Below are 57,671 nucleotides of genomic sequence, written 5' to 3'. Positions count from 1 at the left end.
TTGTTTCTCTCCAAAGATTTTATTTTTAATGGAAATCCCTGTAGGTGTAGCGGCAATTCCGCCTAAACCTGTCTCTCTTAACTCGCGAGGCATTTGTCTTCCAACTCTATACATCGCTTCAATAACTTCATCAGCACTGATGAGATTTTTTACGCTGGCTAATGCGATATCCGCTGCCGCTAAAGCATTTGCCGTTCCAATGGCGTTTCTCTTTACACAAGGAATTTCTACCAAACCAGCGACCGGATCACACACTAAACCAAGTAAATTTTGTAATGCGGTTGAGAAAGCTTCAGAAGATTGTTGTGGTGTTCCTCCGGCAGCTTCTACCGCTGCTGCAGCCGCCATTGCTGAGGCACTGCCCACTTCAGCTTGACATCCTCCGTACGCTCCTGAAATACAAGCGTTGTTTGCGACTATCGTTCCAAATAACGCTGAAGTGAATAGAAAATGAATCATATCTTCATGACTTAACTGCAACGTATCTTTAATACTAAATAAGACTCCCGGGATTGTCCCACTCGCACCTGCTGTTGGAGTTGCACAAATAGCCCCTAATGCAGCATTTACTTCATTAACACCGATAGCACTTTGAATCCCTAACACCATCAAATCGCCAGAAAGAGTTTTCCTATTTTCTCGATAATTTTTAATCTTAACAGCATCACCTCCGGTTAAACCGGTTGGAGAAAATACCCCGTCGCCCTCGATACTTTTATTTATGGCATTTTCCATAGTCGCTAAATTTCGTTCCATTTTACTCCAAACTTCTTCATAAGAAGTTTTAGTTTGTTTGATTTCCTGTTCCATTGCTAATTCATAAATTGGCTTTTGGCTTCTATTAGCTGCATCCACAATTTCTTTTATGGTCATATACATTTTTTTCACTCCTTAATGGAACTAAAGAATAATAAGGTTAGCTATATTACTTAAATTTTCCAATTCCTTCTGCGCATTACCAGGCAATAGAGAATCCAAAGCGAATGCATATAAATATTTCGTGTTATCTTCCAAACTATGAAAGTTGTTAATTTCCACATCATATTGTTTAAAGATCCTTCGTAAGACAAATTCAAAGTCAGCTCTTTCAGAAATCGCAATAATAACTGGCAATGGCCCCTGCAAATCTAAGCTAAATCCGTCAATTTCAACATGTTTGACTTCAATCAATCCACCACCGACCGAAATACCCATCGTTCTAATACTTCGACTTTCATCCTCTAAATGTACATCTGCCGTATTTGGATGACCAGCAGGACTATCACCCGCTTTTTCAATAAAGGTAATGTCAATTCCTTTAGATTCTGCTATTTTAATAGCATCTGGCACTTTGCTGTCATCGGCAGCAAATCCCAATATCCCAGCAATAATTGCAAAATCAGTTCCGTGACCTTTATGGGTTTCAGCAAATGATTCATAATACTTTACCACAACTTTTTTTGGAAGACCTTGAAATAATTTATTGGCAACTGTTCCAATAGCCAAGGCACCTGCAGTATGTGAACTTGAAGGACCTATCATTATTGGCCCAATCACATCAAAACAACTTTTGTATTTAACAATCTTTTTTTCTTTAATAGATGCTACATTCATATTCATATAAACACCCCCATAATTTGTTATTTTTAATTGCAGTTGAATCTAAGTTATTAAAATGACTGATTCAAAACAAGACCTCATTGAATGCGTTTTCATTCTCATATCAAATACACTTCCTTTTAATCACATACCTTTCTTAGAGTAATCATGTCAGTATGTCCAATTTTAAAAGGTTACTTGCAATGCCATTAGGATTTTTGCAAAAAACTAGGTTTGATACTTTCCCTAAAGGTAATAAATTCTCTCTCGACGCCCTCATTATAGCTTGTATATTTATGAGCTCAATATTTTTTTATTTTTAGAAAGATTGAATAAACAGAATCTTGAATGAGTAATAGATTACACTTAGCATGTAGCAATTGTGTCCTTTATTTGAAGCTGTATTAGTTACTAGAAAAGCAAAAATAACACAGAGTTTCTTTCATTAAAACATTGATTATATTGGAAAATCATTATAATGATACTTATATTGTCCTTTGTTAAAACATCTAATTTTGGAAATGAAAGCTGTTACAATAAATAATAAATGTAGATGACAAGGAATCCATTAATGAAACATAAACTCATTTCCTGATATTAATAATTAATTTTGCATTAATATACATTTTCAGAAAAAAGGAACTTCTTTTTATACTCTTAACTTGAAGTACTACTTTGGCAATATCCACTAATTTACACCATCCATATCTCCAGTTATGGAAACCCTAATTAGATTTTAAAAGAGAGAAGAACATTTGTGAGCTCTTCTCCCTTTTTTATTTACTTAAGATTACTATTCAAATTGTTTATTGCAATTACTTTAGCCTGACTTTTATATTATAAATTCTAATTTCCATACTACTTCACAAGCCGATAAAAGGAAAAAAGTATCGATTCCGTCAAAATTAATTTATAAAAGAACTTTGTTTTCCTGTAACAAATTATTTATCCTGCTATTCATTGGCAATACACTTCCACACTTAATAAATGTTCACTTTATATCCGTTTGCAATATTTGCACATACCACGCCTCCGATAATAATAAGTATTTGTAGCGTCAAACAGAGCTAATCCCCAAATTGGCCATAATAGCTCTGGACCTTCCAATGCCCATCCCCTATGATCTAGCCCCCCTTTATTAATAAACCCCTCGGATGTACATCAAACCAGCTGAAGTAACCATTATGGAAACAAGTGAAGCACACAAAAAACAACTCCAAAATCCACTTTTATTGTATATTTTGGAGTTACTTGACGTTTACCTTACAAACACAAGTAGAACAGTTCAAATCAATTGAACTGTTCTACTAAGGTTATTTCATTTTTTTAACCTAATCCCATTTTGACAAATTAAATTGCAGCTCCAACAACCACTGCTATCACAAAAACTAAATCACTATATATTTTATGTTTAACTAGTTTTATTGATTATAAGAATATTCATTTTGGTTTTGCAACACCCTCAACGTGAATACATGTACTTTTTCATACGGATATTACTTACCTCTGTAGGTTCATAATCTCTGTATGCCTAATTAATTGTTTTAAAACAGTTACATCAAAACATAAATTTTAATGTTTAATGACTTTTGATATTTCCTGATATTCCAATGATTTTGAGCTACCCGACTGGATTTTTTTTGCTAATTCATTAGCATAGTTTGTTGTTGCCGGCGCAAATTTATTACGATCCCACTGATGATTTCTAGCGATTTGTTCATCAGACAGATTATAATATGAATAAGTTACTCGTCCTTGCACATCTGGAATTGGATCATCAAAAGTTGTATCAAGATGGTACCATTTCCCTTCAATTTTCACTTGATTCCAAGCATGTGGTTGTCCATTTCCAGTTCCTGTTACAATATGAGTTTCTATTCCAGCCTCTTTTAACAATTGATACGTTAATAATGCATACCCTTGACAAACAGCAGAGCGGTTTGCTAAAGCTTCATATGCTGTATAAGCTTGGAAAGAAGTATCATAAGAAACATGCTTTACGACATAATCATGGATTACTTTTACTTTTTCGTGTTCATCCATACCAGCTTTGATAATGGAATTGATAATTGATTTTGCTTGCGCCTTTACATAGTCCGTTTGTCCTTTGGATTCACGATATGTAATCTTTACTGTAAACGTGTAATTTCCTGGAATACCACGAACGGAATATTGCGTATGCGAAATATTATGATTCAAATATTCGTTAGATTCGACTGCCTTGTCATATTCTTTAACAAGTGCGTTTAGAACCTCATTAATATTAGAGTTTTGGGATTTGTATGTCATCGTTATATTTTCTTTTTGATTATTAATATGAGTTTTTATTTCATTTTGAAATGCGTCTAATAGTTTCCCATCAGGTCGTGAATTATTATTTACAGATGTAGTATTTGTATTCCAAACACCATTACTTTCAAGGTAGTACTGTTTACCATTATCTTGGATCCAGCCTGTTTGCATCGCTCCACTTCCATTGAAGTAGTACCATGCTCCATTTACCTGCTGCCAATTTGTTTGCATCGCTCCGCTTCCGTTGAAGTAATACCATACTCCGTTTACCTGCTGCCAATTTGTTTGCATCGCTCCGCTTCCGTTGAAGTAATACCATGCTCCGTTTACCTGTTGCCAACCTGTTTGCATCGCTCCGCTTCCGTTAAAGTAATACCATGCTCCGTTTACCTGTTGCCAACCTGTTTGCATCGCTCCGCTTCCGTTAAAGTAATACCACGCTCCGTTTACCTGCTGCCAACCTGTTTGCATCACTCCGCTTCCGTTGAAGTAATACCACGCTCCGTTTACCTGCTGCCAACCTGTTTGCTTCACACCGTTTACATTATAGTAATTCCATACTGATCCAGTTTGTTTCCAACCTGTATCGGCACTTGTGTAAGTAGCTACTGTTGATCCCATCACTGTGAGACCAACTGCCATAGCTATAACTTTTATATTCTGTTTCATAAATCTAATATTCCCCTTCTCTTGACCTATTTATCTATCAAACATTAACAATGAGGGCGTTGCAAAACTAAAATAAATACTCAATATTATAAAATGACACTTTCATTAGTAAATATTACTCTCCTCACTAATTGTTAGTTGATTCAATCGAGATTTTACGAGCAGTTAATGTAGGATAAATTAGACCAACTAGCCAAAAGATGACGATGCAACTCTTTGTCTTTCCGCTTATGAAACGCATAATACATAGCCTCTTTGTTATAAGAGTTATCTTAGTCAATATTAGCGATTAAAGCAAGATTTGACATTTATTTATCTATATAAACATATTAAACATATGGTACGTGAAATTTTTAAACAGCGCATTAGGGGGAAATTCAGGTCAAATGTTATGTTAATTATACGGAATTCAGATTTATTAACCATTTTGTTGTCACTTCTGTATACTGAGTACCTGTTATAATAAGAGGTTCTTTACATTCGGGACGTTTGCTTTTTGCAATATTGACTTGATGATCTATGTCTTTCAAACAGCTTTTAATATTTAGGATTTTTTGAGAATCATATTGTTAGCGATAATAGAATGTAAGTAATTACGAACATCTATGTGTTGAAATGAAAGTGAACGAATATTCAAAAATTAACTTTCATATTTATAATAAATAAAGAGCACTTTTAACTTGATATTGATGTGACGTAACCTTAAGTATTTAGAAATTTAAAAAAGTCCCTTAATAAGGTTAAAGGGACCTTACTCACACAAATAATCTGTAAATCAATTCATTTTTGATATACAGATCATTTGTATGATAATTTTTATAAATAATTGCTAAATAGTGAATTTACATAAATGCTTTTAGAAGTTCTTGAACTAATGGGATTGCTCCACCTATAAATTTTAAAACTGCCATTGCGATTTCCATATTATTCTCTCCTCTTTTTTCATATTAAGATGTGGTTAATCTTTATACTCTCATTATAGTAAGCGCTTACAATTATAACAATACATTTCTGTATGCAATATTGCATATTTATACGTTTAGACAAAATTAGACCTCTATTAGTCATTCTTTAATGGTACCATAACGAGGTGAGAGTCTTTAAGGGTTCTCCTTAATAGGAGGAAATATGGAAAGAGTGCAAGAGATTGACAGTAATCTAAAATTTAAGGGTTGGGTTAAACAGGTATTAGCTGTAGGAGGAATGTTAGGGTTCTGCTACTTAGTCCTATATGTTTTCTGTTTCTTAGTTACTATGTAAATATTATACAACTAAACTAGTAGAGTCTTGCCTAGAGAGGTAAGGCTCTTTTGTTTTGTATGAGATGAGCAAACTACATACAATACCTCTCAGGTTTGTCAGATTACTCTGTATGGCGCCTTTTTTCTCTATGTTCTAAAAACATTAACTCCTATCATTGAAAGTAAACAAACTTCTATTTAAAAGTTTCCATTTCTATTGAAAACACAATTGTATTGATAAAAAATGTCTTTTTACTAGATACATATTAAAAAGACAGGCATAAGTTATATTACGCTTTGGTAAAATCTTTTTATCTTTGAAAAGGACTTACATCTTATTAATAGATTTGAATCCTTTTTGTATATTATATTTATATTAACATATAAATATAATATATTAAAAATAATTTAAATGCAAGAATACTAGTATGGGTACCGCCACATCACCATCAAGTTAAGCTTATATAAGTTTAATTTTACATAGAATTTTTCTCTTTTCCAAAGGTCCAGTGTAAGTTCTTTAAAGATCTGCATACGAAATAAACCCTATTCGGTTTCAATTTTTTTGATTGTGTTACATGATTGTGAGACATAGTAAAGTCATATACGACGTCTAAGATATCAAAGACTGTTTTCTTCTTGTATCGGTGAGATTTTCGCCCGTTTTGATGGAGGAGATTGAACAAACGAAGTAGAAGCTTTGATAGCTCTTGGGTGTCTTTCTGTATAGCTCGGAAAAGAAGAAGAAAGTAATCTTTAATCATATATAGGGCCTTATACTCAATCAGTTCTCGTTTCTTTTTTATAAGAAGTAATTGCCGTATTTGAAACATGGTAGAATAACAGAGTAGAATGGCAATCAGTTGCCCATACAAATGGCATTCCAATCGTTCTCGTTTTATCTTTTTACAATGATGAATGTGAAAGAATGATTTCCACGTTTTAAATAAAATCTTGATTTGCCAACGTGATTAATGCTGTCAACATACCAAAAAGAGTCCTGATTGATAAGGACTCTTTTTTGAACTTTTACAAAAGTAAACTTTTAAACACCTAATTAAAATTCTATTATCTATTTTACCACTTGGACAGATACTGGCTTCCAACCCTGATTCTCTACCCAATCAATATCAACCTTATATTTTTTATTACTTTGTTTATCTCGTATATTACCGTAAGCTTTATTATTACCATTATTCCCAATAAAATCGAAAATCAATTGGCTCTCTGGAACATCAACAGCATAAGAAATTGCTTCTTTCATCTCACTCCAATCTACTGTTCCTTCTTTAAATTTCATTTCAGGTTTTGTTCCTTGCTTTGTACCAATTGGCTTCCAAGAAGGATTAGTTTGAGAACCCTTTTCTTGAGATACCGATTTTTCTGCTTTTTGTTTCTCTTCTAACAGTGCTGCTTCTTTCTCTTCATTTTTCTTCTCTTCTAACAGTGCTGCTTCTCTCTCTTCACGTTTCTTCTCTTCTAACAGTGCCGCTTCTCTCTCCTCACGTTCCTTCTCTTCTAACTGCGCTGCTTCTTTCTCTTCACGTTTCTTCTCTTCTAACTGCGTTGCTTCTTTCTCTTTACGTTTCTTCTCTTCTATCTTTGTTGCTTTCTTTTCTTGAGCAATTGCTTTCTTTGATGTATCAGAAGGGGAAAACAACTGGTATGTCACTACACCAACTGTCACTAATACCAAAGTAAATGCAATATTAAAAATCACCTTTTTACGACGATTTTGTTGTTTTTCTTGAAACCTGCTTACTTGTCCCATTTTTTAAACCTCCGAGTTTATTTTCTCTTCTAATCTTTATGCATTTCTTATAATTCTTAATATTTTTATTAAACGATGGAAATGAATTACAATTCCCATACAAGATTTCATATCATAATAAAATTTGTGTTTTTTCAAGCATCTGACATATGTTATTCAAAAATATTTTAATACATTAAAAATTGATAAGCATCTGTTCGTAAGAAACCTTCAATTTTATTCAAAGGTGATTCCAATTACGTCCACATTAGATCTCCTGTAGAAATCTTTTTAACAATTAAGCCCCTTCTTCCCTTATTTATAATTTTCAAATTAAACTGCCCTCTATGGTACAATAAAGATGTGTTGTTTTCTACTGGGGTATGTCGTAAAATCAAAAGGGATTTTATCTCTTTTACCTTTCTCTCAGAGTAACTTTCACCACTAGGAAACTCTATTATTCCTAATGTAATCTTTAATTCGCTTTCATCAAAAATCCAATCCTTATTAAGTTCCCTTATCTTTTGTATAAAGCTTCTTTTGGTTTTTCCTATATAGATTAATGTTTCATTCTTAGCATATACTCTAGAGATTGCAAATATTCCCTTCTTAAAAGCTTCTTCTCTATTATAAAAATCATTTAAACTATACAATCCATACCACTTAATATGTACTGTTTCTATTAACCTCACCTCATTTTTAGATAATATTATAATTTCTGAATGTTCAAATTATTATGGATACATAGCCTTGATTACTTGAATTATAAATAGTGCTTTTCAATAATACATTTTATTATTACTAATTTCAATAATGAATATGTATATATCATCATGAATTTCCTATCATTTGTTTCGTCAAGTAGGGGTAGCGTCACATGCCCATCAAGCTAAGATTTTGAAATACCCCCAAAACGAAAATTCTATATCTCTGTATATGAAAAATGGTTAAAAGTTCAATAAAAAAAAAGTGCATGACTTTCAATTAACGAGTTCAGTTTTGGGAGAGAAAAGTTCAATTTTAATGCTAAATAACAGTAGTATTAGCAATCTAATTGTTGACAAAATAACAATATAAATAGCATAAAAAAACCGCTCAGATTTTATTCTGAGCGGTTTTTGCATACTTTTTAATGTTTATTCTTCATTATTAAGCCAATCAACTAACTTTGAAATTGTCTCTGCATAATCCTTAATTTCCTTTATCGTTCCTATTACTTGTGTTGTACCCATCTTTTGTTCTTCTTCATCTGCACACTCAATCCACAAGGAACGCTTTAAATTATATTCAAGCCAACCTAATTTTCCTAAAAATCCACTTTCTAATACAGTAGACCAATTTGCCTGAGTTTCTCCGTATCTCTTTTTATATCCATTTATAAAAGCAAAAAATCTTTCTTTATCTACGTTTCCTTCTTCATCTTCAGACCAGTATAATGCAGTTTCAATTAAATCGTGCATTGGATTGACATAACCAGCCGACTCCCAATCTATTAAAACGGGATTATCTTTATTCCATAAAACATTTTTGGGATCCAAATCCCTATGACTAATAACTAAATTTGCTGAAAGTAATCTATTTGCTTTGTTTGCTAACTCACTCCACTCATAAAGTTTATCAACAATTTCAAGCAGTAATTCAACCCATTCAGTATTACTTTTTTGTCCTCTTTGAATGTAATATTTCCATTCTATGGATTGTTCATTGTTCCCTAAATCTTCTTTTATGTGAAGCTCAGAAAAATCTGTCCTATGGATATCAGCGAGTATAGAACCTATTTTTTCACTATGACTACAATTAATTGTATTTGGTTTTAATGTTTTACCCTCTATCCAATCGAAAACAATATAGAATTGGTTATCTATTGTTTTAATAACATCACCATTAATTATTTTAGCTGGAACAGTAGGTACTTTTTCCGATACTAAATTAGCAATTCTCTCTGAATTAATATAATTCATCATTGCATCGGGTCTTATCATAATTTGAGGATTTAAGATTTTTATGGCATATTTTCCTTTATGTGTTTCAATAGCATACATCTTATGTAAAAGACCACCTGATATTGATACTGGAACCCCGGCCATTTCACCAAGTTGTGACTCAACACATAACTTTTTAAATAATTGAATATCAACCATTCCACTAATCTCCTTAAATTTTTTATTCAACTAATGCATGCTTAGTTGAATAAGACATAAACTATATAAATACTTTAACATAAAATTCCGAAAAATCTTGAAATATTTTATTTAAGACACCCGAGCATACTTGCTTAGCTATCTTAAATAAATAATGTCATTTAAATCATCTTTATATTACAAACGTTATAAAACAAGTGTTTTATTTATTTCTTCATGTCCCTTAAAATGAAAAAATACGCTATTCTTTCTCTAGAATCATAGGAAAGGATGGCGTATTTTTTATGGACCTCTCGCTTTCTGAAGAATTACATCTATTCTCACAAGAATTACAACGCTTTCTATCTCCAGTAGTCCTACAAGACATCGCCAGACAAGTTGGCTTTGTAAAGCGATCTAGTAAATATCAAGCAAACGAACTTATTGCCCTTTGCGTATGGCTCAGTCAGGAAATCGCTAGCACATCACTTACACAATTGTGCAGTCGGTTAGAAGCTTCCACTGGGGTACTAATGAGCCCGGAAGGATTGAATCAACGCTTTAATCCAGCAGCTGTCGCATTTCTAAGAGAAGTCTTTACTTCTCTTCTCACACAAAAGCTCTGTTCCAATCAATCGTTTTCTGCACACATGATGTCTATTTTCAATCGTATTCGTATTTTAGATGCGACGATGTTTCAGTTACCAGATACCTTCGCCACTGACTATCAAGGATCAGGTGGAAGTAGTAATACTGCGGGGGTTAAGATTCAACTTGAATATGATTTACTCAGTGGTCAGTTTTTAAACGTACAGCTTGGGCCAGGAAAGAACAATGATAAAACATACGGTACCATTTGTCTTGAAACCATTGAGAAAGGAGACCTATGTTTGCGTGATCTCGGTTACTTCGATTTAAGTGATCTACAAGCGATTCACGATAAAAAGGCTTACTATATCTCGAGGTTGAAGCTGAATACACGAATTTATATCAAGAACCCTGAGCCAAAATACTTCAACAATGGTACGTTAAAAAAGCAAACAGAATACATCCAACTTGATATGACACAAATGATGTCTGGTCTACCCCCTGGTGAAACAATGGAAATCCCCGAGGCATATATTGGCCAAAATCAGAAGCTACCAACACGTGCCATAATCCATCGTTTAACCGACGATCAAACAAAAACGCGTTTGAAAAATCAAGCAATACGTGAGAAGAAAAAGGGTATTATCATGAAGGATAAAAGTAAGCGTTTGATGAGCATGAATGTATATATTACGAACACATCGCCAGAAGAAGTACCGACTAACTATGTGCATTCCTTGTATTCACTGCGTTGGCAAATAGAGATTTTGTTTAAAACATGGAAGTCGTTTTTTGAAATTGATGAGTGTAAGGACATCAAAAAAGAACGTCTTGAATGCCATTTGTATGGTCAACTCATTGGCATTCTCATCTGTTCCTCTACGATGTTTCAAATGCGGCAGTTTCTACTTGAAAAGCAGAAGCAAGAACTAAGCGAATACAAAGCAATTTATATGATTAAGGATTACTTTCCGTTACTGTTCCAAGCAATAGCAGTTGACACAGATGAACTCTCGGCGATTCTACATCGCCTCTATCAATCGCTTAAAAAGAATGGTCGTAAATGTCATCGTTACAAAAAAATGACCGTCTTCGATATTCTTGGTGTTGTCTATGAAACGACGGTGAATAAAAGACAAGTTGCCTAGCGGAAAAATCACATTTTCATAGGTTTATTTGGCATGTTTATTTTTCCGAAACGCACTAGTCACAGTACAAAAATCAAGATGTAGCTAGGGTTTCTCACCGTTAGCTTGATGGGCATGGGGTAGCGTCAGCAAAATGCGCATTTACAACGTTAAAGAAATCCCCATATTAAAAAGCCCCATTTATCAACATTTATATTGAGGAATTAGGTTCTTTTCGTTATTCCGTTAAAGCGCTCCTTTAAGTGAATAACCAAAATCTCACCTCACTCATAATATCACTTAATTCTTATTAAACTAACGCACCTCGTTAGTTTAAGTGTAATTCTTCACAAATTCTTAGCAGGTTTAGTTAAAAATCTTTTTTATATAAACAAAAGAACTGAGCGAAAAATAACGCTCAGTTCTTTTACAAACATCCCATTTCATAAATGTGCGATCATATTATTTTCGTACAGCTTCAAATGTAATGAGTTGGCTATCTGTTGATGGTTGCTTTTTGAAAGTATAATCGGCAGAACAAGTAATATCAGTTTTACATGAATCATTGAATCAGTAGCTTTACATAGAGATTTTTTAGATTCCACTGATGATCCTTGCAGTTATCACACTAAAACAGTTTCTTCAGTATATTCTATAAAATTTTAAATACAACAATTCCTTATGAAGCATCATCTACTAAGATAACCATCATTTTTTGAGAATTATATTGAACTTACCTTTTTAAATTGTGCAGATAATTTGCAGATATATATTAGCATAAGTACTCTCCATTCGAACATATGATGAAGTGAATGATAGGACAGGGAGGTATCATGATGTTTGCTTATACGTTAACTGCCTTAACACTTTGTTGTATCTCAATTATTATTACATCATATATTTCTAAACGTAAGGGTACCCTAATGGAGTATATGGTATTTATTATGTCTTATAGTATGAGTATCGGTTTAAGTATAGGTTTTTATTTAGGTATTCTCTTTAAAGGGGAATTACTATATTCTACTTTGCTTGCTATTTTGATTAGTGGTTGTATCGGTCTTTTAGTCGGTCTACGTTTTCACCTATATACTGCCTTAGAAGGAATGTTCTCTGGATTAATGGCAAGTATGATGGGAGCAATGATTACAGAAATGCTAAATGCGCAACAAGCTCATAGTATACTATTCATTAGCCTTTTACTTTCTATAACGATAACTATGTCATGTATAATTCAGCTTTTATCAGAAACCTTTACTACTTATATCCATCGTCGGTTTCTATTATTACTCTCCATTGGCGTAGTAATTATCCTGACTGTATTCATAACGTTCCCAGAGCATGTCCCGCCAACCTCTTCCACAGAAGAACAACATAAACATTAGCAGCTATAATCGATTCCCTCTAATATTTCATTATATTAGAGGGGATCGATTTCATTAATTTTATTTCTTAACAGATGAAGATTAAAAACACTTTGAATCGCTAGTCCAAAATTTCTATATCTATATAATTGATAACACATTAATTTCATAGATATTCAATTCTCTTTGCTTGAGAAGGTATACCATTCCATCTTGAAATAATAAATTTTAACTTAACCAATATATGTTTTTGGATCCATAGCATTGCTCTTCTGTGCATTCCATTCACCTTTATGGATTTCAAAATGTAAGTGCTGTCCTTCAGATTGTCCTGTATTCCCCATTATGCCAAGTTGTTGTCCTCGCTTCACTTTTTGACCAGCAGAAACAGAACGACTCTTTAAATGAGCATATACAGTCGTATATGTTTGTCCGTTAATATTGTGAGAAATAAACACAACATTACCATAGCTTGTAGAATAATAAGAGCGAGTGACTACACCTTCTGCGGCGGCAACAACCGGCACTATTCCTGAAGCAGCAATATCTAATCCGTGATGCATTTGCCCATCACGTTTCTCAAATCCAGAAGTATATCTTCCTACAGCTGGTTGAATAAATTCATTTGTTGTATTTATCTCTTGGGATTGTCGCTGCTCCTCTGCATCAGTCTTACTTGTTTTTGATAGGAATTTACTTGATACATAACCGTTTTTACCGTTGTAATTAATTTTTTTCCATCCATTTTGTTCAAATAGAACTTGTACTTTTATTCCTTTTGATAAAGCACCGATTACACCATGATTTGTACCAGCACCGCTTCTTATATTTAACACGCTTACGTTAACATAGTAGTCATCAACTGTTGCTCCAGTAGATGGATTACTTGTTTCAGGTTTTGGTGGTGTACCTCTTTTAACAAATTTTACATATTCACTGCTTACATAACCAGTTCTTCCATTATGATTAATTTTCAACCAGCCATTTTCAACGCCAGTTACTTGCAATGTTCGTCCGTTTAATACACCACCAATTACACTATGGTAAGTAGCAGGACCTGTACGCACACGTAAAGATGTAGCGTCTACAATGTATATACCGTCAGCCTGAACCGTAACATTATTTTGTTGTTCATTTGTATTAGAGCCACTCTTTGAAATGTAATCTTTACTAATATAGGCGTCTTGTCCTTTATAGTTAATTTTGAACCAATTTTGTACTTCACCAGTCACTCGAACTACTTGTCCTTTATACATAGAGCCTAAAATCGTATGGGAAGTACTTGGACCTGTACGAACGCGGAGGGAGGATACGTTAACTTTGTAATCCCCACTCGCTACTTGAAATTTCCCATTGTTATTGTCGCTTCCATTTGAGCCACTGTCTTTCACAAATTGACTGCTTACATAACCCACTTTTCCATTATGGTTAATTTTCAACCAGCCGTTTTCTTCTCCAATAACTTGTAAAACTTTCCCTTCATACACGCGCCCCATTATTGCACTAGATGTATTTGGCTGTGTGCGAACACGTAATACATTAGCAGTTACAATTTTACTACGACTCTTACCTATATTCGTCTTTGCTAGTACGCCATTTTTCGAAATAAATTCACTACTCACGTAGCCAATTTTTCCGTTATGATTGACTTTCAACCAACTGTTTTCTTCTCCAATAACTTGTAAAACTTCCCCTTCATACACGCGTCCCATAATTGCACTAGACGTATTTGGCTGTGTGCGGACACGTAGAACATTCGTATTTACTGTTACTTGATTTTCATATTTTACTACATCAATAGTTTGCTCATGCTTCGTGTCTTTTTGTATAACAGTATTTTTCGCTTGAGCAGTACTAATAAATACACTTCCTGTAACAGAAGCTACTGCTACACTAGCTAAAATTTTTTTCATAAGTATAAAACACCTTCCTACAAACATATTCAAGTATCATTATGTTTTTATGTTAACTTCCATTTCTTTTCATTCTAACTATTCAGGAAAAGTATCCTTTTATTATCCACCATCTATACCTAGTAATAAAAGAAACTTAAATCCATTACACTTTGAAAATTCTCTCATTGCTTCAATCTAACACTACACAATGTAGTTTTAATTTCCAAAAAAAATAGCTACTAATAATCACCTATAATTAATACTACAAAAATAAAAAAATCATAATTTAGGCCTTCTTCATTTAACTTATACTTTTGCTTAAATATACCTGCTCTCCTTTCACACTACGAATTGTAGTATAAAATAAAAGAAAGGTCAAATATAAGTATTTAGCCTTTTGTAACTACAATACATTACATTTATCCATTTCTAATCTAATCATAAATAATTATGTTTTTTAATCTCTAAATAACCAAAAAACATTTTCACCTTGTAAACTCTTCCTACAGGATAGCTCTCTCTTATTGTCTAAACTTTTATAAAAATAATATTCCCAATTCACAACATGACATATAAAAGCAGCAATCTACTAAGATAACTGCTTTACATTATGATAAACTACATGAATTTCACATTATTCCGGCTTATTAGGAATATTAGGGTTTGAAACATAATCAGATGTGTAATCTGTATATTTTACTTCCGTTACCATCCCTGCTGAAGCATGGTGTAGATCGTGACAGTGGAACATCCACTCACCCGGATTGTCTGCTACAAAGGCTACTTCATATTCTTCTCCTAGTTTCAGATTTAATGTGTCTTTAACAATTGGAGAACCTTCAATCGGTTTTCCATCTTTACTTAATACTTGGAAGAAATGACCGTGCAAATGCATCGGGTGATCGTCTCTTTTAGAGCGATTTACTAATTTCACTTTTACTAAGTCACCCTTTTTCACTAGAATTGGATCAATATCTGGAAATACTTTTCCGTTAATTGTATAAACCATTTCATTTCCATTCATTTTCGTATTCAAGTCCATATTATATGTGGCAGTATACTGCTGCTCTAGTGTGAAATTACCTAATTTTTTCTCACCATATTTCGTCATATCTAATTTCGGTAGTTTTTCTTTTTCATTTGCTCTGTCTTTCATCTCTTTACTACCTTCATATTCAATAATGGTTTTCATTCCTTTTGCACCTTTATTTGCTGAATGGTCTTCAACATACCATTTCCCAGGATTGTTAGCAGTAAATTCAACATCATAACGTTCACCCGGTGCGATTGAAATTACTTTATCCTTTATAGCTTTTGGATCGTTTATTGGTTGACCATCTGTCGCAACTACTTTTATATCATGACCGTGAACGTGTATATCATGTGATAGATAACCAGCATTAACGAGTCGAAGACGAACTTTATCACCCTTTTTCACTTTTAACGGCTCTACTAAATCACCGCTTTTACCATTGATTGTGAATAAGTTATACATACCCATATCATGACCTTCCATCTTCATATTTCCATGGTCCATTCCTGCCATATTACCAGAGTCTTTTTTATCACTCCCCATGTTCATACCTGAATGATCCATGCCTTTCATATCATCATTCTTTTTTGCATTTTCATTATCCTTAGATTTATTACCTTTTTGCGCTTTTGTCATTTCTTTTAACTGCTTATTAATTTCTTCTTTATCTGTTATCCATTCATCTAACATTAACGTGTAATCTTTATCATACTTTTCATTTGTATCCTCTACAATAAGAGCACCATATAAGCCTCTATCTAGTTGATTTACAGAATCTTGATGTGAATGATACCAATACGTTCCTGGTACGTTCGCTTCAAATTCATAGGTGAAACTTTTTCCTGATTCAACCGCATCTTGTGTCACGCCTGGAATTCCATCCATGTTATTTGGGACAGGATACCCATGCCAATGAATAGATACTGGTGCAGGTAATTCATTTTTTAATGTCACTTTAACCTTTTCACCTTTTTTCACCCTAATTTCCGGACCCGGGGATGAACCATTAAATGTCCAGACTGGAACAATAACACCGCTACTTAGCTTTTGTTTTTCTTCTTTCGCTACTAAAGTAACTTCTGGCCCTTTTACAACTTTCAATGGCTTTGTAGCCGTTTCAGTCTGTGTTGTTTTTTTATCATTCATATTTTTATGATCATTTGTTGTATTTGTGGTCGCAGAACATGCAGCAATTAAAGATATTACGGAGACTGCAACTGCTGTTAATACAAATCCTTTCATAGAAAATCCCTCCTTTTTCTTTTTCAAGATTATTATAGAAGATAATTTTCAAGAAAATATGGAGATATAAAATGAGCAAAATAAAAAGGCACCCAAAATTGAGCGCCTCTTCTAACTATTATTTTGTAACAACTTCATCTTCTTTTACATTTACATTATTGTTACTCATAAACCCTTCAATCTCTTCAACTGTTCTAATGATATCTTTTGACAAATTTTCATAGCCATCTTTTGTTACAAGGATATCATCTTCAATACGAATACCAATTGATTCTTCTTCAATATATAGACCTGGTTCAATCGTAATAACCATACCTTCTTCTAATACTCTTTCTTTGTATGTTCCAACATCGTGAGTATCTAAACCAAGAAAGTGACTGACACCATGATAATAATATTTAGATAGTTCCTCATCTTCTTGAATTAAACCAATAGCTTTACACTCTTCTGCTAGTACCTTTTTTGTATGCTCATTTAATGCAACAAAATTTAAGCCTGGCTTAATAATCTCTGTTGTTTCTTTCAATGCTTTTAATACAATATTATAGATTTGTTTTTGGCGACTAGAGAATGTTCCATTTGCCGGGAAAGTATAACTAATATCAGCGTTATAATAGTCTTTTTGAGCGCCTAAATCTAGCAGTACTAAATCACCATTTTGAATTTGTGCATCATTATCTTCATAATGAAGAACTGTTGCATTTTTCCCACTTGCCAAAATTGTATTGAACGCATGATGCTTAATCCCAGATGACTTCAGTGTGAAATCAAACTGAGCTTCTAATTCATATTCCATCATGTCTGCTTTTGCATGCTTTAACACATTGTAAATACCGTCTTTCGTTACAGCAATTGCTTCTTTAATGATTTCAATTTCTTCCTCTGTTTTAAACACTCGTAATTCACAAATTTCCGGGTATACATTACCAATTGTTATGTGTGGGTACTGTTCTCTTACATGTTTAGCAAACGCTAACGTTTTCGTCTCAGTACCCTTCCACTCACGACGCTCTAAATCTAAATACACATGTTGCGCATTTTCTGCGAAAAGTGTATGTGCCATTGTCTTCTCAAAGCTTTCTATATATACAACTTTTTGTATGCCTGAAATTCGTTCTGCATCTTCTTTAGAAATTGTTTTACCGACCCATTTTTCCATTACTGGATCTGATTTTTCAATGAAAAGAGTTTCTTCCACATTATTTCCAAACTTTTTCAACATGAAAATAACATTGGGCTCATCGATTCCCGTTAAATAGTAAAAATTTCGATTCGGCACAAATTTATAATGGGCATCTGCTGACATATGAGGTGCTTGTCCAGCAAATAAAATCGTAATCGATTCATCATGTAATGTTTTCGCTAATCGTTCTCTATTTTGAGCAAAAAATGTTGATTTCATAATAATCCCCCTAGCGTTCTATGTATAATTTTGAAACTGATTATCCAATATAATTCATTCTATTATTGTTATAATTTTTCGTCAATTAATAATGTTTATATAGAAGATAAACTTTCATTACTTGGCATCTAATCACTCCACAATTTCTTGACATTTATTCCATATACTTAATATCTCATATATATAAGAAAGGAGCCTACAAACGTGAAACATTACGTAGGACTAGCCATTACTTCATTATTTATCATTGCAGGATGCTCTAATAACGTAGAAACACCACCAGTAAAAAAAGAAACAGTTCAATCTCAGCCCCAAAATAAAGATAACGCAAATACGATTCCGCAAAACTTCTATAAAGAAATTACATCTGGAAAAATAGCGCACATTCACGGAATTGGCTATGCAGGAAATATGCCTGGTATTTCTATCGCAACTCATAGTGGTATAAAAGTTTATCAAAATGGAAAATGGTTTGAAACTGCTACACAGTTACACGATTATATGGGCTTTCAGGCAACTAAAAATGGATTTTTTGCTAGTGGGCACCCAGAACCAGGTGCAAATTTAAAAAATCCTTTAGGATTAATGAAAAGTTCTGATGGCGGCAATAACCTTGAAAAGCTAGCATTCTATGGAGAATCTGATTTTCATAACCTTGCTGTCGGATATAATACAGAAACGATTTATTTATATAACGAGCGTCCAAATTCTAAATTACAACAAGGTTTTTATTTCAGTACAAACAACGGACAAGAATGGAAAAATAGTAAGTTAAAAGGCCTTTCAAGTACAATCCATACATTTTCAGTACATCCGGATCAAGCGAGTGTAGTCGCAGTAAGTGCTAAAGATGGTGTTTATTTATCTACAGATTACGGGAATACATTTGAACTATTCTCTACATCACTTGAATCGACAGCAGTTACATTAAGTAATGAAGATGTTTTTTACGCCCCTATCAATAAGCAAATGATAACGAAGAAATCAATTGCTACAAATGAAGAAACAAACTTACAGATTCCATCTTTAGATTCTAAAGATACAATTATGTACATATCACAAAACCCTCAAAATTCATCTGAAATAGTATTTGCTACAATGCAAGCAAATGTATTCCTTTCCACAGATGACGGTAAAACGTGGAAACAGATTACTAAAAATGGCTTATTACAATTTAATTAGAAAGGTGAATATAACGTGTTTTCAACAATTAGCGAGTGGAGTTATCAACTCATGTCTCCTTTAATGGATGTCACGAATGCTACGAAATCAATTCCTCTTTTATTTGCGTTTTTATTAGGCATAGTAGGTACCCTTGCTCCATGCCAATTAACAGGAAACATTAGCGCCATTACAATCTATGGCAATCAATCTTTACAAAAGGGACATATTTGGAAACATATATTGTTATTCATTTTAGGAAAAATAATAGCTTTTACGACGCTTGGACTATTAGTATGGGTGTTAGGAAAAGAAATTCAGCAAATATTAACTTTGTATTTCCCATGGTTACGTAAACTGATCGGACCTTTATTAATAATAATGGGGTTAATATTATCAGGTATTATAAAAGGTAGAAACTTCTTCTCTACCATCTTCCCTATCACATCTATACGAAAACAAAATGAAGTCAGCTCATTTTTGCTTGGGTTTTTCTTTTCGTTAGCTTTCTGCCCTACTATGTTTGTGCTATTTTTCGGAACATTAATACCACTCTCTTTAACATCTAATTACGGGTATTTATTTCCTACCTTTTTCTCTATAGGAACTGCTCTACCTGTCGTTGTATTACTGTCCATTATCTCCTACCTAGGCTTAAATGGAACACTACTTAAAAAGAGCCGAAAAATAGGGGGAAATATTCAGCGTATAGCTGGTGTACTTCTCGTTTTAATCGGACTTTATGATACCGCCCTATATTGGTAATACATACAAAAGGTAAGCTTCAGTGAAATGAGCTTACCTTTTGTATCATTTTATTCATTTTTCTTTTGTTGTAATTGTGTTAGCAAATTCGTAACAAACGCGAGAAACAATGGATCTTTCTCTTTTTTAGGCGACCACTGCATAATGAGTTGCCGCGGGATTTCAATGTCTATCGGTTGCACGATAAAGTCATGAATAATTTGTTTATGAAGTCCTGATAACGGAACGATCGTTATACCGTTAACTTGTAAAGTAAGTGCTAATGCCGAGCTAATTGACTCTGACTCCATCACTTTATTCACTGTTATTTCGTTTTTCATTAAGTATGGTTCAAGTACTTCTTTACAACCAGAAAGTGGCATAATAAAAGGATAATTTTTCAATTCTTTACTAGTAAGATTAGGTGGAATATTCTTTGAAGAAACGATAACATAAGGATCTTCACCAATAACTTCATAGTGAAATCCTGGTATTAGATTTTCTTTTATAGAAATAGAAAAATCAGCACTTCCAGCAGACAGCCAATTTAAAACTTCTTGATAGCTTCCCTCTCTAACTGCAAGCACGTACTGACTTTGATCAATATTACCTAATTGGATACACTCTGCCAAACAATATACAGTAACGGAAGGATACGTAGCTAATACAATCTTATACAAACTTTTATTCTTCAAGTGTAAAGCTGTTTCTTCAAGATTTTCATACTCCATTAGAAGTCGTTCTACACAAACTAAAAATTCTTTTCCATTTTCAGTTAACATCGTTCCTTGTCTAGAGCGCTCAAATAAAGTTAAAGCATATCGTTTCTCTAGTTTGTTTATAATATGCGTTATTGCTGGCTGTGTCATATGTAATTCCTTAGCTGCTAAACTAATGCTGTTCAACCGAGCCACATATTTAAAAACTTTAAAATCAAAGACGTTCATTCTGTTCTCCTTATATAAAAGATATTTATATCATCTATAAATAACCTTCATTATATTTATCAAACGACTTCCTATACACTAAGTATACACCATCAATTTTACAAAAAAATAAAGCATATAAACATTAGAGGAGTGTTGATTAAATGAGTACTTACGTTTTAGTACATGGAGCATGGCAAGGTGAATGGGCATGGGAATTAGTAAAACCTCAACTAGAGGCTTTAAGTCACACTGTTATTACACTAGACTTACCTGGAAGTGGGAAAGATACAACTCCTTCACAAAATATAACGTTAGATTCCTATGTTGATGCAGTAACAGCTACTATAAATCAACAAACTGAAAAAGTTATTGTTGTTGGACATAGTATGGGTGGAATTGTGATCACTCAAACCGCTGAACTTATACCGAATAAAATCGATAAATTAGTATATCTTTGTGCATTCTTACCACAAAACGGAGAAAGCCTTGGCAGTAAATTAGATGGTGAAGCTGGCCCACAATTCTCAATAAATGAGAACGACATGACAGCTGAACTTATACCTAATCTAATTGAAAAAACATTTTTAAATGCTACCGAAAATGAAGAGATTAAAGAAGCATCTTCCAAAAAAATGCGTCCTCAGCCACTAGGACCATTTCAACAACAGCTAAAAATTTCTGAAGAAAACTTCGGAACTGTAGATCGCATTTATATTGAAACAACTCTAGATAGAGCGATTCCAATTGATTTTCAGCGCCGAATGAATACAGAAACTCCATGCTCGAAGATTATTACTTTAGAAGCTGATCATTCTCCCTTCTTTTCAAAAGCAACAGAACTTGTGAATTGTTTACATGTGTTAAGCTAAATTTCATTTAATGAAAATAGACACCCGCGGGTGTCTATTTATTATGCTAACTAAGAATTGTATGTTCTTCTCTACATTTGCATTCCCTTTTGCTTCATCTCCTACTTTTTATACAGTAATACTGCACCAAATAAGAATACCCCCGCAACAAATGAACCTACTGGTAACATCTTTATCATTTTATCTGGAAATACGAGCGGCAGTAATGGAAATGCATATGCTGCTGGAATACGTACACCAACTATTTTTAATAAAATAAGCATTAAAATCATATTTAATAAAGTGACTATAATCCATGAGTCGATTGCAAAGTACAATAAAGTTCCAACAGTTGGAGATGTAGTTAATACTACTATTTGTTTACATGCCATTTTTTCATTGTACATCGGTTTTTGAAGTGATTCATACACAACAACTAATATTGGCGGAATAACCGCTAATTGTTCATGACCAGTGATCCAGCATATACTTATCCAAATGAAATTTAGTATTAGAAATACAGCCATATATTTATATTGGATGTTAACTTTTCTCTCAATACCGCTATTCAATTTAAAAACAAGGACACCAAGCATTAAAATAAATGTTAAAACGAATACTGAGATAACAAATGACCATTCAGTCGCATTTGTCATTAAAGGTAATAAACCTGTCGCAATAGATGGTGCTAAATTTGATTGTATAATACGTAAAAACAGCATCATAAATATAAGTGTTACGCTTACTTTTGCTATATAAGCTAAATCCATTTGATTCACCATAAAACCAATACCAGCTGTTACTGACGGTGCAATAAAGATTTTTTCTGGCTGCCTTAACCAACCTGGCTCACGATACGCCCATAAAGCAATTGCCATCGCTGCTATTTCCGGCAAAATGACTTCCGAATCATTTAATAACACACCCGCTGTTACCATAGCTAAAATAAAGAAAATAGCAATCGTATATGAGATGATTGTTTCTTTTTTTGAAATTACTGCATTCATTATTACATACTCCCTTTACTTACTACTCTCACAATGTAAAACAAAATTCAATATACCCTACTAAGGTATTGTATATTAATATCTTTTCCATTTCAAGTATTTGTAATTTTTTCATTTTTCATCACCCATTACACTTACAAAAAAAGGATTTTTATAGGCGTTGACACTCATTGAAAGATAGGTTACGATAACTATATATTAGTAAGTAACTAATGTAATTAAATCTAACTTGAGGTGAAAACAAATGAAAAACATTTTATTCCGTATTAACGAATTATCAAAAAAAGAAAAAACATCTGGATTAACAGTTGATGAAAAACAAGAACAACAAATGTTACGTCAAAACTATACAAAAACATTTCGTGGAAGTTTAGATTCCATTTTATTAAACACAAAAATTGTCGATTCAAATGGTTTTAATGTTACACCAGTTGCATTACAAGATGCTCAAATTCGTTTGAAATTAAGCAAATGAAATTAAAGCTAAAGAAACAATTGTATAAAACATAAAAGAGCTGGACTTTTCATAATGAAATTCCAGCTCTTTTTCTACTTAATATTGTTGTTTTTGCAATGTAACATACGAGCGATACATCGCAATTCTCCACGACACAATCATCGCAAATGCGAGTAAGAAAAACATCCCGCTTAATTGCGCCAAATCAAGTGTTTGGCTTAAATATGATTTTAATGCGACTCGTACAGCTAATAAACCAATTAAAATAAATATAAATGCTTTTGACGGTTTCATATATATATGTTCGCCTCTTACTTCGAACTTAGTTGTTTTAATAAGAAATATAGAGAAAATAAGTCCTGCGATAATTGCCTCTACTATTTCTAACGATGTTAATCGGAATTCCGGTAAGAAGAACATCATGGCGCCAGTACTCATAAAAATTGGCGGCAAAATAATTTTCTTTTTCGTAACCGGCTTTTTCGCTGACTTAAAGCGAAGAAACATAACACCAACGGCCATACAAACTGCTACGATACTTGATAAAAGTGCTACACTCATACTCTCCACTCCTATCTATTTAATAGACTTTTTGAGTAAAATCATAAACCAAACGAAACCGATACTTATAATAACATGACCTAATCCAGCCATATGGCTTAAACCGTTAAAGTCAGTTCCATTTACTTGTAGAAGACCTCTACATACCATTGTTACGATAATAATAATTAATCCTGTATTATATACAACAAACCAGGCATGAAAACTTTTTGTTTCTTGTATTTGAAATACTTTAACTAAAGCAACAGCGACTAAAAAGAATATGAATCCAAGCACTAGTACGTGTGTATGTACTAATTGCAACATAGTGGAACCTTTAATTCCTTGTGCTTTCGTATACTCTCGCGCAAATACTCCTGATAATAAACCAATAATTAAGTAAATGAATGCTGCATTATATAATTTCTTCATTCTATTCCTCCTGCTGTAAACTTTCCATATTCGCTGCAATCATTTTACGCAAAGTTTATGAACGGAATATGAACAAAATATTACATTCTATTTTTAAAGAACAAAAAAGCCATTCCACAATTATTAATTGCGGAATGGCTTTTCAACTTATTTTAAATCATCAATTGTGAAAGCACCAGGCAGTAACTGCTCAACAGTCACTTCTTTTTCGTCACCTTTTACATTCGTTAGTAAAACTCGCATTTTCGGATCACAAAATTCAACAATCACTTGTCTACAAGCACCACATGGTGAAATAGGTCCGTCAGTTTCTCCTGTAATGACTAAGTAACTAAAGTCGCGCTCCCCTTCTGATACTGCTTTGAATATTGCTGTTCTTTCTGCACAGTTACATAAACCGTAAGAAGCATTTTCTATATTACAACCAGTATAGATTTTACCTTCTTTCGTAACTAATGCAGCACCAACCGGAAATTTTGAATACGGAATATACGCTTTCGATAACATCTTATTTGCTTCTTCAATATATTTTTTCTTATCCATATTATTTCCTCCTCAAAGTAAATGTAATGTTGATTAGTCAGTAATAACAGTATGAACTAATTTAGGAGCCACTGCTGTTTCAGCGATAGAAATATTTTCATAAATTTTTGCTTTTACATCTTCTACATTTTCACGATTTGCGTAGATCGTTACGAATGGCTCGCCTTCTTTTACTGCATCGCCAACTTTTTTACGTAACATTAAACCTACAGCTAAATCGATTTCATCTTCTTTCGTTGCACGGCCTGCACCAAGTAACATTGCAGCGATACCGATTTCATCTGCAACAATGTTTGAAATCACGCCTGAAGTTTTAGCAGGTACATCAATTATATACTTCGCTTGTGGCATTTTTTCTGGATTGTCTACAATTGAGCTATCTCCACCTTGATTGCTTAAGAACTCTTTAAATTTCTCAGTTGCTTTTCCGTTTTTCATAACTTCAATTAACATTTCACGAGCTTCTTCTAACGTATTTGCTTTTTTCGCAAGTACGACCATTTGACTTCCTAATACAAGTACTAATTCTGTTAAATCTTCTGGCCCTTCACCTTTTAACGTATCAATTGCTTCTTTCACTTCTAGGGCATTACCAATCGCAAAGCCAAGAGGTTGTGACATATCTGAAATAACAGCCATCGTTTGACGTCCTACATTATTTCCGATGCGTACCATTGCATGTGCTAATTCTTTTGCATCTTCTTCCGTTTTCATAAATGCACCTGCACCTGTTTTTACATCAAGTACGATTGCGTCAGCACCAGCTGCAATTTTTTTACTCATAATTGAACTTGCGATTAGAGGAATTGAATTTACTGTTCCTGTTACATCACGTAATGCATAAATTTTTTTATCAGCAGGTGTTAAGTTTCCTGTTTGTCCGATAACAGCTACTTTGTCACGGTTTACAATATCAATGAACTGCTCTTTCGTAATTTCAACGTGGAATCCTTCCACTGCTTCTAATTTGTCAATTGTTCCGCCCGTATGTCCTAAACCACGACCTGACATTTTTGCTACTGGTACATCTAAAGCAGCAACTAATGGTCCTAATACTAATGTAGTTGTATCACCAACACCGCCAGTTGAATGCTTATCTACTTTAATGCCTTCAATTGCTGATAAGTCGATCGTTTCTCCAGACTCCACCATTGCCATCGTTAAATCTGCACGTTCACGATCTGTCATATCTTTAAAGAAGATTGCCATTGCAAGTGCACTCACTTGATAATCAGGAATACTTCCGTCTGTATATCCATTAATAAAGAATTTGATTTCTTCAGTCGTTAATTCTTTTCCATCACGTTTTTTCGCAATAATATCTACCATTCTCATTGTAATCACCATTCCTTTTTATGTTATATTAATCTATTAAAATAATAAACCAACGATTGTTGCTGATAAGAAACTTACTAGCGTTGCACCGAAAAGTAATTTCAAGCCAAATCTTGCGACTACATTTCCTTGTTTTTCATTTAAGCTCTTAACTGCCCCTGCAATAATCCCAATTGAAGAGAAGTTTGCAAATGAAACTAAGAATACAGATATAATCGCTGTCGTTCTATCTGAGAAGTTGAAGTTCCCTTGCGCTAAATCTGTCATAGCGACAAATTCATTCGATACAAGTTTTGTTGCCATAATATTACCGGCATTAACTGCTTCATGCCATGGAACACCCATAATAAATGCAAATGGTGCAAATACATAACCAAGAATTTCTTGGAATGAAATACCGATTACACCTTTAAATACTGCATTAATGAATGCGATAAGAGCAACGAAACCAACTAACATAGCTGCTACTGTAATCGCAACTTTAAATCCATCGATAATATATTCCCCTAATACTTCAAAGAAAGTCTTCTTCTCTTCTTCTTGTACTTCTAACATATCTTCTTCTTCAGTAACTTCATACGGGTTAATGATAGAAGCAATGATAAAGCCACCGAATAAGTTAAGCACTAAAGCGGTTACAACATATTGCGGTTTTAATAACACCATGTATGATCCAACGATAGACATAGAAACTGTAGACATTGCAGATGCACATAATGTGTACATTCTTTTCTCTGGCAATAATCCTAGTTGTTTCTTAACTGAAATAAACACTTCAGACTGTCCTAAAATCGCAGAAGCTACCGCGTTATATGATTCTAGTTTACCCATTCCATTTACTTTACTTAATGCTAGACCGATAGATTTCACAATAATAGGTAATACTTTAATATGTTGCAAAATACCTATTAAAGCTGATATAAATACGATTGGCATTAATACACTTAAAAAGAATGAAAACTCTTTTTGATTTACTAATCCACCAAATACGAAATTCACACCATCAGCAGCATATTTTAATAATTCCCCAAAACCATCTGCTATTCCGCTAATTAATATATTCCCTACGCTTGTATTTAATAGTAAAAACCCCAAAATGAATTGTAATATAACCATCGTTATGATTGGACGATATTTGACTTTCTTTCTATCATTACTAGCAAGCCAAGCGATACCCAAAATCAATACAAGGCCAAAAACACCGATTAAGTATTTCATAAGCCATCTCCTCCCATTCGTATCCGCTTACATTCTTTTCAATTGTTAAAGCAATAGATACACTATACTTTGTGTATCTATCGCTTTTCACACTTTATTAATTAGTAGTTATCTGTAGCACCTTTTGCATCGTTTAATACGATTGCAACACTAGCACTTGCTCCAACACGAGAAGCTCCAGCAGCTACCATTTTATCTGCATCTTCACGTGTACGAACTCCGCCAGATGCTTTTACACCAACGTTTGGTCCTACCGTTTTACGCATTAATGCGATATCTTCAGCAGTTGCTCCGCCAGTTGAGAATCCAGTTGAAGTTTTTACGAAATCAGCGCCAGCTTTTACTGATAATTCACAAGCACGAACTTTTTCTTCGTCTGTTAGAAGGCAAGTTTCAATGATTACTTTTACAAGAGCTTTTCCTTTTGCTGCTTGTACTACTTCATAAATATCTTTTTCAACGAACTCATTGTCGCCATCTTTTAAAGCACCTACGTTGATTACCATATCAACTTCAGTTGCACCTTTTGCGATAGCATCTTTTGTTTCGAATGCTTTTGTTTCAGTAGTGCTTGCTCCTAATGGGAAACCGATTACAGTACAAACGTCTACATCATGTCCAGCTAATTCTTCAGCAGCTAGCTTTACCCATGTAGGATTAATACAAACAGAAGCGAATTTATATTCCTTTGCTTCCTCGATTACTTTCATAACATCTTCTTTTGTAGAATTAGCTTTTAAAATTGTATGGTCAATTAACTTTGCAATATTCATTATTATCACTCCTCATATCTTTTAACAACTTCATTCTAACTCTTAGTTGAACAAATGTAAATACACTTTTGAAATTTTGTTCATTCTTTTTTAAAAGGAATTTTCTTGTAGTAAATAAAGCGCATTCTAACTAAGAAACAATTCACATTTAAAATCAAAACTTTTATATTAACAATGGTAGTATGTATCTCAATATCCATAATTATTTTTAAAAAGGCAATTTGTATTCAAAAAACACTCCCATAATTTATACATAACAAAATAAAAGGCTTTCTCAAAATTAACATCTTGAGAAAGCCTTTTATTTCTAACCTTTTTGATAATGTAACAGTTCTTTTGCTGTATGCTGATCAATAATTAATACATTTGCATACCCGCCACGTAACGCACCATCAATTGCTTGTATTTTTCTATTACCACCTGCAACTAAAATAGAACGTTTCTTTAATTTAAGTTCCTCTAACTCAATTCCAATGGTACGCTTATTAATTTCTTCACTACTAATATTTCCGTCTCCGTCAAAGAAACGTGAACAAATGTCACCGACAGCTTGTTTTTTCAGAATGTTCGTTTCATCCTTATCTAAATATCCTAATCGGAATAATAACGCTTCATCACGCACTGTTCCGACAGTGAAAACTGCAATATTTGCTTGTTTCCCCATTTCAATAATGTGATGAATATGTCGATCCTGCTCTACTAATTCTTTTGTCACCGCATTATCAAATATAACTGGGAGCGGTAAATTTCTTGGTGTCGTTTGAAAAGCCTCTGCAAATAAAGCAATGGTCTCATTCGCATATGTATTTACACTCGAATGACTAATACCACCTTTTAGCTGGACAACTTCTACACCTTTCACATGTTGTGGTACGATTTTCCTAGCGATTTCATACATCGTCATTCCCCAGCTTACACCGACGATATCACCGTTTTTCACTGTCTTTTCCATGTACTCAGCCGCATATTTACTAATATACTCAGTAATCGTTGCATATTCTGGCACTGGAGAAAATACTACATGCGCCTCTAACAAGTTGTACTTTTCTTTCAATAAATTCCCAACGTTATCTAAATCAGCAAATGGATCGGCTATACTAATTTGAACAAATCCTTTTTCTTTCGCGTACTTTAATAATCTAGAAATCGTCGGTCTTGAAATATTTAATTTGTTAGCAATTTCTTGCTGACTATAATCAGATTGATAATATAATCTTGCAACTTCAACGCTTAATTGTTGTTTATCTTTTTCCATAGTAACTTATTACAAACCCTTTCCTGTATTTCCCTTTCGTTACAAGCATTATACAGCTTTATGCAAAAAAATTCGACTACCGAATTTTTACTAACTGAACTTCTACTTCACTTAGTATATACAATGAAACCTTTTTGTGTAGATTTACAAACTCGATATAGATACACTTGAAACATATAAATCGATTTATATGTAATTCATTCTTTTTTCTTTTTCTGTAGTAACGATAACAAGGCCGTTCAATAAGAAACATGAAACATCGTCTAAAAACTATTCAAATACCCCTCATAAACAGAAGATACTGTTTATGAGGGGTATTTATTCAATTTAAGTCTATAAAAATTGGATGGAAACAATGTAAGTTCTCACTTATTTAGAATAAGAGAAAAGATGATGTTGTATTTGTTCAATAAAATAATGATGGTGTATATTATCGTTAGATACTCGACTTGCCATAATAGCTCCCTCCATTGAAGATGCAAGAAAAGAAGCGAGCGATATAATATCTATATCTTCTTTAAGTTCTTGTTTCTCTATTCCTTCCTTTATGAGAGAGGCCATTAACATTACTGTATCATCATAACCTTTTGCTGCTGCTTTTTGTAATTCTGGAAATACTCCAGTACTTTCAATTGCGCTATTAAGTAATGGACAGCCTCCAGCAATAGGGGGGTTATTAGCTGCATCTTGATATACAAGGAATATTGCAAGGATTTTATCGATTGCTGTCTTTTTATTTTCCATCGCTTTATGAAAATGGTTCCACATAATCTCACCACTTTTGTCGTAGGCAGCAAGGACAATTTCTTCTTTATTTTTGAATCTACGATAAATAGCTCCTTTAGATAGTTCAGTAGCTGTCATTATATCCTGAATGGATGTATAAGTTATTCCATTAGTATTAAATAAATATAAAGATGTTTCAATAATCTTTTCTTTTACCTTATCAACTTTAGTCATGCTTTGTGGTCCTCCTAATAAAACGAACTTAATATTCAAGGTGATTTTTACTATGATTTTTTTGAATTTTTATTGTAAGTATAAATAAGTTTGAAGCAAAAATATCTTATCAATCCCTATCTTATAGGAACCTAAAACAATACAGTTTGAGGTTCATTAAATTATGTTATCTATAACATTCGAATGAATTTTCTGTTAACAATAATGTGAACAATCGGTTAATTCAGTCATATTATACAACTAATTCTATTTAAAACCATAGAAGAAGTAAAAATATATAGTTAATTTTAATGTATAGACATATAACTATTATATATAATTTTTATTAATATGTTTAGCTAAAGGGATGAGCTACTCCCACTTTCATTTCATTCTATAAAAGGGTAATCATTAATGATTGCTGTAATTTGATTGTAAATAAACAACCGATATATAAATATACTCGGTTTTTACTATTTTGATTTTGTTAATAATTTGTAAAAAGGGTTTAAAAAACTAGAATCTTATATAAATTAGAAGGAGAACCTTATGCAGAAAGAAAAATCAAAGATTCTAAGTAATTTAATTATGGAGGTAATAAGGTGAACTTTATTAAAATGAATCAAAAAGAACTTATTATGCTACTAGTTTATCCAATGTTTACACTATTTCAAATTGGCTTGTTCATATTATTTGGCATATCACTTTTAACTAATGTCAATTTAGTTGAATCAGAATTTGCTCTTGGTGCCATGAGCTTGACTATACCTACTATTCTAGGAGTAATGTTCTTTAGGAAAGAAATTATTCAAAGTTTTACTTATTTTAAAGAGAAGACAATTTTGAAAATAGTAAGTATTCCTATAGTGGTTTTATTTATGGTAATTGTGGAAAATTCTATTATGCATTTTCTAAATACAGGTCAGCCAGAGAACCAAGAACAGGTCCTTACACAAGGGGCAGAGATTCCTATTATATTCACATTGCTCCTATTTGGAATTATGGGTCCAGTAATTGAAGAAATTATGTTTCGCCATATATTATTAAATCGTTTTTCGCATTATGTTGGTACTGCTATTGCATCTATCATTTCAATTATAATTTTTACAGTACTTCATACGAACCAGCTTTCGGATATTGCTATTTATTTACCTGGATCGGTAATTCTTACTGCGGCTTATCTTATTTCTAACAGATCCATTGCATATGTTATGGCGATACATGTGTTAAATAATTCTATTGCTTTCATTCAAATGTACATGTCATAGTGAGACATATGTTAAACAATGGCATTACTTTCATTCTAAACTAGACTTGTTTCTGTTGCAGAGTTAAAAAATAGAAATAGATATTAATAAATGGGGAGTGCAATTTAGATAGTGACTAATGATTTGTGTAATTCCTTGCACGTCAAAAAACCACAGTTTGGATGTAAACTGTGGTTTTTTTATATAGGGGACCCACATCACAATTAAACTAAGAAAAGCAAATATCCTGAGATAAGAAAATTGGTATGAAGGTGTGAAATCAATTATAAAATGGTAGCTTTAGAATAAATGAAACGAGAAATTACCGTCATTGTTTATTTCTCATTTCATTTACATATTTATTTTTGGAAAAATAACCTAACTCCAAATACTAATAATACTGTGCCAGTAATACCCTCTATTGTACGGTTCACTTTTTCTTTTCTTAAAAAAGTTCTTAATTGACGTATTAGCGTGATATAAAGCAAATACCATATTGCTGTCAAAGTCGTAAATGTGAGTCCTAACAAAAGAAATTGGAAGAAATGACTTTGATTGCTCACAATAAATTGGGGTAAAAAACTTAGGAAAAATACTGCAGTTTTTGGGTTTAAAATTGCCGTAGTAAATCCTTGTCTAAAACTTTTAATTGCTCCAATATCTTTATAGTCCATTTCTACTGAACCTGACATATCTTCTTTTCTAGAAAAAGCACTTTTAATTGACTTCACAGCTAAGTACATTAAATAAAAAGCCCCAGCATATTTTATAAATGTAAATAACATAGCAAATTTCATTAGGATGGCAGAGAGTCCTAGCGTAGCCATTATTGTATGAATCATCATTCCAGATATCGTTCCTAAGACGGTCTTTATCCCACCATTTTTACCATGCGAGATAGTATTTTTTGTAACTAAGGCAAAACCAGGACCAGGCATAATTATGATTAGCATTGCTGTAAGGATAAATAATAAATAATTTTCCATGTTCTAATATTTCCTTTCTAATTTTTAATTTTGCTTACAGTATAGCTTTTTTCATTAAAACATTACATATAAAAGGCTTGATCAGAAGTTTATCTGGGTTATTAGTATCAATTTGGCTAAACATTATCCCAAAGCCATATTGATAAAACACATGGCAAACTTATATATCAAACGACAAGTTCAACTCTCACAAAAAACAGGATAAAAAAAATAAACAGCAGAACTAGTCCACTGTTTATTTCGCCACACCTTCATGTAATTTTTCTGTATAATCTTTAACATCTTTCCAGCTATCTTTCGCTGTATGTAAATCTTCTTTTATAAACGTAAACTCTTCCGGACTAATTCCTTTTACGTTTTGTAGTAAATTATTATATTTTGCACCTACTGTATACCATTGATTTGATATGTTTTGTAGTGCTGTAATTGCTGCATCAATTGTTTCTGTCATGTTTGTTGTTTTATTTTTTACATCTGTCAAAATTACGACTTCTGCTTGTGCACCTGAAATTCTATCTTTTAAATTGGCGATTGCTCTTTCTGCATTTGCGATATCTTTTTTCGCAACCGCAATCATCGGCCCGCCAGCAAGACATGTTATTAGAGCTACGCAAAGTACGCCACCAGCAATGACCATATCATTACTCTTTTTAATCGAATCGTTATATGTATTTATTTGTTGCTCTAATGCTGGAATACCAGCATTCGTACTCGCCAAAATCGAAGTTAATTGATTTGTATCTTCTTTAAAACTGTTTGTATCTTTCGCCATTCTATCGCGAAATGCTTTTAAATTCCCTAATAAAATATCTACTTCATTTTGATTTTTTAAAATGTCCGCATACAACTTTTCTAAATCTGCTTTTAATTTACCGCTATCCTTTTGATCAATCGCTACTAGCATGCTATTATAGTACGCTTGAAAAGTATTATTGTAATTAATAATATTTTGATCCGTTTTCATAATTTGAGGCTTCATATTATTTAACCAATACGCTGCATTAATTTTTGCATCTCTTTGGTGCTGAACCATATTTCCTTTCAACTCACTATTAATTGAACTTATTTTACTCAAATCAGTCTCTTGCTGATTTTGAATTAATTTTGCATATGAATCCATTGCAAATATGCTCGATGTCGTTTGCGCCATTACATCTTGGAAACCTGCTGGTCCAAGAGAATAATTTTTCGCATTTTCTTGCAATGTTTTTACGTTTTGTTCCGCTGCAAAAGGATGTAAAGGAAACGCGTTACTTGTTGCGAATCCAGCAATCATTATCGTTAAAAGACATTTTTTATAGAATTTATTACGCATAATTATCACCTATTCTTTTTATGAGGATATGAAACGTTAGAGGTAAAAAAAGCTCCTGCTCACTACTGAACAGGAGCTCTCTATTATTTAAAAATCATTTATCTGTACGTAATGCTGTAACAGTTCAATTACTATTATGCTTTTTTCGTATCTACTACTTTAATATCCTCAGCATAAATCTTTTCTGCATAGTCCTTAATGTTTTTCCAGCTATCTTTCGCAATGTTTAAATCTTCTTTAATGAAAACAAGATCGTTTGGACTAATTGAATCTACATTTTGAAGTAAAGAATTGTATTTTGATCCCATTGTGTACCATTGGTTTGAAATATTTTGTAACGCTGTAATTGCAGTATCAATTGTATTTGTTAAATACTCTGTTTGTGTTTTAATGTTCGTTAATCCTGCTACTTCTAATTGCGCAGTTGTAACTTGTCCTGTTATCTTTTGAATTTCTGCTTGTGCATTATCAAGCTCTTTCTTCGCTAATACGATTCCAGCTGTACCACCGCCTACAGCTGCTGCACCACCTGCAATTAATGCGACTCCTAGCGGTGTTCCTGCGCCCGTAGCAATAACTACTGCACCACCGATAATTGCAATTGGTCCTAGAGCTGTCGCAACAGATGAACCGATAATAATTGCATTATATTTACTAATTGCTTCATTGTACGTTGTAATTTGATTTTGTAATAGCGGAATTCCTGCATCTTGACTAGCTAATATAGATGTAATTTGATTTGCATCACCCTTGAAGTTTTGCGTATCCGAAGTCATTTTATTTCGGAATTTCTTCAAGTCTTCTACTAACTGATCCACTTGCGCTTTATTTTCATTAATACTACTTGATAATCTAGTTAGGCCTTTCGTAAGAGTCGCTTTATCTTTTGCATCTACTGCAGCAACTAAAGTATCATAATAGTTTTGGAATTTCGTATTGTAGTTAATGATATTTTGATTCGTTGAAATAAGCTGTGGTTTTAATACATCTAACCATTGCTTCGCATTTCCTCTAGCTGTATCTTGGTGCTGAATTACTTTCCCTTTTAAAGCCGCATCAACAGACGATACATTTCCAAAGTTAACATTACCTTGTTTAATAATTGTTAAAGCGTACAGATCCATTACTAAAGCGTTTGAACCTGTTCTTTCCATTGCATCTTTTAGGCCTTCTGGTCCTAATGAGTATTCTTCATAGTCATTATAAGCTTTTGCTACAGCGTGAACTGGAGCTTGTTTCACTGTACTTTCAGCTGCATACGTATGGGCCGGCATAATATTCCCTGCTGCAAATACTGCCATAAGTGCTGATAGAGCCATTACTTTATAAGGTTTTTTTGTCATTTTTCTTCTCTCCCTATATCGCTAATTATTTTTCTGTTTAATGTACTTCAACGTTTGTAACATAATCTTCAAATTGATTTGTTTGCTTATTCATTTCATCACTTACTTTTTTAAGTTGATTGAAATGTTTTTGAAGTAAACTACTGTCTGTATACGTGCCTTCTTCAATATTTGTTTGAATTTGGATCATATTATTATTGAAAACTTTCCAATCCGCTAATAACGTTTCTAAAGTTGCGATTTGGCGATCAATTAGTTCTGTAAAGCTACTTACTTGATCTTCAACGAATGTAATTTGAGTCGCCTCTGATTCAGTCTGTGATAACTTTTGAATAAGTGGTAATAGCTCTTTTTGCTTTTGTTGAATACGAAGAGCTGCTTCCCTAGTTTGACTATCTGCAGCATTTACAATTTCATTACTTAAAGTACCGATAGAAACAAAGTCGATTGTTTTCGTTTGTGCAGTTTGATTTGTAATTGTAAATACTTGTTTACCGATATTAATAGAACCTTTAATGATTTCTTGCGGTCTATTCAAAATAGTAGTTAGTTCAGCTTGAATTTCCCCTTGAATTCTTTTAATATCTTCTCTTAATTTCACAATATCCCCATTTGATCCTTGCAATGTTTTTATTGCTTCATCAGCTTTAGTGGATAAGTTGTTACTATCTTTGTCTAATACTGTTTTAAATCGATTTAACTCTAATAAATCTTGCTCCATACTCTCTTGGATGCTTTGTACTTGCAATTGTAATTTCCCGTATGCGCTTGTAAAATCTGCTTTTGCCTGTTCATCTTCATTTACTTTTCCTGCTAGTTCATAGAGCTTACTATAATAGCTATTAAATCTAGTACTATATCTCATCATCTCTTGATTTAAGTCGATTAGCTTCGGATTATATTCATCAATCCACTCTCTTACATTCGCTTTTGCAAATTTTTGATGATTCGTCAAACTACTCATAGCGTTTACCTTAATGTCTGGCTGTTGTAAAATAACTAATCCGTATGCTTGTATAAGCGGTGACTGTGACCCTAACATTCTAATTGAATTAGATAATGTATTTGGAGCAATTACATTTTGCGCATATACTGTTTTCACTTCTGTTTGCCCCTCCTTAGCGTAAGCGCTTACAGGAATGAAGCAACTCGTAGATACTGCTGTAACCAATAACCCTGTAATTAAAGTCTTTTTCACTTTAACTCCTCCTATGTATTAGCAACTATTACTATCGCATTTTATTATTCTATTTTCTTGCAATTAATTTGAGATGGTTACAATAGAGAACATTCTCACCGTGATTCATGTACGAACCATCTCTCCTAACTTTTTTCTACAGTACTTACTTATTGTTATAAAACATTTCATACCTTTTCATATGTGCTTAGTATGAATAAAGTTGTATAAAATTTCTATTCTATTGCAATTTCCACATTCATACAGTGAATATATTACATAAAAATATTATTCATTTAAAACTAATTCACGTATAAAAGTATGAAATTTCGTTTTGTTTTCAAGTAAGTTTTGTACTGTAAGGTCATTTAAACACAGCTATTTATATAACGTAAAGAAGTATTTTCATTCCCTTTATTTTCAATCTCTCATGTCCTTATCCCAAAATAAAATTCGTTTCACTTTCCCGATTAAAATATCCATATATCACAACAGAAAACACTACTTACTCCCAACAGATAAAATTATATTGATATAATTTTTAGTTAAATATGCAATAATGCATAGCGTATACACAAAAAGGATAGCTTCACTTTCGTGAAACTATCCTTAAAAAATCTTCTTACTTTTTCAAATGATATGGAACTGTCGTAATAACAACATTTCTCTTATAGAGTAAATACGCACGTATGAGTAAACTTGATTGATTATGAAGAATGTTATGCCAACCTTTTTTCGGAATAAACTGTGGTATAACGACCGTAACTCGATAATTTGATTCACTCGCTTTATATTGCACTGTATCAATGAACTTAGTTAGCGGCTGAATAATACTTCTATAATGAGAATGCAATGTAACAAGCCTTACTTCAGGTTGCCACTTCTTCCATTTCTCTTCAAATTTCTTTTCCTCTTCTCTGTCAAAAGCAACATATACAGCGATAACTTGATCTGCAGAAAGAGCCTTCGCATAGTTCAATGAATTTTCTACTACATGAGTCATACCAGCTACAGGAACGACAATTACATTCCCCTCAATCGGAATAAGAGGCTCACAAGTTTTTAAACTTAATTGATCACCCACTGCATCATAATGCTTCTTAATTCGGTGGAACAAGAAGATAATAGCAGGTAAGAAAATAAGGATTGACCAAACTTGTGCGAATTTAGTTAAAAAGAACATGCTCATAACGATAAAACTAATGACTGCTCCAATTAAATTAACCGTTAATCTTAAAGCCCATCCTTCAGGTTTTTCACGAAGCCATTTTAATACCATACCCGTTTGAGAAAGTGTAAATGGAATAAACACACCTACTGCATATAGCGGAATTAAATGTTCTGTTTGACCTTGGAAAGCTACAATTAAAATAATCGAAGCGATTCCAAGTATAATAATACCGTTTGAGTAACCAAGGCGGTCTCCTCTAATCGTAAACATTCTCGGTATGAATTTATCTTTTGCAAGGTTAACTGCTAATAATGGAAATGCAGAATACCCTGTGTTAGCAGCAAGAATTAATATTAAAGCTGTTGTGCCTTGTATGAAATAGTACATGAAATTACGTCCAAATGTTTGTTCAGCAATTTGAGAAACAACAGTTACTTCTTTACTCGGTGTAATTCCGTAATAATAAGCTAAAAATACAATTCCTGAAAATAACACAGCAAGTAATGCGCCCATCGCAAGCAAAGTTTTTGCTGCATTGTTTGGTGCAGGATCTTTAAAATTTGGAATTGCGTTTGAAATCGCTTCAACACCTGTTAAAGCCGAACTACCTGATGCAAATGCTCTTAACAGTAAGAACAAACTAATTCCCGCAACCGGCGTTCCAATCGGCGTGTGTAAGGTCGGTGAAACGTGACCAGTTAAAATATTGTATATCCCTACACCAATTAATATAAATAGTGCTAAAACGAATAAATAAACAGGATATGCTAAAACGGAAGCTGACTCTGTTACACCTCTTAAATTTAATATGGTTATAAATATAACAAATATAATCGCAATGATTACATTATGTGCATGTAAGCTAGGAAAAGCAGATGTTAACGCATCTGTACCTGCTGATACACTTACTGCAACAGTTAAAATATAATCCACTAATAAAGACCCTCCAGCTATTAAGCCTGGATTCATCCCTAAGTTTTCTTTTGATACAACATATGCGCCCCCGCCATGTGGGTAGGCAAAAATAATTTGACGATAAGATAAAATAAGAGCTGTCAATAATACTAATACCCCAACAGCGATCGGAATGGAATACCAATACGCAATCGCTCCAAGACCTGCTAAAGCGATTAAAATTTGCTCTGGTCCGTATGCAACTGATGACAATGCGTCAGAAGATAGAATGGCTAGCGCCTTCGTTTTATTAAGCTTTTGCTCTCCTAACTCAGTTGATTTTAACGGCCTTCCAATTAAAAATCTTTTAATAGATGAAACCACAGCTGTCCACTCTCCAATAATTTTGTACGAACGATTCTGCTTGTTACAGCCAGCAAACTATTTCTTCAGAAAACAAAAAATGTCTACAAGCCATAGCGAAATAGACTTGTAGACATTATTTTTTTTGTCGCACAAGCTCCACCTTCCTTCTCAATATAACGCTTACGAGGTTAGCTGTCGGATTCGGGCCTATGAGTAGCCCTACCTTTTTCAAGGATTCACCCCATCGGATTATGTACTAATCCGTAAGAACGGGTCCCCCGTACCATGCGGTTTCAGCGATTTAGAAAATTGAAACTGTGGATTATAATACTCCTTTATTTTCAAAATGTAAACAAAAATTTTTAAAAAGAAAAAATTTAAAATGATTACGCATAATCCGCCGATAAATATACATAATGAATACTAAAAAACCCTTAAAGGAGACCCGTATGTCTAAAAAGAAGAAACCGCTTTTTTCCGACTCATATTTAGATGCAGTAGCAAATGAAATTAATCAGTTATATGGTAAACGTGAACAGGAAATAAACTTGACAGAAAGAATTAAAAGAAACAAATAATTTGTCATACGCAAATAAAAAAGATAGCAATACACTTATATATTGCTATCTTTTTTATTATTTCATACATCTAATTCTATTACGGGTTTGTTAAATGTCATTTCTTCATACACCTTCAAATTTTGATATACCACTCCTAGTAATGGTGCTTCTAAAGAAAATTGTTCTGCTACATCTAGTAAGTATCCTTGCAAATGCTTCCCTTCAATAAACGAACCTTTTTCCATATCACGCTGCATGGAGGACTTCATATCATAAGAAATTTTATCAATTGTTTTTATATGTTCCTGGGCAATATTATCTTTAACTGGAGCTCCTAATACCCTCATAATTTGCACAGATTCCTCAAATAAATTTCGGATAAATTCACGTCCACCTTCACTTTCACGAATTGGTCCTATCGGTGCACGCATTAATGTTGTAACGCCTGACATGACAGTAATAAATAAATATTTATGCCACATATCTTGCGTAATATTTTCACTTAAAACAAAGCTAGCTTTCGTACCTATAAATGCTTTCGTAATACGCTTTATTCTCTCTGAATCTTGAGGCTTAATTTCTCCAAATACAAGTCTGTTGGCAGCACTAGTTTGTACAATTTCTCCTTGATCGTTTAACGTCGTCTCAATAAAGCATAAACCGCCCATTACTTTTTCCCCGCCGAATTCTTTTTGTAATAGCGATAAATGAGCGATACCATTTAACAATGGAATGATTACAGTATTTTCGCCAACAAACGGCTTCAAATCTTGAATTGCCTCATTTAAGTGATACGCCTTTGTTGAAAATAAAATCACATCAAATGGAGAAGTTCTATCTTCTTTCGTTATCAATTTCGGTTGAAAGGAAAAATCTCCATTCACACTACGAATAACAAGTCCTTTTTCCTCTAATTGTTGTTTTCTTTTGCTGCGAACGAGAAATGTAACATCTTCTTCCTTTTCTACTAATCGGCCACCAAAAAATCCACCGACGCCACCAGCTCCTAATACTAAAATGCGCATACAACATCCCCTTTTCCTCACACAATTATACTAGTTTTAGTATACATAACATTATACATGTCCCTTGTTAAATTAGCTGAATTTTCATTCTTAATCTATTGAAAAAACAAGGTTATTTTCAAGAAAAATTGGGCATGTTGTTTCTATAGCTTATACGGAAAGGAAACAATGTAAATGGAGGCAATACAAACAATCGAAGAAAAAGATGTAACAACAGCTATATTTCAATTTATATTCCCGTTTTCGTTTAAAACTGGATATGAACAAAATATGTTCCCTTTCTTACAAAAAAATAATTTCCGTCCTTTTCGACTTGATCATCTTGAAGATGAAAATACATATTACGGGCAGTTTCAAGTTTCACATCAAAATATGGAAGCATACTATCTTTCATTTACGAATAAAATTCTTTTTCCTCATTCAGAACATCAAAAGGGACTACAGCGCTATTCTAAAGACCTTAATTTAAATGGACATTTAACAACAAATCTTATTTCCGTTCCATTCAAGATACATTCTATTGATGTAACACTTTGTCCTTATGAGCTTGGCTTCTTAACAATTCGAACAGAAGTCAAAACCGCCCCAAACATGACATTATCAGAAGCCATCGAATTTGCTTCTCGCTTCCGTGTGCTTGAAACTAGAAATGATACAACCGAGACCATTTGTATTGAATGTGATGGGAAAAAATATTCACAAGTAGAAAAACTTATATTCGGCGATTTATATCATGGCTTAACAGACTTCTTTGAGAATAAGAGGTTGCGGAGTTCATACTTTCAAACATTCCCCTTCTTTGAAGACCAACGAATGTATGTACAAACCTTATTATCTATTAACAAAAAGTCAGACCTTCATGTAGTTGATGTATATCGAGCTTCCAGTCTTTCCGGATTAACAGACGATGGTAAGCCGTATATTAGTGCAAATAATGTTCCTTATATTCACGATTATTTAACAAAGCATTCTTATCAAAGATGGGCTCCTAACCGTTATTTTATTATGGAAGAACATATTTTCACATGTATAACAAATGAAGGTGAACAAGAAGTCACTAAACTTGCTAGTCAAATGTACGGAGAATTTTATTACGCTTTATTATTAAACCTATTTCATAAAGTTGTTTTATTAAAGATGGCGAATGCTTATGCTGAGCTAAATATTGAACAAGATACAAATGAAATAGAGAAATTAATTTATTCAATCAATTCGTTTACAGCCAATTATTTTTCTTTAGAATTAGTATCTCAATCACAAAGTGAAGATATTTTCTTCCGCTTAAGAAAACTTTTTAACATTGAAATTTTATACTCGAACGCGAAACAAAATCTTGATAGTTTGTTTAAATATCAAGAAAATGTCGCCGCTAAAAAAGATAGCCTTTTATTATTAATTTTAACGCTCTACTCTGTAGTAGGCCAAATGTTAGGTTTTACTATGATTGACCTTTTAAGAAATACAGATTCAAACAAAATATCATCTCCTCTTGAATTTTTTGCACTGTTAATAGCAATTAGCGGTATAGTCATTTCCTTTATTTTAGGTGTACAAAGTTTATACCAATGGGGTATACAGCATCGAAGAAGACAAGCGTGGGTAAAACAAACTGTACTTTCTGCTGTGAAAGAAAAAGAGGATAAAAATTAAAGACGATTCTTTTTAAATTACAAATACATGATGCGTTTCAGTAAATGAAATTTTTATCAGCGATTTTTTAAATATATCGACTTACCGACAAAAATCGACAAAAGACAGAACCTAACAATATAAAAAGGGTGCTCCAAAATAAAGTTTGGAGTACCCTTTTTTATTACACGAATTCAGCTTACTTACCTGCTTCGATTTTCTCTAATACAGCAGCTACTTGTTCTTCCGTTAATTCATGTTGTATTACGTAGCGGTTACGTGGGCTTACACGACATTCATGAGAACATGCACGTAAATGTTTTGCTTCGTTTTCTTCAGAACATAAAATTTTCTTGTTACATTCTGGATTTGAACAGTTTACATAGCGCTCACAAGGTTCACCTGTAAAGTGGTCTTTACCAACAATAACATGTTCTTTTTGGTTTACTGGTACAGCAATACGCTCATCAAATACGTAACATTGTCCATCCCATAGCTCGCCTTGTACTTCTGGATCTTTTCCGTACGTTACAATTCCACCGTGAAGCTGACTTACATCTTCATAGCCTTCACGAACTAACCAACCAGAAAACTTCTCACATCGAATTCCGCCTGTACAGTAAGTTAAAATCTTTTTACCCTCAAGTGTTTCTTTGTTTTCTCTAATCCAATCTGGTAATTCACGGAATGATTCAATATCTGGTTTAATTGCACCTTTAAAATGCCCTAAATCGAACTCATAATCATTTCGTGCATCAATAATAACTGTATCTTCTTGTTTCATCGCCTCATAAAAATCTTTTGGCTCTAAATATTTTCCAGTTATTTCTTTTGGATTAATATCGTCTTCTAGACGAAGTGTAACTAACTCTGGACGCGGACGTACGTGCATTTTCTTGAATGCATGGCCTTCTTCTTCATCTATTTTAAACACGATTCCATCAAAACGTGGATCATTGTTCATTGCTTCCATGTATTTCTCTGTTTGTTCTACAGTTCCAGAACAAGTTCCGTTAATACCTTCTTTTGCTACAAGGATTCTACCTTTTAATTCAAGTGAATTACAAAATTCTAAATGCTCTGCAGCGAATTCTTCAGGGTTTTCAATTGTTGTGTACATGTAATAAAGTAATACTCTATATGGTTTTGTAGTTGCCAATGTATTTCTACCACCTATCTAATTTTTAAAATCATGTATAAGTTAACGTTCATATCAAAACATATATAATAAGAAAATGTATCCAAAGTTTTATGCATCCCATTTTCTTCTCTTTATGCTATTTTCTATAAGTTAACAAAAATAAAAAACAAGATTACACACCAAAACACTATGGTTATGTTGCAATCCCAATATATTATATATCATACAAATCCATTTCCATCAATTAATATGCTGTATGATAGGCTTTTTGTTCACATAAATTTCAAAAATAGCCCTTTAATTTATTATCTTCTCCTTTATTCAACGCCCATAAACTTCCAAAATTTTTTTGTATTTCCACACCATTAATTGCACAAAGTCATATAATTTGCATTGAGGAAACTTTTATGTTCAAATAAAATCATCACATAACATATATAAATGTATTGAAATAATGAGTAAGAATAAATACAATAATTTCATCAAGTTAAGATTTCAAAGGGGAACACTACTATGAATAAAGATATATCAAAAGACGAACAAATCCCTTCTCAAAGTACAACTGTTCAATCAGCACATTTAGCGCTAAGCGGACAAACGAAAGGCTTAAAAAGACTATTACCATTCTTAGGGCCTGCTTTCATCGCTTCAGTCGCTTATATTGATCCTGGGAATTTCGCAACGAATATTGCTGCTGGTTCACAATATGGTTAGTTATTACTTTGGGTAATTCTCGCTTCTAATTTAATGGCTGTATTAATTCAAACTTTATCAGCTAAATTAGGAATTGCTACTGGGAGAAACCTTCCTGAGATAGCTCGTGAAAATTTCCCGAGACCTGTTTCCATCGGTTTATGGATTCAAGGTGAACTTGTTATTATGGCAACTGATTTAGCTGAATTTATTGGGGCAGCACTCGGATTGTACTTGTTATTCGGAATTCCAATGTTACCAGCAGCTTTAATTACAGCAGCTGGATCGTTTATTATTCTTGAATTTCAACGCAGAGGCTTTCGTCCATTAGAAGCAATCATAACAGGGATGATTTTTATCGTTGTTATCGCTTTTGGTGTCCAGGTCTTTTATGCAAAGCCGGAATTAAGCCCTCTTCTTTCAGGACTATTTATCCCAAAATTCCAAGGCGTGGATAGTATTCTTTTAGCAGCTGGTATTTTAGGTGCGACAGTTATGCCACACGCAATATATTTACATTCCGCCTTAACACAGCGCCGTGTAGTCGGAACAAATGATGAACAAAAGAAAAAGATTTTCCGTTTCGAATTCATTGATATCATTATTGCAATGGTTATCGCTGGAGCCATTAATGCGAGTATGTTAATTGTAGCAGCTGCTTTATTCTTTAAAAACGGCTTGCACGTTGAAGACCTTGACGTCGCTTTCAACCAATTCAGTAATTTAGTCGGTCCTGCATCCGCTGCTTTATTTGGAATCGGACTTTTATCAGCGGGATTATCTAGCTCGTCTGTCGGTACAATGTCTGGTGACATTATTATGCAAGGATTCATTCGCATGCATATTCCGTTATATTTACGCCGATTTATAACAATGATTCCACCTCTAGTTATAATTGCTTTAGGTGTAAACCCAACTTATGCTCTCGTTATGAGCCAAGTTGTCTTATCGTTTGGTATTGCCTTTGCATTAGTACCGCTTATTATGTTTACAAGTAGTAAAAAGATTATGGGGGCACTCGTTAACCACCGTATAACAACTTTCATCGCTTGGATAATTGCTGCACTCGTTATCGTTTTAAATATTTTCTTACTGTATCAAACATTTATAGGGTAATGAAAAAGGGTATTCCAATCAAAAATGGAATACCCTTTTTAGTAAAATAATTCTCTTCTAATTACCTTTTACGTATGTACCTCTTTCCGGCATCAGCGCACCTTTTTTAGTTCGAAAATAAAGTGGCAAGCCTTCCGTACAAAACATACTCACCTCGGATGGATTCTCTCTTTGATGATGGATGTGTAAATGCGGCTCACTTGAACTTCCAGAGTTACCAACTTGGGCAAGAACGAAGCCTTCGTTTACATGTTGTCCTTCTTTAACTTTAATTGACCCTTTCTTTAAGTGAGCGAGAATCAAAAATGTCCCTGTTTCATCTAACCGTAAATAAATATGATTCCCGGCCATTGACTGAAAATCATCTGATCCTGGAACTAAATCTTTTTCATCATTATTAACTGATACAACTGTTCCAGAAGCTGGCGCCATTACTGTCACTCCGTATATTCCATAATCCTCTAACTTACTACTTTTCACTTCAGCAGGTGGAATGAGAATATCATATGCCCATCTTTCATTTGGTTTTATCACATGATAATTCTTCTCTAGGCGATCACCACCCGACAGGCCAAGCTCCAATGATAGAGAACAGAACTATTAAAAGTAGCGTTCTATCTATTCGCTTTCTAAAGATGCCTTTCCAAGCAAACATTACTACTGAGCCTATCAAAACAAAAATCGAAACTACGCTAAATGCTTGTATCCCCCACCAAACAACGACTGATATAATACCATGAGCTAAATAAACTACACTCCAACTTATAATTAAAAAAGAAACTATAATTGCTAACAAACTTTTCTTCCACATGCTGTATCCCTACTCTCATATCTTTGTTCTCAATGATACGAAGTAAAAATTACGGCATATGAAAGAAATACTTACGACTTTCTTACTTTTTTATACTGTGGTAATTTCACAGTGAAAATTGTTTCTTTATCGTTACTACATACAGTTATATCTCCTTTATGGAGCTGAGCTATACTTCTCGAAATTGCAAGTCCCATTCCCTTCCCACCCGTATGAGAGCTACGTGATTTTTCACCACGATAAAACTTCTCAAAAACGTAAGGAAGGCTCTTTGTCGAAATACATTGTCCAAAATTTTTAATTTCTACTTCAACATTCCTTTCTCTTTGGGAAATTTGAATTGAAATTTCTTTTCCCTCTTTCCCGTACATAATGCTATTACTAATTATATTTTCAAATAGTCTCACTATAAGTGCTACATCAACTTTTACATATAGCTCTTCATTACTTTTAATATAAAAACTCATATTGGTATCATCTAACTGTGGTAAAAAATCAATCATGACCTGTTCAATTAATGCTTTCATATCTACTACATTTTTATGTAATTCAATCTCTCTATAGTTTATTTGACAGTATTCTAATAAATCATCAACTTGATTTTTTAATTCATAACTTTTTCGCTTTAATATGCTTACATATTGTTCACATTCTTCTCCATGTGAATGAAGCTTATTTCCTAGTAAGTCCGCATAACCAATTAGAGATGTTACAGGCGTTCGTAAGTCATGTGAAATATTACTAATCATTTCATTTTTCATTTCCTGTGATTTTTTTTCATTTTCAATAGACTCTTTTAAACTTTTGGCCAGTCTATTGACATTCGTCGCTAACTCACCAATCTCATCGCTTTTCGAAATAGGTATATGTATTTCCAAATTACCATTGCTTATTTCTTTCACGTTCTTATTGATCTCATTCAATCTTTTTATAGTTGTCTTTGTCAGTAATGCAAAATATATAGTGGTTAACAGCAGAAAAAACATAAAATAAAAAAAAGAATATTTTTCTTCTAGCGCGACAACGTCACTATATATACTTCCAAATAAAATTTGAACTAATATGATACTTACCGTAGCTAACAGAATGCTACATATAAATGCAAAAAAGAATTTAGCTCTAATTCCTTGTAATGATTTAATCTCCAATTTTATACCCGACTCCCCAAACATTTTGTATAAACCTCGGTTCTTTTGGATTCTCTTCAATTTTATTTCTTAATCTCGCAATATGAACCATTACCGTATTATTACTTTCATAGGCCCTTTCATTCCAAACACTTTCATATATTTCTTCAATCGTAAACACACGGTTCTTTGCAGCTGCCATTAAGTGCAAAATATCATATTCAGTTTTTGTAACATTAATTGTTTGTCCATATATCTTTACTACTCTAGAAATTTCATCTATTTCTAAACCTTTAATGTTTATTTTCTTTTCCATTACTTGGACAGCAATTTGATTAAAATATGTATACCTTCTTAATTGAGCTTTCACTCTTGCTATAAATTCAATTGTACTAAACGGCTTCACAATATAATCATCTGCCCCAGTACTAAATCCAATTACTTTATCTACATCCGATGATTTTGCGCTTAAAAACATAATTGGTAAACTATATTTCTCTCTAATCCTTCTATACAGTTCTATACCATCCATTTGAGGCATCATAATATCAAGAATAGCAAGTTGAATACTGTTATTATTTATTATCTCTAATGCCTCTTCTCCGTTATGAGCACTAAAAACAGTAAAACCTTCTTGCGTTAAATTCACATTAATAAATTGAACAATATCTAGATCATCATCTACAATTAATATTGAGTTTTTCTCCATTTCTAAACCTCTTTTTTGAAATATATTCCACATCCAATTTTAACATAAATCAAACCTACCCTTTCATCTTGAATAATCTTTATTTTCAGTTTAAATTATATAATAACAAATGCATTCTAGTTTCATAAGAAATGGAGTGAAAATATGTTTCCTATATTAAAAACTGACCGACTCATTTTGCGAGAACTTACGGAAGAAGATGCACCGGGTATACTACAATGCTTTTCTAATACTGATGTACTGCGCTATTATGGCCAAAAACCATTACAGAATGTAGATCAAGTAAAGCAAATTATTAATAATTTCAAGTTGAGTTACAATGCAAGAAACGGTATAAAATGGGGAATCGAATTAAAAGATAAAAAAGAACTCATTGGAACAATTGGTTTTCACGATTGGTCTTCTGAGCATAAACGAGCAAATATAAGTTATGCCTTTCTCCCTGAACACTGGGGAAATGGCTATGCAACGGAAGCAGTTTCTGAGGTTATATCATACGGTTTCCACACGCTTCATTTAAAACGTATTGGTGCCATTGTCTTTCTTGAAAATGAAGCTTCAAATAAGGTGCTATTAAAATTAGGTTTTGAAAAAGAAGGTGTTCTAAAAAATTATATGTATCAAGATGATATTCCATATGATACGAATTTTTATGCTTTATTAAAATCGGTTTAATAGAATTTATGTGTGAAGAATTCGTATCCGTACAACGGATCCAAATAGTAGATTTTTATGAGGGATGAAAGAAAACGATCGGTTTTCATTTCTTAGATTATCGTACGATTGATGCGAAGTACAATACATTATAAAATCTAAAAAAATGGGAAATGAGCAAACTTTTACTCATTTCCCGTTTTTACGTTCTTTTTCTGTTTTCTCAATGCTTTTGGAATGTATACACAGAAAGGTTCGCTTTCCATGTAATCCCCCGTCATCGCATATGCTCTAGAACGAGATCCCCCACAAACATATCGAAACTCACAAACACCGCACTTTCCTTTATACTTGTCCGGATTACGAAGGTTTTGAAAAACAGGGGAGTTTCGATAGATTTCAGCTAGTGCTGTCGTTCTAATATTCCCGGTTTTAATAGGCAATAATCCACTTGGATATACATCTCCAATATGAGAAATAAATACAAAACCGTTTCCGTCATTCACCCCTTTTGGAGCACGACCAAGCCCATCAATTCGCCCTGTCGTCCCATTCATCAATACATCCTGATATTGAATGATCTGATTTGTCTTGTTATTTTCTTTCATTTTTTCTTGAAGCACAACCCGTCTATAGTGCTGACCAGCTGTTGTTTTAATATCAAAAGAAACCTTTTTACTAAGTTTATATAGCCAATGGAATACCCTTTCATGTTGGGCTGGTGAAATCATATCTTTTTCCTTACCTCGTCCTGTTGGAACTAAGAAAAATATACTCCAAAGTACACATTTTAATTCTTCTATTAACATTGCCATTTCTTTAAGTACATCCACATTATAATTAGAAACAACAGTATTAATTTGAATAGGAATTTTTAATTCATGCAAATAACGAATCGCATTCATTGTTAATTGAAATGATCCTTCTGTCCCTCTAAAATGATCGTGTATTTCAGCTGTTGGTCCATCTAAACTAAATGCCCATCTAGCAAGTCCCACTTCTTTTGCTTTTTGAATCGTTTCTTTCGTCACGTTTGGAGTGGCACTTGGCGTCATAGAAACTCGAACACCTTTTTTCACTGCATATTCCGCAATATCATATACATCTGGACGCATTAATGGATCTCCACCAGTAAATACAAGCATTGGATTTTCCATTTCATATATATCATCAATTAGTTTTTTTCCTTCTTCGAATGTTAACTCTAGAGGATGACGATGATACTGTGCTTCTGCACGACAATGCAGACATTTTAATTGACATGCCCTTGTTAACTCCCATATCACAATAAACGGATTTTCATTAAAATCACGATTAATCAAGATTAACCCTCCCATCAATTGATATTCTAATTGTAAAGTTATATATGTATTTATGGTGTGAGATGTATCACAAATAAAAATCTTCAGTCATAATAATGCCCCTATACTGCTATTAATCTAATGTTTCTACCTTCCTCTTCAACAATCACAAAAGCTCTTTGTTAAAAATATAAACACCCCTTTAGACTAAATGATCTAAAAGGGCAAAGCTTCACAACTTTTTATAAACATCGCGGCTTTCTTCAACAGATTTTTTTTAGTTAGAAGACTTAAATTGTAAAAGATCATAAAAAATAAAGGACGATACATATTATGCATGAATAATATGTATCGTCCTTTTAATTGTTGTTCAACAATCGCTCCCGTTTGTTGAAGATCTTAATTAGTACATGATAATCTACAATTCAAATAGGCACTTCGATTAAAGTCCCTTTATGTCCGGTTGTTTAGACATTTCCTAGATAGCTTCGCGTCATGTTTTGAAGAACAATTTTTCCATTCTTACTATGTTTTTCGAATAACTCTGACAGGAGAAAAACAAATTTTTTATATTCTTCGTCATCCTTTTTCGGAGCATAGGACGCTGATAAATTCCTTCCCAAAAAACCTTCATAATCAAAAAGTAAATCATTTTGATACTCTTTAAACTCATACTTTCCATCCTTAAAAAAGGTGTTAAATACTTCGGGAGTTTCCTCTATTCCACCGCTAAATCCTTTGAAATTCGGGCAGGTTTTCTGGCAAATTTCTGCATTCTCTTTCATAATCGAACTAGTTAAATCTCTACTATTCCAAACGAGAGCAACATTTGCCTTTTGTTTCAAGATTCGTTGGCATTCCATTTTGAAAGCTACTTTATCAAACCAATGAAATGCTTGAGCAACAGTTACTAAATCCACACTATGCTCTTTTAAAGTGGTATTTTCAGCAGTTGCTTTTATTGATTGAAAACGAGCATATAGTTTTAACGATTGCTCAGCCATCTTTCTCATGTCATCATTTGGCTCAACTCCAATAACCTTTAAACCTCTTTCAAGCAACTGGTGGCTAAATATCCCCGTACCTGAACCAATATCAGCCACAATTCGGTCCTTTTTCAGTTGCTTAGCCGAAAACAAATAATCAATATATGCATTAGGGTAATCGGGGCGATATTTCGCATATATATCGGCCTTGTCGTTAAAATTTTCTGTTGTTCTCAAAGTACTACCTTCTTCCCCACGATATTATGTACAGAAATAGGAATTAAATAATTAATTCCAGCTTCAATCTCTAAGTCTACAACTTAAGAATACAGCCAAATGGATCTACCTTAGTTCCAATATGAATCCCCGTTAATATACCCTAATTTTTTAATAACTGACCAGTTTCTCAGTATTAAAATTAAGAAATTGAGCTTTTTTCGTTACTCTAAAAACACGCCCTTTAGCTGAAGATTATTGAATTTAGGATCTTCTTTACAACGCCAAACTCAAAGTAACTGTTCTTACATTAGTAACAATCCCACTTACGTTAGTCAGCTTGCCTCTTTAGAGGTGGAAATATCAATTTATATTCCACCATAATACAAATTCAAAACAATTTAATTAAAAATGAAAAACTATTTTTCTTTTTTCCATACTATTTGAAATTCCCCACGATGTTCTTCCGTTTTAATTTTAACCTTATATGTATCATCCTTAGGTACTTTAATATTTTTTTCGCCTTTTCCACTATTAAACTCTAATATTGTACTATCATTTAAATCCACAACATAAGCAGTTATAGTTCCTTGTTTAGTTTTATCTTCAAAAGAAAATATCCAATTCTCACCTTTTTTAACTTTCATATCTTGAGTTGCAGAGCCAGTAAATTTTTTATATTCACCAGATATACTATCTGAAGCACCATTGACTTTACCACCAACAATAGTCCCCTCTCTTGTAAAACAACCACCTAGAACTACTAAACATAAAACAAATAAAAATGTATTTTTAAAAGTTTTCAACAGCATTACCTCTTTTCTAAAACCATAAAGAACGTACTATCCGGTAGCGCAACCGCATTACCAGGCTCATCTGTAAACTCGATTTTCTCGCTAAGATGGTTTGTATATCCATCCTGCAAATAGTTCATAGCTTGAACAATGTTTACTTTATCTCCAAAGATATTCTTTACGAAATTCTTATAGTCGTTTGGCGTAAAGATTCCAAACTGCTCCTGCACTTCATGAACGAAGGAGTCCTCGCCCCAAGTATATGTATATAAGAACTCCATTGCATCGTTAACAGGCATTTTGACTGTATTGTCTGCAAGTACCTCATACTGGATTATACGCCCCTTAAATTCATGAACATACTGCTCTAAGAACTTCATTCCGTCCGCATCTTTAAAACGAATCACCCGCATTAACCTTTTATCTTCGGTCATGATGCCGTCACGAATGATAATACGACCTCCTGGCTTTAACACCTCATAGGCACTCTGCAGCCCTTTTTTAATTACTTCATGATTGAATTTCTTACCTTCATACTCGATATAAGAGAACAGCTCATGAAGGATAGAAGAATATACAATCGTATCAACCGATTCTTTTTCAAACGAGCTGCTTAAGTTGATTGCATCCCCTTTAATGACGTCCCAAGAACGCCCCTCGTTCTGCTTCTTCTTTTTCAACGTATCAATCACGTTTTCGGAAATATCGATACCGTAGATTCGTTTATCCTCGGTCTCTTCTTCGATCATGTCTAGCATGACACCACCACCAGCTCCGACATCTACAATCGTATCTCCCTTTATATAATCAAGAATAATTCGTTTATCATCAGCTGAGCTATTCATATGCTCCAGATACACTTCTTCGTTATGGAATCTATCATATGCATCCTTACGTAACCCGAAGAAATCAAACAGCAGCACATTTGCCCGAGCATGCATCATATCTATCTTTTCTGCCTCTACACAGAAGGTAATTAACGCCTCACCTACAGCAGAAAACTGAAACGACACATACGCAGTCTTCATATCTTCATCAACTTTAACCTTAAAAGAAACATGCGTTGTATTCGGCTTCTCGTTCTCACGGTACTCTCGTAGATACTTCTCAATAACCCGCTTACGATACACGTTGTCCTTTTTCTCGCCTTTGAAATCATAGTGCAACTGCTGCATCAATTTCTCGAAATGTATATGCTGAACCTTTCTAGTGCCTATCTCGTTCTTTAACATAACAAAAACTGTCCAGATATCCTCGAAGCTAAGAGCATGCATAGACGGTTCTACATACCACAAATCCTTATCAGACAAGAATGTTTGAACGTCACTCTTCTCGCTCCCCATAATTATATCTTTTTCAAATGCCGACTCCTTATGTTTTGGCGTGAGCCTATGTATGCGAGAAGTAAATGGTTCCACATAGCCATCAAATAGCCCATCAATTGTAATCTTCACATCGTTCTTTACTTCACTCCACAAGGATTTTGATACGCCCTCAATAATACATTGGTTAAGATAGTATAGAATCTCCTTTAACCTAACGTCTCCGTATTCTTCTTTGTATGTGTTAATTAAATCAACATGAGAGTCCAAACGAGCCTCCCCGCGGATATACTGCCCGATTAATCCATGTGTTCTAATTAAATCTCGAACAAACAAATACTCAGTAGAGTTTAAGTCTGTCTCTATACGTTCGATAAACTGAATATCACTAAAGATATCAGCAGAACCCTCATTATGTACCAATAAATTAATCCCGCTTTTCTTCCATTGCTCCCGCTGTTTTATAGATCCTACCTTTGCAAGCTCACTATACGTTAGTACCTTTTCAATAATGCGATACGCTTCTTCATCTAAAGACAATCCATCTAACACCCGCAACGTACGGTGTACATAGTACAACACCGCATCTGTTTTTAATGCACCAAGTACCTGTACATTCTCATAGTTTTGATGTATCTCCTCTGCCTCGATTAGATGCTTTAACCACGTAGGGAGAGCATCAGAAAACCCTTCAATGTATTTATTTAGAACTTCAATATTTTTCAACTTATTTCCCTCCATATATAATCAATATCTGTAGTAAGGTCTGGGACACCTTCTCCAAAAAGAGCATCACCTTATGTCCCTCTCCCTAAATGCTACTACTTGTTTTTTATCATCTACATCTCTCTTCCGAATACAAATGCATCAAACCCAGTCTTTTTATCATGTAAAAGAGAGTTATCAATTTCGTTACTAACATGCCAAGGTTGTAACATATTCTTTTGTTCATCTCTTATTTTAACTTCATTAGGAATTTCGGTGGAATAAACATCAGGACTCAGCGGATCACTTCTTAAATTGATAAACATCTGTTGTGACAGAATCAACTGAAAATGGGAACGGCAAGCGGGTGCACTCCACTTGCCGTTTTTTCATAGCTTAGTATGTATTTGAATTTCTTTTGCTTTCTCTTTTTCACCCTTCACGCGTACGATTAAATCATATGATCCTGATTTTGGAGCTTCAAAAGAAAGCAAACCTTCTTTTTGAGAAGTGATTTCTTCTTCATAAATAACCTTATCATCTTTTGTAACTTGCAATAAAATCGGCCCTTCTTCAACGGCTGCTTCATAAGGGATTTCCACATTTCCTTTTTCAGCTTTAAGCGTTTGCACATCGTAATACCCTTGCAGGGAACCAATTTTTAAAGTCGTTTCGCCATTTTTTTGAACCTTTGTAACTTGTGTTGCTGTATTGCACGCGCTTAACAATACAACAAGAGTGAGAATCATAAATAAACGTATTAATTTCATAGAAATTCCCCTTTTTTTATGTATATGAATTAAGATTCATTCTTAAACTATTTCAAAAAACACCAACATCTTAAATAAATCACTGCTTTTCTTCAATTTCTTTTTGAAATAATTTTTGAAACTCTAATCATTAAAAATCCTACTTTTTCTTACTTTAATTGTTTCTAAAATATAGATAAGAACCCCTAAACCAAATATCTTTTCAGCATTAGAAATATTATTACATAATTTAATAATAGGTACATTTAATCCGAATCTTTCGCTCCATTCCAAAGGCATATATCCTCTTTTACAGTTTATTAATATCCGGTTATCCATTGTACGAAAAGAAGTTTCGAAAAAATCAAATTCAACTTCTACTTCAGAAATTTTTATCTTTTTTTCATTTGTTAAAGAACCACGTACCATTCCAAATCCTTGTATCATATTTTCTTTAAACATCCCTACACAATTATAATTTGAATCATAAATAGCCCAATCATAATTTTCAACTTCACTATGAAAATATGCAAGAATTTCTCCATCACTTGCTTCCAATCCAAAAACTTGTTTATTTTTTAAAAAAGGTAAGGTTGAAGAAACCATCTTTGTTCCTGCTACATATATCCCATCAGGAGTATATAAGCCCAAATGTTTATTATTTTCAGGTAATTCTAACAAAACATAAGTATCGATATCCCAAAACTTCAAATCATTTTCAACTATATTTTCTTTTAATAACTCCCCTTTTCTTAGTTGCCAAAATCCAATACCAAAAACAACAAATGAAACTATAATAATAAAAATTACTGGTCCCCAATTAATATTACCCCGAGTATTATATATACCAATTAACCCATAAAGAAAGAGCCCAATTCCAATCAAACACTTAAACTTCCCCTTTTTTTATAAAACTCAAATAATTCCACACAAACACCTCTATCAATTCATCTTAATACCACAAATTACCTTTTAAGTATACCAAGGACAAAATATATAATCTAATATTTCTTTTATATAATTAAAAACAAACATAGTTACAGCAAGAAAATGCTTGTATGCTGATCTGTACGGCATTCCCTTATTCCATGTATGCTATATTTCTATTCTTCCTTTTCCAATATTACCCTCTACAAAAAATAGAAACTACATTCAATTTTTAAACAAACCGAAAAAACTTTCCGTTTTTTTTTCTGATTTTTTGCAACTTCTTATGAATGCGTAACAACAACTACTCATTTATCTTCTTCATATGCTTGAAACAATAAAAAAGGGTTTCCCAACACTCTGTAAAAAAACCTTACTTTTAAAAGTAAGGTTTTTTTATTTACTTCTTATCAACATAAGCATTCTTATAAGTATAAACGCCACCAAATTGATGTTTTGCAATTCCTTTTACATAATCCTTTTGTACATAAGCTGAACCAAGATGATAAAGCGGTGCCACGGCAGCGTCTTCTAATAAGACCTGCTCAGCCTCTCGCAACGCTTCCCATCGTTTCTCCGGATCAAGTACAAAATCATTTTTCGCTTTCTTTATTAAATCATCGTAATGAGAATTCGAGTAACTCATTTTATTATTCGGATTCCCCGTCGTAAATAACTCTAAATAATTAATTGGGTCTTTATAGTCAGGTCCCCAATTTGCCATCGTTATATCGTAATCACCTGTTTGTTCTAACTGTAACTTTTGCTTAAATGGCTGCTGTTTAATTTGTAACGTTAATCCATTCAAATTCTTTTCTAAATCACCTTTTATATATTCTGCCATACGTTTTGCATTATCTTGTTCAAACGTTAAAAACCCGAGGTTTACTTGCTCTACTCCAAGCTCTTTTTTCGCTTCTTCCCAAATCTTTTGCGCATTTTGCAAATCATATGAAGAAATATTTCCGTTTTCTTTTCTAAAATCTTTGCCAGTCTCTTCATTCATATGACCAACTGGTACAAGTCCATTTGCAGGTTTTGCCCCGTTATTAATAAAGTGAGCAACAAAATCATCTTTATTTAATGCTAATGAGATAGATTGACGTACTTTTTTATTGGCTAACGCATTATTTTTCTCATTAAAACGTAGCATAGCGATTCCAGGATCACTTGACATATGTAATTCCTTATTCCCTTTATACTTGTCTACAACTTGAGAATTAATAGGTACTCGATCCAAATCGCCGGCCTCATATAAATTTACAGCCGTCATTGTATCCTTTACAATATGAAAATTTATTTCGTCTAATTTCACTTTCTTTTGATCCCAATATGTAGCATTCTTCTTTAATTGGAACTCTTGTTCATGTTTCCATTTTTCTAATACAAATGGGCCGTTATATATGAGATTACTAGGTTCCAATCCGTATTTATTTCCTTGTTCTTTCAAAAATGATTCATGCTGTGGTAAGTATATAGGCAGTGCTAACAACTGTAAAAAATACGGAATTGGCTGTTCAAGTTCAACCTCTAACTTATAATCATTTATAACTTTAACCCCAAGTTCATCAAGTGACATTGTTCCCTTATTTATTTCTTTCGCATTTTTCACATGAAAGAACATGTCCGCATATTGAGATGCCGTTTGCGGGTTAACTGCACGTTTCCATGCAAATATAAAGTCATTTGCTGTTACATTGTCTCCATTTGACCATTTTGCATCTTTACGCAAATCAAATGTATATTTTTTACCATCTTCACTTCTTTTAAACGATTTTGCTACTGCTGGAATAGGATGATCTTGATCATCTAGCACATACAACCCTTCAAATATGTTTTGCATAACGTGTGATGATGTCCCATCCATCGTTTTTGCAGTATCAAGTGAAGGAATTTCTTCTGATACTGTTACATTTAACACTTGTTTTTTAGCCTCTGCATCACTTTTATTCGCTTTATTATTACAAGCTGTTAAAAATAAAGATGTAATAATTGCCATTACCATTAAATGGCTCTTTTTTCGCTTCATGAATTGTTCTCCTTAAAAATAAAATATTATAAACGTTATATATTATAACAGAAATATTAACAGAAAGATGCGACATTATATTGAATATTTATTCGCTCAAGAAAAAAGCTGTCCTTTTTAAATGGTCTGGCCCCATTTAGTGAGACAAAGAAAAAACACCTAGATAACATGTTTCCTATAAGCTATAGGTGACATATTA

The 57,671-nt window shown here is 33.3% G+C and carries 43 protein-coding genes, 8 pseudogenes and 1 riboswitch (1 of these 52 running past the window's edge); of the genes and pseudogenes, 11 read left to right on the top strand and 40 right to left on the bottom strand.

The features are described from left to right. From sdaAA to JDS95_RS24910, 10 genes and pseudogenes are all read right to left on the bottom strand, one after another. Positions 1-879, bottom strand: the 5' portion of a protein-coding gene (gene sdaAA, locus JDS95_RS24940) for an L-serine ammonia-lyase, iron-sulfur-dependent, subunit alpha (protein WP_000282014.1). It extends 12 nt beyond the left edge of the window; 879 of the gene's 891 nt are visible here — the first part of the coding sequence; its start codon is at positions 877-879; the stop codon falls past the left edge of the window. 21 nt (positions 880-900) lie between these two features. Continuing rightward, a complete protein-coding gene (gene sdaAB, locus JDS95_RS24935) occupies positions 901-1,599 on the bottom strand; it encodes an L-serine ammonia-lyase, iron-sulfur-dependent subunit beta (RefSeq protein WP_001056998.1) in 699 nt (232 codons plus the stop codon). Between the two features lie 975 nt (positions 1,600-2,574). Next, positions 2,575-2,779: pseudogene (locus JDS95_RS31900) on the bottom strand (hypothetical protein); the annotation flags it as partial. Between the two features lie 371 nt (positions 2,780-3,150). Next, complete coding sequence (locus tag JDS95_RS24930; protein ID WP_199690854.1) at positions 3,151-4,539, bottom strand: transglutaminase domain-containing protein; 1,389 nt, start codon at positions 4,537-4,539, stop codon at positions 3,151-3,153. Positions 4,540-4,949: 410 nt separating this feature from the next. Further along, positions 4,950-5,167: pseudogene (locus JDS95_RS32200) on the bottom strand (ABC transporter substrate-binding protein); the annotation flags it as partial. Positions 5,168-5,381: 214 nt separating this feature from the next. Further along, positions 5,382-5,568: pseudogene (locus tag JDS95_RS31250) on the bottom strand (hypothetical protein). A 793-nt stretch (positions 5,569-6,361) separates the two neighbouring features. Continuing rightward, positions 6,362-6,748, bottom strand: a pseudogene (locus JDS95_RS24925) (IS4 family transposase); the annotation flags it as partial. Between the two features lie 104 nt (positions 6,749-6,852). Next, positions 6,853-7,551 carry a YrrS family protein gene (locus JDS95_RS24920; RefSeq protein ID WP_000532009.1) on the bottom strand — a complete coding sequence of 233 codons (699 nt, stop codon included), beginning with the start codon at positions 7,549-7,551 and terminating at the stop codon, positions 6,853-6,855. Positions 7,552-7,787: 236 nt separating this feature from the next. Further along, on the bottom strand, positions 7,788-8,222 hold the full coding sequence (locus JDS95_RS24915) for a hypothetical protein (RefSeq protein WP_002038451.1): 435 nt from the start codon (positions 8,220-8,222) through the stop codon (positions 7,788-7,790). A 444-nt stretch (positions 8,223-8,666) separates the two neighbouring features. Then, positions 8,667-9,671, bottom strand: coding sequence for a phosphotransferase (locus JDS95_RS24910; RefSeq protein WP_199690853.1), 1,005 nt, complete (start codon positions 9,669-9,671; stop codon positions 8,667-8,669). Between the two features lie 284 nt (positions 9,672-9,955). On the opposite strand from JDS95_RS24910, the gene JDS95_RS24905 reads away from it, so the two are divergent. Together JDS95_RS24905 and JDS95_RS24900 are read left to right on the top strand one after the other, a co-directional pair. Continuing rightward, on the top strand, positions 9,956-11,386 hold the full coding sequence (locus tag JDS95_RS24905; RefSeq protein ID WP_199690852.1) for an IS4 family transposase: 1,431 nt from the start codon (positions 9,956-9,958) through the stop codon (positions 11,384-11,386). Between the two features lie 815 nt (positions 11,387-12,201). Then, a complete protein-coding gene (locus tag JDS95_RS24900) occupies positions 12,202-12,747 on the top strand; it encodes a hypothetical protein (RefSeq protein ID WP_085449928.1) in 546 nt (181 codons plus the stop codon). A 212-nt stretch (positions 12,748-12,959) separates the two neighbouring features. Here the strand turns inward: JDS95_RS24900 and JDS95_RS24895 are convergent, their stop codons facing one another. The 3 genes from JDS95_RS24895 to JDS95_RS24885 form a co-directional block, all read right to left on the bottom strand. After that, on the bottom strand, positions 12,960-14,639 hold the full coding sequence (locus JDS95_RS24895) for an SH3 domain-containing protein (protein WP_085449929.1): 1,680 nt from the start codon (positions 14,637-14,639) through the stop codon (positions 12,960-12,962). 616 nt (positions 14,640-15,255) lie between these two features. Further along, positions 15,256-16,896, bottom strand: coding sequence for a multicopper oxidase family protein (locus JDS95_RS24890; protein ID WP_199690851.1), 1,641 nt, complete (start codon positions 16,894-16,896; stop codon positions 15,256-15,258). Between the two features lie 118 nt (positions 16,897-17,014). After that, positions 17,015-18,298: an aminopeptidase P family protein gene (locus JDS95_RS24885; RefSeq protein WP_085449930.1), complete on the bottom strand. Its 1,284-nt coding sequence runs from the start codon at positions 18,296-18,298 to the stop codon at positions 17,015-17,017. Positions 18,299-18,502: 204 nt separating this feature from the next. Here JDS95_RS24885 and JDS95_RS24880 point away from each other — a divergent pair, with 204 nt between their 5' ends. Further along, on the top strand, positions 18,503-19,480 hold the full coding sequence (locus JDS95_RS24880; protein ID WP_000683852.1) for a F510_1955 family glycosylhydrolase: 978 nt from the start codon (positions 18,503-18,505) through the stop codon (positions 19,478-19,480). Positions 19,481-19,495: 15 nt separating this feature from the next. Beyond that, positions 19,496-20,224, top strand: a complete 729-nt coding sequence (locus JDS95_RS24875; protein ID WP_000493105.1) for an urease accessory protein UreH domain-containing protein — start codon at positions 19,496-19,498, stop codon at positions 20,222-20,224. 50 nt (positions 20,225-20,274) lie between these two features. On the opposite strand, the gene JDS95_RS24870 is transcribed toward JDS95_RS24875, so the two are convergent. Continuing rightward, complete coding sequence (locus JDS95_RS24870) at positions 20,275-21,150, bottom strand: LysR family transcriptional regulator (protein WP_001100321.1); 876 nt, start codon at positions 21,148-21,150, stop codon at positions 20,275-20,277. Between the two features lie 143 nt (positions 21,151-21,293). On the opposite strand from JDS95_RS24870, the gene JDS95_RS24865 reads away from it, so the two are divergent. Next, positions 21,294-22,001 (top strand): alpha/beta fold hydrolase, encoded by a 708-nt coding sequence (locus tag JDS95_RS24865; RefSeq protein ID WP_000109317.1) that lies wholly within the window; start codon positions 21,294-21,296, stop codon positions 21,999-22,001. Positions 22,002-22,102: 101 nt separating this feature from the next. Here the strand turns inward: JDS95_RS24865 and JDS95_RS24860 are convergent, their stop codons facing one another. After that, the gene (locus JDS95_RS24860; RefSeq protein ID WP_199690850.1) at positions 22,103-22,987 is read right to left on the bottom strand and encodes a hypothetical protein; all 885 of its coding nucleotides are present in this window, start codon (positions 22,985-22,987) and stop codon (positions 22,103-22,105) included. A 244-nt stretch (positions 22,988-23,231) separates the two neighbouring features. Here JDS95_RS24860 and JDS95_RS24855 point away from each other — a divergent pair, with 244 nt between their 5' ends. Next, positions 23,232-23,462 carry a DUF896 domain-containing protein gene (locus tag JDS95_RS24855; protein WP_000789785.1) on the top strand — a complete coding sequence of 77 codons (231 nt, stop codon included), beginning with the start codon at positions 23,232-23,234 and terminating at the stop codon, positions 23,460-23,462. Between the two features lie 49 nt (positions 23,463-23,511). Here the strand turns inward: JDS95_RS24855 and JDS95_RS24850 are convergent. From JDS95_RS24850 to JDS95_RS24815, 8 genes and pseudogenes are all read right to left on the bottom strand, one after another. After that, a pseudogene (locus JDS95_RS24850) lies at positions 23,512-24,005 on the bottom strand (CcdC family protein). Between the two features lie 15 nt (positions 24,006-24,020). After that, entirely contained in the window at positions 24,021-24,416 is a 396-nt protein-coding gene (locus JDS95_RS24845; RefSeq protein WP_144467512.1) for a DUF2871 domain-containing protein, read from the bottom strand. Between the two features lie 147 nt (positions 24,417-24,563). Then, on the bottom strand, positions 24,564-24,959 hold the full coding sequence (locus tag JDS95_RS24840) for a cytidine deaminase (protein ID WP_144467513.1): 396 nt from the start codon (positions 24,957-24,959) through the stop codon (positions 24,564-24,566). A gap of 33 nt (positions 24,960-24,992) precedes the next feature. Then, positions 24,993-26,294: a pyrimidine-nucleoside phosphorylase gene (locus tag JDS95_RS24835; RefSeq protein ID WP_002093789.1), complete on the bottom strand. Its 1,302-nt coding sequence runs from the start codon at positions 26,292-26,294 to the stop codon at positions 24,993-24,995. Between the two features lie 36 nt (positions 26,295-26,330). Further along, positions 26,331-27,512: a NupC/NupG family nucleoside CNT transporter gene (locus JDS95_RS24830; RefSeq protein ID WP_000876190.1), complete on the bottom strand. Its 1,182-nt coding sequence runs from the start codon at positions 27,510-27,512 to the stop codon at positions 26,331-26,333. 101 nt (positions 27,513-27,613) lie between these two features. Further along, positions 27,614-28,285 carry a deoxyribose-phosphate aldolase gene (gene deoC / locus JDS95_RS24825; RefSeq protein WP_001017434.1) on the bottom strand — a complete coding sequence of 224 codons (672 nt, stop codon included), beginning with the start codon at positions 28,283-28,285 and terminating at the stop codon, positions 27,614-27,616. A 307-nt stretch (positions 28,286-28,592) separates the two neighbouring features. After that, positions 28,593-29,540 carry a sugar-binding transcriptional regulator gene (locus JDS95_RS24820; RefSeq protein WP_000409788.1) on the bottom strand — a complete coding sequence of 316 codons (948 nt, stop codon included), beginning with the start codon at positions 29,538-29,540 and terminating at the stop codon, positions 28,593-28,595. Positions 29,541-29,909: 369 nt separating this feature from the next. After that, complete coding sequence (locus tag JDS95_RS24815; protein ID WP_000169658.1) at positions 29,910-30,500, bottom strand: TetR/AcrR family transcriptional regulator; 591 nt, start codon at positions 30,498-30,500, stop codon at positions 29,910-29,912. A gap of 581 nt (positions 30,501-31,081) precedes the next feature. Here JDS95_RS24815 and JDS95_RS24810 point away from each other — a divergent pair. Then, a complete protein-coding gene (locus JDS95_RS24810; protein WP_001009316.1) occupies positions 31,082-31,747 on the top strand; it encodes a CPBP family intramembrane glutamic endopeptidase in 666 nt (221 codons plus the stop codon). Positions 31,748-32,085: 338 nt separating this feature from the next. Here JDS95_RS24810 and JDS95_RS24805 read toward each other — a convergent pair whose 3' ends face one another. The 5 genes from JDS95_RS24805 to JDS95_RS24785 all read right to left on the bottom strand — a co-directional run bounded on the left by JDS95_RS24805 (position 32,086) and on the right by JDS95_RS24785 (position 38,996). Continuing rightward, on the bottom strand, positions 32,086-32,712 hold the full coding sequence (locus JDS95_RS24805) for a LysE family translocator (protein WP_000432984.1): 627 nt from the start codon (positions 32,710-32,712) through the stop codon (positions 32,086-32,088). Between the two features lie 235 nt (positions 32,713-32,947). Then, the gene (gene nheC, locus JDS95_RS24800) at positions 32,948-34,027 is read right to left on the bottom strand and encodes a non-hemolytic enterotoxin subunit C (RefSeq protein WP_001244619.1); all 1,080 of its coding nucleotides are present in this window, start codon (positions 34,025-34,027) and stop codon (positions 32,948-32,950) included. A 134-nt stretch (positions 34,028-34,161) separates the two neighbouring features. Next, positions 34,162-35,370, bottom strand: coding sequence for a non-hemolytic enterotoxin NHE subunit B (gene nheB / locus JDS95_RS24795; protein WP_000162968.1), 1,209 nt, complete (start codon positions 35,368-35,370; stop codon positions 34,162-34,164). 37 nt (positions 35,371-35,407) lie between these two features. Next, positions 35,408-36,568, bottom strand: a complete 1,161-nt coding sequence (gene nheA, locus JDS95_RS24790; RefSeq protein ID WP_000751845.1) for a non-hemolytic enterotoxin NHE subunit A — start codon at positions 36,566-36,568, stop codon at positions 35,408-35,410. Positions 36,569-37,169: 601 nt separating this feature from the next. Next, positions 37,170-38,996 (bottom strand): APC family permease, encoded by a 1,827-nt coding sequence (locus JDS95_RS24785; protein ID WP_000254866.1) that lies wholly within the window; start codon positions 38,994-38,996, stop codon positions 37,170-37,172. Between the two features lie 144 nt (positions 38,997-39,140). Continuing rightward, positions 39,141-39,287, bottom strand: a riboswitch (cyclic di-AMP (ydaO/yuaA leader). Positions 39,288-39,427: 140 nt separating this feature from the next. Here JDS95_RS24785 and JDS95_RS31605 point away from each other — a divergent pair. Next, the gene (locus JDS95_RS31605; protein ID WP_000038255.1) at positions 39,428-39,556 is read left to right on the top strand and encodes a hypothetical protein; all 129 of its coding nucleotides are present in this window, start codon (positions 39,428-39,430) and stop codon (positions 39,554-39,556) included. 62 nt (positions 39,557-39,618) lie between these two features. On the opposite strand, the gene panE is transcribed toward JDS95_RS31605, so the two are convergent. After that, positions 39,619-40,563 carry a 2-dehydropantoate 2-reductase gene (gene panE, locus JDS95_RS24780; protein WP_199690849.1) on the bottom strand — a complete coding sequence of 315 codons (945 nt, stop codon included), beginning with the start codon at positions 40,561-40,563 and terminating at the stop codon, positions 39,619-39,621. A 174-nt stretch (positions 40,564-40,737) separates the two neighbouring features. Between panE and JDS95_RS24775 the strand changes: the two genes are divergently transcribed. After that, positions 40,738-42,213: a hypothetical protein gene (locus tag JDS95_RS24775; protein WP_000387455.1), complete on the top strand. Its 1,476-nt coding sequence runs from the start codon at positions 40,738-40,740 to the stop codon at positions 42,211-42,213. A gap of 178 nt (positions 42,214-42,391) precedes the next feature. Here the strand turns inward: JDS95_RS24775 and trhO are convergent, their stop codons facing one another. Continuing rightward, a complete protein-coding gene (gene trhO, locus JDS95_RS24770) occupies positions 42,392-43,351 on the bottom strand; it encodes an oxygen-dependent tRNA uridine(34) hydroxylase TrhO (RefSeq protein ID WP_000246238.1) in 960 nt (319 codons plus the stop codon). 495 nt (positions 43,352-43,846) lie between these two features. Between trhO and JDS95_RS24765 the strand changes: the two are divergent. Further along, positions 43,847-45,142 (top strand): annotated as a pseudogene (locus JDS95_RS24765) (Nramp family divalent metal transporter). Between the two features lie 57 nt (positions 45,143-45,199). On the opposite strand, the pseudogene JDS95_RS24760 reads toward JDS95_RS24765, so the two are convergent. From JDS95_RS24760 to JDS95_RS24750, 3 genes and pseudogenes are all read right to left on the bottom strand, one after another. Then, a pseudogene (locus JDS95_RS24760) lies at positions 45,200-45,953 on the bottom strand (M23 family metallopeptidase). A 71-nt stretch (positions 45,954-46,024) separates the two neighbouring features. After that, on the bottom strand, positions 46,025-47,125 hold the full coding sequence (locus tag JDS95_RS24755; protein ID WP_144467514.1) for a sensor histidine kinase: 1,101 nt from the start codon (positions 47,123-47,125) through the stop codon (positions 46,025-46,027). Next, a complete protein-coding gene (locus JDS95_RS24750) occupies positions 47,091-47,789 on the bottom strand; it encodes a response regulator transcription factor (protein ID WP_199690848.1) in 699 nt (232 codons plus the stop codon). Before JDS95_RS24750 ends, JDS95_RS24755 begins: the two co-directional genes overlap by 35 nt. Positions 47,790-47,933: 144 nt before the next feature. On the opposite strand from JDS95_RS24750, the gene JDS95_RS24745 reads away from it, so the two are divergent. Then, positions 47,934-48,464, top strand: coding sequence for a GNAT family N-acetyltransferase (locus JDS95_RS24745; RefSeq protein ID WP_000483971.1), 531 nt, complete (start codon positions 47,934-47,936; stop codon positions 48,462-48,464). Positions 48,465-48,628: 164 nt separating this feature from the next. Here the strand turns inward: JDS95_RS24745 and JDS95_RS24740 are convergent, their stop codons facing one another. The 7 genes and pseudogenes from JDS95_RS24740 to JDS95_RS24710 all read right to left on the bottom strand — a co-directional run bounded on the left by JDS95_RS24740 (position 48,629) and on the right by JDS95_RS24710 (position 57,472). Then, positions 48,629-49,780 (bottom strand): TIGR04053 family radical SAM/SPASM domain-containing protein, encoded by a 1,152-nt coding sequence (locus JDS95_RS24740; RefSeq protein WP_144467515.1) that lies wholly within the window; start codon positions 49,778-49,780, stop codon positions 48,629-48,631. A gap of 431 nt (positions 49,781-50,211) precedes the next feature. Further along, the gene (locus JDS95_RS24735) at positions 50,212-50,967 is read right to left on the bottom strand and encodes a class I SAM-dependent methyltransferase (RefSeq protein ID WP_001260786.1); all 756 of its coding nucleotides are present in this window, start codon (positions 50,965-50,967) and stop codon (positions 50,212-50,214) included. 398 nt (positions 50,968-51,365) lie between these two features. Then, a complete protein-coding gene (locus JDS95_RS24730; RefSeq protein WP_199690847.1) occupies positions 51,366-51,758 on the bottom strand; it encodes a hypothetical protein in 393 nt (130 codons plus the stop codon). Beyond that, on the bottom strand, positions 51,758-53,788 hold the full coding sequence (locus JDS95_RS24725; RefSeq protein ID WP_000789117.1) for a class I SAM-dependent methyltransferase: 2,031 nt from the start codon (positions 53,786-53,788) through the stop codon (positions 51,758-51,760). The genes JDS95_RS24730 and JDS95_RS24725 overlap by 1 nt, the downstream gene beginning before the upstream one ends. Before the next feature lie 368 nt (positions 53,789-54,156). Further along, entirely contained in the window at positions 54,157-54,537 is a 381-nt protein-coding gene (locus JDS95_RS24720) for a BA_1872 family lipoprotein (protein WP_000767355.1), read from the bottom strand. A 123-nt stretch (positions 54,538-54,660) separates the two neighbouring features. Next, positions 54,661-55,445, bottom strand: a pseudogene (locus tag JDS95_RS24715) (ABC transporter ATP-binding protein). Positions 55,446-55,843: 398 nt separating this feature from the next. Then, a complete protein-coding gene (locus JDS95_RS24710; protein ID WP_000823487.1) occupies positions 55,844-57,472 on the bottom strand; it encodes a peptide ABC transporter substrate-binding protein in 1,629 nt (542 codons plus the stop codon). Positions 57,473-57,671 lie beyond the last annotated feature (199 nt).

The sequence above is a fragment of the Bacillus cereus group sp. N24 genome, from assembly GCF_016483345.1.
Lineage (GTDB): Bacteria > Bacillota > Bacilli > Bacillales > Bacillaceae_G > Bacillus_A > Bacillus_A toyonensis.
The sequence above is the reverse complement of the archived record's forward strand: the minus strand, read 5'-3'. Positions and strand labels throughout refer to the sequence as shown.

Excerpts from the sequence above, each read along its gene's own strand:
- JDS95_RS24905 (WP_199690852.1), top strand. The coding sequence starts at position 9,956 with ATGGACCTCTCGCTTTCTGAAGAATTACATCTATTCTCACAAGAATTA.
- JDS95_RS24710 (WP_000823487.1), bottom strand. The coding sequence starts at position 57,472 with ATGAAGCGAAAAAAGAGCCATTTAATGGTAATGGCAATTATTACATCT.
- panE (WP_199690849.1), bottom strand. The coding sequence starts at position 40,563 with ATGCGCATTTTAGTATTAGGAGCTGGTGGCGTCGGTGGATTTTTTGGT.
- JDS95_RS31605 (WP_000038255.1), top strand. The coding sequence starts at position 39,428 with ATGTCTAAAAAGAAGAAACCGCTTTTTTCCGACTCATATTTAGATGCA.
- nheB (WP_000162968.1), bottom strand. The coding sequence starts at position 35,370 with ATGACAAAAAAACCTTATAAAGTAATGGCTCTATCAGCACTTATGGCA.
- JDS95_RS24885 (WP_085449930.1), bottom strand. The coding sequence starts at position 18,298 with ATGAAATCAACATTTTTTGCTCAAAATAGAGAACGATTAGCGAAAACA.
- JDS95_RS24890 (WP_199690851.1), bottom strand. The coding sequence starts at position 16,896 with ATGAAAGGATTTGTATTAACAGCAGTTGCAGTCTCCGTAATATCTTTA.
- JDS95_RS24920 (WP_000532009.1), bottom strand. The coding sequence starts at position 7,551 with ATGGGACAAGTAAGCAGGTTTCAAGAAAAACAACAAAATCGTCGTAAA.
- JDS95_RS24740 (WP_144467515.1), bottom strand. The coding sequence starts at position 49,780 with ATGGGAGGGTTAATCTTGATTAATCGTGATTTTAATGAAAATCCGTTT.
- JDS95_RS24730 (WP_199690847.1), bottom strand. The coding sequence starts at position 51,758 with ATGCTGTTGAAAACTTTTAAAAATACATTTTTATTTGTTTTATGTTTA.
- nheC (WP_001244619.1), bottom strand. The coding sequence starts at position 34,027 with ATGCGTAATAAATTCTATAAAAAATGTCTTTTAACGATAATGATTGCT.
- JDS95_RS24830 (WP_000876190.1), bottom strand. The coding sequence starts at position 27,512 with ATGAAATACTTAATCGGTGTTTTTGGCCTTGTATTGATTTTGGGTATC.
- JDS95_RS24775 (WP_000387455.1), top strand. The coding sequence starts at position 40,738 with ATGGAGGCAATACAAACAATCGAAGAAAAAGATGTAACAACAGCTATA.
- JDS95_RS24805 (WP_000432984.1), bottom strand. The coding sequence starts at position 32,712 with ATGGAAAATTATTTATTATTTATCCTTACAGCAATGCTAATCATAATT.
- JDS95_RS24755 (WP_144467514.1), bottom strand. The coding sequence starts at position 47,125 with ATGTTTGGGGAGTCGGGTATAAAATTGGAGATTAAATCATTACAAGGA.
- JDS95_RS24855 (WP_000789785.1), top strand. The coding sequence starts at position 23,232 with ATGAAAAACATTTTATTCCGTATTAACGAATTATCAAAAAAAGAAAAA.
- JDS95_RS24750 (WP_199690848.1), bottom strand. The coding sequence starts at position 47,789 with ATGGAGAAAAACTCAATATTAATTGTAGATGATGATCTAGATATTGTT.
- JDS95_RS24820 (WP_000409788.1), bottom strand. The coding sequence starts at position 29,540 with ATGGAAAAAGATAAACAACAATTAAGCGTTGAAGTTGCAAGATTATAT.
- JDS95_RS24745 (WP_000483971.1), top strand. The coding sequence starts at position 47,934 with ATGTTTCCTATATTAAAAACTGACCGACTCATTTTGCGAGAACTTACG.
- JDS95_RS24930 (WP_199690854.1), bottom strand. The coding sequence starts at position 4,539 with ATGAAACAGAATATAAAAGTTATAGCTATGGCAGTTGGTCTCACAGTG.
- JDS95_RS24910 (WP_199690853.1), bottom strand. The coding sequence starts at position 9,671 with ATGGTTGATATTCAATTATTTAAAAAGTTATGTGTTGAGTCACAACTT.
- JDS95_RS24870 (WP_001100321.1), bottom strand. The coding sequence starts at position 21,150 with ATGAACGTCTTTGATTTTAAAGTTTTTAAATATGTGGCTCGGTTGAAC.
- deoC (WP_001017434.1), bottom strand. The coding sequence starts at position 28,285 with ATGAATATTGCAAAGTTAATTGACCATACAATTTTAAAAGCTAATTCT.
- JDS95_RS24815 (WP_000169658.1), bottom strand. The coding sequence starts at position 30,500 with ATGACTAAAGTTGATAAGGTAAAAGAAAAGATTATTGAAACATCTTTA.
- sdaAB (WP_001056998.1), bottom strand. The coding sequence starts at position 1,599 with ATGAATATGAATGTAGCATCTATTAAAGAAAAAAAGATTGTTAAATAC.
- JDS95_RS24835 (WP_002093789.1), bottom strand. The coding sequence starts at position 26,294 with ATGAGAATGGTAGATATTATTGCGAAAAAACGTGATGGAAAAGAATTA.
- JDS95_RS24865 (WP_000109317.1), top strand. The coding sequence starts at position 21,294 with ATGAGTACTTACGTTTTAGTACATGGAGCATGGCAAGGTGAATGGGCA.
- JDS95_RS24840 (WP_144467513.1), bottom strand. The coding sequence starts at position 24,959 with ATGGATAAGAAAAAATATATTGAAGAAGCAAATAAGATGTTATCGAAA.
- JDS95_RS24860 (WP_199690850.1), bottom strand. The coding sequence starts at position 22,987 with ATGAATGCAGTAATTTCAAAAAAAGAAACAATCATCTCATATACGATT.
- JDS95_RS24895 (WP_085449929.1), bottom strand. The coding sequence starts at position 14,639 with ATGAAAAAAATTTTAGCTAGTGTAGCAGTAGCTTCTGTTACAGGAAGT.
- JDS95_RS24900 (WP_085449928.1), top strand. The coding sequence starts at position 12,202 with ATGTTTGCTTATACGTTAACTGCCTTAACACTTTGTTGTATCTCAATT.
- JDS95_RS24845 (WP_144467512.1), bottom strand. The coding sequence starts at position 24,416 with ATGAAGAAATTATATAATGCAGCATTCATTTACTTAATTATTGGTTTA.
- JDS95_RS24720 (WP_000767355.1), bottom strand. The coding sequence starts at position 54,537 with ATGAAATTAATACGTTTATTTATGATTCTCACTCTTGTTGTATTGTTA.